The organism is Burkholderia sp. BE17, assembly GCF_009362305.1.
Taxonomy (GTDB): domain Bacteria; phylum Pseudomonadota; class Gammaproteobacteria; order Burkholderiales; family Burkholderiaceae; genus Burkholderia; species Burkholderia pyrrocinia_C.
Genome location: NZ_WHNU01000030.1, coordinates 56590 through 114030, shown reverse-complemented (window position 1 = coordinate 114030; position 57441 = coordinate 56590). Strand labels below are relative to the sequence as shown.

Annotated in this window: 52 protein-coding genes and 1 riboswitch (2 of these 53 cut by a window edge); of the genes, 28 read left to right on the top strand and 24 right to left on the bottom strand. The window is 67.9% G+C overall.

Translation table 11 applies throughout. The features are described 5' to 3' along the window. Positions 1-437 carry the 3' portion of a DeoR/GlpR family DNA-binding transcription regulator gene (locus GD429_RS24675; protein WP_006493999.1) on the top strand. The gene continues 343 nt to the left of window position 1, outside the view, so 437 of the gene's 780 nt are visible here — the last part of the coding sequence; its start codon lies beyond the left edge, outside the window; its stop codon occupies positions 435-437. 313 nt (positions 438-750) lie between these two features. After that, a complete protein-coding gene (locus GD429_RS24665; RefSeq protein WP_006477892.1) occupies positions 751-948 on the top strand; it encodes a hypothetical protein in 198 nt (65 codons plus the stop codon). Positions 949-1046: 98 nt separating this feature from the next. On the opposite strand, the gene GD429_RS24660 is transcribed toward GD429_RS24665, so the two are convergent. Then, positions 1047-1415, bottom strand: coding sequence for a hypothetical protein (locus GD429_RS24660; RefSeq protein ID WP_193727183.1), 369 nt, complete (start codon positions 1413-1415; stop codon positions 1047-1049). A 162-nt stretch (positions 1416-1577) separates the two neighbouring features. On the opposite strand from GD429_RS24660, the gene glpD reads away from it, so the two are divergent. From glpD to GD429_RS24645, 3 genes are all read left to right on the top strand, one after another. Further along, positions 1578-3101, top strand: a complete 1524-nt coding sequence (gene glpD, locus GD429_RS24655; RefSeq protein ID WP_321574843.1) for a glycerol-3-phosphate dehydrogenase — start codon at positions 1578-1580, stop codon at positions 3099-3101. A 105-nt stretch (positions 3102-3206) separates the two neighbouring features. Continuing rightward, positions 3207-4709, top strand: coding sequence for a glycerol kinase GlpK (gene glpK, locus GD429_RS24650; protein ID WP_034178958.1), 1503 nt, complete (start codon positions 3207-3209; stop codon positions 4707-4709). Positions 4710-4790: 81 nt separating this feature from the next. After that, the gene (locus GD429_RS24645) at positions 4791-5507 is read left to right on the top strand and encodes an MIP/aquaporin family protein (protein ID WP_034178959.1); all 717 of its coding nucleotides are present in this window, start codon (positions 4791-4793) and stop codon (positions 5505-5507) included. An 85-nt stretch (positions 5508-5592) separates the two neighbouring features. On the opposite strand, the gene GD429_RS24640 is transcribed toward GD429_RS24645, so the two are convergent. The 3 genes from GD429_RS24640 to GD429_RS24630 are packed head-to-tail and all read right to left on the bottom strand — an operon-like array spanning position 5593 to position 8272. Continuing rightward, the gene (locus tag GD429_RS24640; RefSeq protein WP_152860746.1) at positions 5593-6840 is read right to left on the bottom strand and encodes an NAD(P)/FAD-dependent oxidoreductase; all 1248 of its coding nucleotides are present in this window, start codon (positions 6838-6840) and stop codon (positions 5593-5595) included. A gap of 4 nt (positions 6841-6844) precedes the next feature. Continuing rightward, positions 6845-7153, bottom strand: a complete 309-nt coding sequence (locus GD429_RS24635) for a non-heme iron oxygenase ferredoxin subunit (RefSeq protein WP_152860744.1) — start codon at positions 7151-7153, stop codon at positions 6845-6847. A gap of 36 nt (positions 7154-7189) precedes the next feature. Next, the gene (locus GD429_RS24630) at positions 7190-8272 is read right to left on the bottom strand and encodes a fatty acid desaturase family protein (protein ID WP_321574841.1); all 1083 of its coding nucleotides are present in this window, start codon (positions 8270-8272) and stop codon (positions 7190-7192) included. A 177-nt stretch (positions 8273-8449) separates the two neighbouring features. On the opposite strand from GD429_RS24630, the gene GD429_RS24625 reads away from it, so the two are divergent. The 5 genes from GD429_RS24625 to GD429_RS24605 all read left to right on the top strand — a co-directional run bounded on the left by GD429_RS24625 (position 8450) and on the right by GD429_RS24605 (position 13545). Then, positions 8450-9514, top strand: a complete 1065-nt coding sequence (locus GD429_RS24625; RefSeq protein ID WP_152860740.1) for a LacI family DNA-binding transcriptional regulator — start codon at positions 8450-8452, stop codon at positions 9512-9514. 145 nt (positions 9515-9659) lie between these two features. After that, complete coding sequence (locus GD429_RS24620; RefSeq protein WP_152860738.1) at positions 9660-10694, top strand: xylose isomerase; 1035 nt, start codon at positions 9660-9662, stop codon at positions 10692-10694. Between the two features lie 38 nt (positions 10695-10732). Then, positions 10733-11560 carry a TIM barrel protein gene (locus GD429_RS24615; protein ID WP_152860736.1) on the top strand — a complete coding sequence of 276 codons (828 nt, stop codon included), beginning with the start codon at positions 10733-10735 and terminating at the stop codon, positions 11558-11560. A gap of 132 nt (positions 11561-11692) precedes the next feature. Then, complete coding sequence (gene iolG, locus GD429_RS24610; RefSeq protein ID WP_152860734.1) at positions 11693-12679, top strand: inositol 2-dehydrogenase; 987 nt, start codon at positions 11693-11695, stop codon at positions 12677-12679. Between the two features lie 179 nt (positions 12680-12858). Further along, positions 12859-13545, top strand: a complete 687-nt coding sequence (locus GD429_RS24605) for an HAD family hydrolase (protein WP_152860732.1) — start codon at positions 12859-12861, stop codon at positions 13543-13545. 91 nt (positions 13546-13636) lie between these two features. On the opposite strand, the gene ribB is transcribed toward GD429_RS24605, so the two are convergent. From ribB to GD429_RS24590, 3 genes are all read right to left on the bottom strand, one after another. Beyond that, positions 13637-14347 (bottom strand): 3,4-dihydroxy-2-butanone-4-phosphate synthase, encoded by a 711-nt coding sequence (gene ribB / locus GD429_RS24600; RefSeq protein WP_152860730.1) that lies wholly within the window; start codon positions 14345-14347, stop codon positions 13637-13639. Positions 14348-14465: 118 nt separating this feature from the next. Continuing rightward, positions 14466-14614, bottom strand: a riboswitch (FMN riboswitch). A gap of 186 nt (positions 14615-14800) precedes the next feature. Continuing rightward, complete coding sequence (locus tag GD429_RS24595; protein WP_152860728.1) at positions 14801-15484, bottom strand: helix-turn-helix domain-containing protein; 684 nt, start codon at positions 15482-15484, stop codon at positions 14801-14803. Positions 15485-15712: 228 nt separating this feature from the next. Next, entirely contained in the window at positions 15713-16888 is a 1176-nt protein-coding gene (locus GD429_RS24590; protein WP_152860726.1) for an MFS transporter, read from the bottom strand. A gap of 146 nt (positions 16889-17034) precedes the next feature. Here GD429_RS24590 and GD429_RS24585 point away from each other — a divergent pair, with 146 nt between their 5' ends. From GD429_RS24585 to lnt, 8 genes are all read left to right on the top strand, one after another. Continuing rightward, positions 17035-17967 carry a LysR family transcriptional regulator gene (locus GD429_RS24585; RefSeq protein ID WP_152860724.1) on the top strand — a complete coding sequence of 311 codons (933 nt, stop codon included), beginning with the start codon at positions 17035-17037 and terminating at the stop codon, positions 17965-17967. Positions 17968-18181: 214 nt separating this feature from the next. Beyond that, on the top strand, positions 18182-19555 hold the full coding sequence (miaB, locus tag GD429_RS24580) for a tRNA (N6-isopentenyl adenosine(37)-C2)-methylthiotransferase MiaB (RefSeq protein WP_152860722.1): 1374 nt from the start codon (positions 18182-18184) through the stop codon (positions 19553-19555). 33 nt (positions 19556-19588) lie between these two features. Then, the gene (locus GD429_RS24575; RefSeq protein WP_152860720.1) at positions 19589-20632 is read left to right on the top strand and encodes a PhoH family protein; all 1044 of its coding nucleotides are present in this window, start codon (positions 19589-19591) and stop codon (positions 20630-20632) included. Between the two features lie 142 nt (positions 20633-20774). After that, entirely contained in the window at positions 20775-21551 is a 777-nt protein-coding gene (gene ybeY, locus GD429_RS24570) for an rRNA maturation RNase YbeY (RefSeq protein ID WP_152860718.1), read from the top strand. Between the two features lie 12 nt (positions 21552-21563). Beyond that, a complete protein-coding gene (locus tag GD429_RS24565) occupies positions 21564-22196 on the top strand; it encodes a gamma-glutamylcyclotransferase (RefSeq protein WP_152860716.1) in 633 nt (210 codons plus the stop codon). 70 nt (positions 22197-22266) lie between these two features. Beyond that, on the top strand, positions 22267-22416 hold the full coding sequence (locus GD429_RS40600) for a hypothetical protein (RefSeq protein WP_193727182.1): 150 nt from the start codon (positions 22267-22269) through the stop codon (positions 22414-22416). A 310-nt stretch (positions 22417-22726) separates the two neighbouring features. After that, the gene (locus tag GD429_RS24560) at positions 22727-23614 is read left to right on the top strand and encodes an HlyC/CorC family transporter (RefSeq protein WP_152860714.1); all 888 of its coding nucleotides are present in this window, start codon (positions 22727-22729) and stop codon (positions 23612-23614) included. A 52-nt stretch (positions 23615-23666) separates the two neighbouring features. Continuing rightward, complete coding sequence (lnt, locus tag GD429_RS24555; RefSeq protein WP_152860712.1) at positions 23667-25358, top strand: apolipoprotein N-acyltransferase; 1692 nt, start codon at positions 23667-23669, stop codon at positions 25356-25358. A 201-nt stretch (positions 25359-25559) separates the two neighbouring features. Here the strand turns inward: lnt and GD429_RS24550 are convergent, their stop codons facing one another. Then, the gene (locus GD429_RS24550) at positions 25560-27215 is read right to left on the bottom strand and encodes a hypothetical protein (RefSeq protein ID WP_152860710.1); all 1656 of its coding nucleotides are present in this window, start codon (positions 27213-27215) and stop codon (positions 25560-25562) included. Between the two features lie 322 nt (positions 27216-27537). Here GD429_RS24550 and glyQ point away from each other — a divergent pair, with 322 nt between their 5' ends. The 5 genes from glyQ to GD429_RS24525 are packed head-to-tail and all read left to right on the top strand — an operon-like array spanning position 27538 to position 32980. After that, positions 27538-28542 (top strand): glycine--tRNA ligase subunit alpha, encoded by a 1005-nt coding sequence (gene glyQ, locus GD429_RS24545; protein ID WP_152860708.1) that lies wholly within the window; start codon positions 27538-27540, stop codon positions 28540-28542. A gap of 22 nt (positions 28543-28564) precedes the next feature. Beyond that, positions 28565-30664: a glycine--tRNA ligase subunit beta gene (gene glyS, locus GD429_RS24540; RefSeq protein WP_152860706.1), complete on the top strand. Its 2100-nt coding sequence runs from the start codon at positions 28565-28567 to the stop codon at positions 30662-30664. Positions 30665-30674: 10 nt separating this feature from the next. Further along, positions 30675-31238 (top strand): D-glycero-beta-D-manno-heptose 1,7-bisphosphate 7-phosphatase, encoded by a 564-nt coding sequence (gene gmhB, locus GD429_RS24535; RefSeq protein WP_152860704.1) that lies wholly within the window; start codon positions 30675-30677, stop codon positions 31236-31238. Between the two features lie 43 nt (positions 31239-31281). Further along, on the top strand, positions 31282-32046 hold the full coding sequence (locus GD429_RS24530; protein ID WP_152860702.1) for a lysophospholipid acyltransferase family protein: 765 nt from the start codon (positions 31282-31284) through the stop codon (positions 32044-32046). Between the two features lie 46 nt (positions 32047-32092). Beyond that, positions 32093-32980: a M48 family metallopeptidase gene (locus GD429_RS24525; protein ID WP_152860700.1), complete on the top strand. Its 888-nt coding sequence runs from the start codon at positions 32093-32095 to the stop codon at positions 32978-32980. 111 nt (positions 32981-33091) lie between these two features. Here the strand turns inward: GD429_RS24525 and gloA are convergent, their stop codons facing one another. After that, a complete protein-coding gene (gloA, locus tag GD429_RS24520; RefSeq protein ID WP_152860698.1) occupies positions 33092-33481 on the bottom strand; it encodes a lactoylglutathione lyase in 390 nt (129 codons plus the stop codon). A 388-nt stretch (positions 33482-33869) separates the two neighbouring features. On the opposite strand from gloA, the gene GD429_RS24515 reads away from it, so the two are divergent. Further along, the gene (locus GD429_RS24515; protein WP_152860696.1) at positions 33870-34805 is read left to right on the top strand and encodes a DMT family transporter; all 936 of its coding nucleotides are present in this window, start codon (positions 33870-33872) and stop codon (positions 34803-34805) included. Positions 34806-34920: 115 nt separating this feature from the next. Here the strand turns inward: GD429_RS24515 and rsmA are convergent, their stop codons facing one another. The 4 genes from rsmA to GD429_RS24495 are packed head-to-tail and all read right to left on the bottom strand — an operon-like array spanning position 34921 to position 40566. Beyond that, positions 34921-35748 carry a 16S rRNA (adenine(1518)-N(6)/adenine(1519)-N(6))-dimethyltransferase RsmA gene (gene rsmA / locus GD429_RS24510; protein WP_152860694.1) on the bottom strand — a complete coding sequence of 276 codons (828 nt, stop codon included), beginning with the start codon at positions 35746-35748 and terminating at the stop codon, positions 34921-34923. Between the two features lie 49 nt (positions 35749-35797). Then, positions 35798-36784: a 4-hydroxythreonine-4-phosphate dehydrogenase PdxA gene (gene pdxA, locus GD429_RS24505; RefSeq protein ID WP_152860692.1), complete on the bottom strand. Its 987-nt coding sequence runs from the start codon at positions 36782-36784 to the stop codon at positions 35798-35800. A gap of 11 nt (positions 36785-36795) precedes the next feature. Continuing rightward, positions 36796-38154, bottom strand: a complete 1359-nt coding sequence (locus GD429_RS24500) for a peptidylprolyl isomerase (RefSeq protein WP_152860690.1) — start codon at positions 38152-38154, stop codon at positions 36796-36798. A gap of 51 nt (positions 38155-38205) precedes the next feature. Next, complete coding sequence (locus tag GD429_RS24495; RefSeq protein ID WP_152860688.1) at positions 38206-40566, bottom strand: LPS-assembly protein LptD; 2361 nt, start codon at positions 40564-40566, stop codon at positions 38206-38208. Positions 40567-40789: 223 nt separating this feature from the next. On the opposite strand from GD429_RS24495, the gene GD429_RS24490 reads away from it, so the two are divergent. Both GD429_RS24490 and murU read left to right on the top strand, forming a co-directional pair. After that, the gene (locus GD429_RS24490) at positions 40790-41839 is read left to right on the top strand and encodes an aminoglycoside phosphotransferase family protein (protein WP_152860686.1); all 1050 of its coding nucleotides are present in this window, start codon (positions 40790-40792) and stop codon (positions 41837-41839) included. Positions 41840-41861: 22 nt separating this feature from the next. Then, complete coding sequence (murU, locus tag GD429_RS24485; protein ID WP_152860684.1) at positions 41862-42581, top strand: N-acetylmuramate alpha-1-phosphate uridylyltransferase MurU; 720 nt, start codon at positions 41862-41864, stop codon at positions 42579-42581. A 113-nt stretch (positions 42582-42694) separates the two neighbouring features. On the opposite strand, the gene GD429_RS24480 is transcribed toward murU, so the two are convergent. After that, on the bottom strand, positions 42695-44566 hold the full coding sequence (locus GD429_RS24480; RefSeq protein WP_152860682.1) for an ABCB family ABC transporter ATP-binding protein/permease: 1872 nt from the start codon (positions 44564-44566) through the stop codon (positions 42695-42697). Positions 44567-44740: 174 nt separating this feature from the next. On the opposite strand from GD429_RS24480, the gene GD429_RS24470 reads away from it, so the two are divergent. Continuing rightward, on the top strand, positions 44741-45136 hold the full coding sequence (locus tag GD429_RS24470; protein WP_034178988.1) for an acyl-CoA thioesterase: 396 nt from the start codon (positions 44741-44743) through the stop codon (positions 45134-45136). 45 nt (positions 45137-45181) lie between these two features. Here the strand turns inward: GD429_RS24470 and GD429_RS24465 are convergent, their stop codons facing one another. Further along, positions 45182-45664, bottom strand: coding sequence for a nitrate reductase associated protein (locus GD429_RS24465; RefSeq protein WP_152860678.1), 483 nt, complete (start codon positions 45662-45664; stop codon positions 45182-45184). 115 nt (positions 45665-45779) lie between these two features. Here GD429_RS24465 and fdhD point away from each other — a divergent pair, with 115 nt between their 5' ends. Next, the gene (gene fdhD / locus GD429_RS24460) at positions 45780-46634 is read left to right on the top strand and encodes a formate dehydrogenase accessory sulfurtransferase FdhD (protein ID WP_321574838.1); all 855 of its coding nucleotides are present in this window, start codon (positions 45780-45782) and stop codon (positions 46632-46634) included. Here fdhD and GD429_RS24455 read toward each other — a convergent pair. From GD429_RS24455 to GD429_RS24415, 9 genes are all read right to left on the bottom strand, one after another. Beyond that, a complete protein-coding gene (locus GD429_RS24455; protein WP_152860676.1) occupies positions 46619-47794 on the bottom strand; it encodes a fatty acid desaturase in 1176 nt (391 codons plus the stop codon). The genes fdhD and GD429_RS24455 overlap by 16 nt on opposite strands. A 95-nt stretch (positions 47795-47889) precedes the next feature. Next, positions 47890-48222: a cytochrome o ubiquinol oxidase subunit IV gene (gene cyoD, locus GD429_RS24450; protein ID WP_152860674.1), complete on the bottom strand. Its 333-nt coding sequence runs from the start codon at positions 48220-48222 to the stop codon at positions 47890-47892. Continuing rightward, the gene (gene cyoC, locus GD429_RS24445; protein ID WP_152860672.1) at positions 48223-48834 is read right to left on the bottom strand and encodes a cytochrome o ubiquinol oxidase subunit III; all 612 of its coding nucleotides are present in this window, start codon (positions 48832-48834) and stop codon (positions 48223-48225) included. Next, positions 48834-50846, bottom strand: coding sequence for a cytochrome o ubiquinol oxidase subunit I (cyoB, locus tag GD429_RS24440; protein WP_152860670.1), 2013 nt, complete (start codon positions 50844-50846; stop codon positions 48834-48836). The genes cyoC and cyoB overlap by 1 nt, the downstream gene beginning before the upstream one ends. A 3-nt stretch (positions 50847-50849) precedes the next feature. Beyond that, on the bottom strand, positions 50850-51740 hold the full coding sequence (gene cyoA, locus GD429_RS24435; protein ID WP_105391402.1) for a ubiquinol oxidase subunit II: 891 nt from the start codon (positions 51738-51740) through the stop codon (positions 50850-50852). Positions 51741-52301: 561 nt separating this feature from the next. Then, positions 52302-53069 carry an enoyl-CoA hydratase gene (locus GD429_RS24430; protein ID WP_258281085.1) on the bottom strand — a complete coding sequence of 256 codons (768 nt, stop codon included), beginning with the start codon at positions 53067-53069 and terminating at the stop codon, positions 52302-52304. A gap of 92 nt (positions 53070-53161) precedes the next feature. Next, positions 53162-54361, bottom strand: coding sequence for an acetyl-CoA C-acyltransferase (locus GD429_RS24425; RefSeq protein ID WP_034178997.1), 1200 nt, complete (start codon positions 54359-54361; stop codon positions 53162-53164). A 31-nt stretch (positions 54362-54392) separates the two neighbouring features. Continuing rightward, positions 54393-56828 (bottom strand): 3-hydroxyacyl-CoA dehydrogenase/enoyl-CoA hydratase family protein, encoded by a 2436-nt coding sequence (locus GD429_RS24420; protein ID WP_321574837.1) that lies wholly within the window; start codon positions 56826-56828, stop codon positions 54393-54395. A 113-nt stretch (positions 56829-56941) separates the two neighbouring features. Next, positions 56942-57441: the 3' portion of an acyl-CoA dehydrogenase C-terminal domain-containing protein gene (locus tag GD429_RS24415; RefSeq protein ID WP_152860666.1), read on the bottom strand. Its footprint extends 1288 nt past the window's final position; only the last 500 of its 1788 coding nucleotides appear in the window; the start codon falls outside the window, past its right edge; it ends in the stop codon at positions 56942-56944.

Here is a 57441-nt window from a genome sequence, read left to right as displayed (position 1 = left end):
CGCTGAACCGCCACCACGGGCTGCACGTGATCACGAACAACCTGAACGTCGCGTCGATGATGAGCGGCTACCCCGACTGCGAGGTGCTGATCACGGGCGGCATCGTGCGGCCGTGGGACAAGGGCATCGTCGGCGAGCTCGCGATCGACTTCATCCGCCAGTTCAAGGTCGACTACGCGATCATCGGCACGTCGGCGATCGAGGCCGACGGCACGCTGCGCGATTTCGACACGCGCGAGGTGCGCGTCGCCGAGGCGATCATGCAGCACGCGCGCACGGTCTACCTCGTGACCGACCATTCGAAGGTCGGCCGCCCGGCGCTGGTGCGCCAGGGCCACCTGAGCCAGGTGCATGCGCTTTTCACCGACAAGCCGCTGCCGCCCGAGATGGCCGACACGGTGGCCGCCGCCGGCACCCAGGTGTACGTCGCGGAATGACGCTTGCGAGGGCGCCAGCGATGCTGCACCGCACCCGAAACTTCAAGTGAAATCAAGAAGTTGGCGCCGCGAGCGGACCGCTTGCGACGCATTCTCCTGTCAAACGGAAAATTAACGGGGCACGATTTGTCGTTGCCTGCGCGCTCGACTAGACTCCAGTTCCCCGGTCCGTTTGCCCGACCGCCTGTGCCAGGGCGTGAGCGAACTTCAGGGCCGGCGAATACAGCTTTCCCCCCAAGCCATACCCCCCGGGGTATCGTGCGTCGGCGTTTGCGCCGGCCGCGCGGGCAGACCGGATGCCATGGAGAGAACGATGCTGAGTCCGCATGAATTCGCCACGCTATTGCTTGTGAAGGACGCGCCTGACCAGCGCGACATGGATCGGGATGAACTGGACATCCTGCTCGAACAGCAGCTCGTCCGCCTGGAAGGGCTCGGCTCGGGGCGCAAATACTGCGTGACCGAAACCGGCGACGCCGCGCTTCGATCGATCAAATACCGCTATTCGTGAAAAAACCGCTGTTCCTGACCTGACCGCGCGGCCGGATTTCCGGCCGCACGGTCGTTTCCGCTTCCCCGCCGGTTCGCCTCACCCGGCCGCAGCCGGCTTCAGCCGCCGCGCAGCGTCGGATCGACCGCCGCCCGCCAGCTGATCGCCTGCGCGCGCGCACCGTTGAAATACGCGATCCAGCCGGCGCGCGCCGCCGCGTCGGGCGCCGCATAGTGCGTCGAAAGTTCGTTTACGAACGTGCAATAGTTCGCTTCGGTCAGCCCACGATACCGTTTCGCCACGTACGCGTCGTACAGCGTCGAGTAGACCGGCTGCGCATCCGCGCCCCATTCGCGCGCGGTGCCGCCGCACGATGTCTGCAGGTCGGCGAACGACGGCGCCCGCCAGTTGCCGGCAAGCGGCGGCGTGCCGGCGCTGCACCCCGCCAGAAGGACGGCGCATAAGCCGGCCCACATCCCAATACGCATGATTCACCTCGCGAAACGGTCGATTCCGCCAGTATCGTCCGGGATCGCGCTGCGCGCTACTGGCCCCGCTTTTTCGAACTTTACTTTTTCGATTTCGTTCGTTAAATTTCGAATTCGAACATTTCGTGTTCGCCCATTTCCATCAGACGATAAGGACAGCAGGTGACCCAACCGAATCGCTACGATCTGCTCGTCGTCGGCGGCGGCATCAACGGCGCGGGGATCGCGCGCGATGCGGCCGGCCGCGGCCTGTCGGTCATGCTCTGCGAGCAGGACGATCTCGCGTCGCACACGTCGTCGTCCAGCACGAAGCTGATTCACGGCGGCCTGCGTTATCTCGAGTACAACGAGTTCGGGCTCGTGCGCAAGGCGCTGCAGGAGCGCGAGACGCTGCTGCGCGCGGCGCCGCACATCATGTGGCCGCTGCGCTTCGTGATGCCGCACATGCCGAACCTGCGTCCGGCCTGGCTGATCCGCATCGGCCTGTTCCTCTACGATCACCTCGCGAAACGCGAACTGCTGCCCGGCTCGCGCGGCATCGACATGCGCCGCCATGCGGCCGGCGCGCCGCTGATCGACTCGATCAAGCGCGGCTTCGTGTATTCGGACGGCTGGGTCGACGACGCGCGCCTCGTCGTGCTGAACGCGATGGATGCGAAGGAGCGCGGCGCCGAGATCCTGACGCGCACGAAGCTGGTATCCGCCGAACGCCGCGGCGACGAATGGGAAGCGCGGCTGCAGCACGCCGACGGTTCGATCCGCGTCGTGCATGCGCGCGCGATCGCGAACGCCGCCGGCCCGTGGGTCGGCGACGTGCTGCACGGCGCGCTCGGCCGCGGCGCGCAACACAGCGTGCGGCTCGTGAAGGGCAGCCACATCATCACGCGCCGCCTGTTCGATCACGATCACGCATACATCTTCCAGAACCCGGACAAGCGGATCATCTTCGCGATTCCGTACGAACACGACTTCACGCTGATCGGCACGACCGACGTCGAATACACGAACGATCCCGCGAAGGTCGCGATCGATCGCGACGAAACGCAGTACCTGTGCGATTCGATCAACCGCTACTTCAAACGCAAGATCTCGCCGGCCGACGTGCACTGGACCTATTCGGGCGTGCGCCCGCTGCTGGAAGACGAGAACGCGGCGAACGCATCGGCCGTCACGCGCGACTACCGCCTCGAGCTGGACGACGGTGCCGGCGCACCGCTGCTGTCGGTATTCGGCGGCAAGATCACGACGTTCCGCAAGCTCGCGGAAGAAGCCGGCGACATGCTGTGCCGCGCGCTCGGCAGCGACGCGAAAACCTGGACGGCCGGCGTCGCGTTGCCGGGCGGCGACATCGCGAACGCGAAGTTCGACGCATTCGCCGACACGTTCGCGAAACGTCATCCGTGGCTGCCCGCCGCGCTCGCCCGCCGTTATGCGCGCGCCTACGGCACGCGCGCGGAGCGCGTGGTCGACGGCGCGCAGTCGCTCGCCGATCTCGGCACCGAAATCGCGCCGGGCATCCACGACGCCGAACTGCGCTACCTGCGCGATGCCGAATGGGCGACCTGCGCGCAGGACGTGCTGTGGCGCCGCTCGAAGCTCGGCCTGCACGTCGCGCCGGGCACGCTCGATGCCGTGACGGCCGCGGTCGACGCGTGGTTCGCCGCCGCGCACGCGCCGCACGCGTGATTCGAATGCAGTTGCAGTTGTCTTACCGACGTTGACTCACCGACGCGCCGCGCACCATGCGGCGCGCATCACAACTAAGCCAATCCACGGATGGAGATGAGAGACATGCAGGACCAGTACATCCTCGCGCTTGACCAGGGCACCACGAGTTCCCGCGCGATGCTGTTCGATCGCCAGGGCAATATCGTGTCGATCGCCCAGAAGGAATTCGAACAGATCTACCCGCAACCCGGCTGGGTCGAGCACGACCCTCAGGAAATCTGGTCGACGCAAGCCGGCGTCGCCGCGGAAGCCGTCACGCGCACGGGCCTGAACGGCACGTCGATCGCGGCGATCGGCATCACCAACCAGCGCGAAACCACGATCGTCTGGGATCGCGAGACGGGCCAGCCCGTCTACAACGCGATCGTCTGGCAGGATCGCCGCACGGCCGACTTCTGCGACTCGCTGAAGAAGCAGGGTCTCGAAGCGAAGGTGCGCGCGAAGACCGGCCTGCCGATCGATTCGTACTTCTCCGCGACGAAGATCCGCTGGATCCTCGACAACGTGCCGGGCGCGCGCGACAAGGCACGCCAGGGCAAGCTCGCGTTCGGCACCGTCGACAGCTGGCTCGTGTGGAACTTCACGAAGCACGAACTGCACGTGACCGACGTGACGAACGCATCGCGCACGATGCTGTTCAACATCCATACGCGCGAGTGGGACAGCGAGCTGCTCGAACTGCTCGACATCCCGCGCAGCATGCTGCCGGAAGTGAAGGCGTCGTCGGAAATCTACGGCCATACGAAAACCACCGTATTCGCGTCGAAGATCCCGCTCGCGGGCATCGCCGGCGACCAGCACGCGGCGCTGTTCGGCCAGATGTGCACGACGTCGGGCATGGTGAAGAACACCTACGGCACCGGCTGCTTCCTGATGATGAACACCGGCGACAAGCCGATCGAGTCGAAGAACAACCTCGTCACGACGATCGCATGGCAGATCGGCGACGACGTGCAGTACGCGCTCGAAGGCAGCATCTTCATCGCGGGCGCGGTCGTGCAGTGGCTGCGCGACGGCGTCGGCATCATCAAGACGGCCGCTGAAATCGAAGCGCTCGCCGCGAGCGTGCCGCACACCGACGGCGTCTATCTCGTGCCAGCGTTCGCCGGCCTCGGCGCACCGCACTGGAACGCGCGGGCGCGCGGCTCGGTGTTCGGCGTCACGCGCGGCACGACGGCCGCGCACCTCGCGCGGGCGGCGCTCGATTCGATCGCGTACCAGTCGCTCGACGTGCTGGCCGCGATGGAAGCCGATTCGGGCATCAGCATCGGCGAACTGCGCGTCGACGGCGGCGCGAGCGCGAACGACCTGCTGATGCAGTTCCAGGCCGACCTGCTCGGCGTCGACGCGGTGCGTCCGCAGATCACCGAGACGACCGCACTCGGCGCGGCCTACCTCGCGGGCCTCGCGATCGGCTACTGGAAGAACCTCGACGAAGTGCGCGACCAGTGGCAGCTCGACCGCCGCTTCTCGCCGTCGATGCCGAAGGAGCAGGTCGAACGCTGCATGGCCGGCTGGCAGCGTGCGGTGCGCGCCGCGAAGGCGTGGGCCGACGATACCCAGTAATCGTCAGCCATCCGTACGAAATACAACAACACCGGCGGACCGCGCAGCGCGCGAGTCCGCCGCGACATACGAGAGACAATCATGTCACCTTATATTGCAGAATTCATCGGCACAGCGATCCTCGTGCTGCTCGGCAACGGCGCGGTCGCGAACGTGCTGCTTGCGAAGACCAAGGGCAAGGGCGCGGACCTGATCGTGATCGTGTGGGGCTGGGCGATGGCCGTATTCGTCGCCGTCTACGTGACCGCATCGTTCAGCGGCGCGCACCTGAACCCGATCGTGACGATCAGCCTCGCGCTCGCGGGCAAGTTCGCGTGGTCGAAAGTCGGCGGCTACATCCTCGCGCAGATGCTCGGCGGGATGGCCGGCGCACTGCTCGTGTGGCTCGCGTATCGCCAGCACTTCGCGAAGGAAGCCGATGCGGACCTGAAGCTCGCGGTGTTCTGCACGGCGCCCGCGATCCGCAGCGTCCGGCACAACGTGCTGACCGAGGCGATCTGCACGTTCGTGCTGATCCTCGGCGTGCTGTATCTCGCGTCGCCGCAAGTCGGCCTCGGCGCGCTCGACGCGCTGCCCGTCGGCCTGCTCGTGCTCGGCATCGGCATCTCGCTCGGCGGCCCGACCGGCTATGCGATGAGCCCCGCGCGCGACCTCGCGCCGCGCCTCATGCATGCGCTGCTGCCGATTCCCGGCAAGCGCGACAGCGACTGGCGCTATGCATGGATTCCGGTGGTCGGCCCGCTGATCGGCGGCTCGCTCGCTGCCGTGCTCTATCTGCAACTGCACGTGCCGCACTGACGCGGCCCGTCGCATCGGCGAAGCAACACAGCCCGCGTGCCGGAAGGCCGCGGGCTGTTTTTCATCGGGCGTTGCGCCCACCCGCCTACGCGCCGGCTGTCGGCAACAGCGACTTCAGTTTCACGTTCGCATCGGCGACCATCGCGGGCACCACCACGGCACCGCATTCGACCAGCGTCCTCGCCAGTTTCATCTCCTTGACGAATCCGGACGCGCGGCCGAAGCCGCTCGCCGCGACGAGCCGTCCGCCACCATCGAAATGGAAATGGATTTCGGCGTCGCCATCGAGCCTGCGCGCGATCGCCAGCTCGCCGAGCGCCGGCTCCCCGGCCACCTGCAACTGCGCGTCGTACTGATCCGACCAGAACCACGGCATGTCGCGATACGGTTCGTCGGCGCCGAGCATGTTGCGCGCGGCGGCGCGCGCCTGGGTCTCGGCGCCGTGCCACGTCTCCTGCCGGACCGGTCGCCCCGACAACGCACTCGGAAACACCGCGACGTCGCCGGCCGCATGGATGCCGCGCGCCGACGTCTCGAGCCGCGCGTTCACGACGATGCCGCGATCGACCGCGAGGCCCGCGTCGCGCGCCAGCTCGTCCGCCGGTTCGATGCCGATGCCGGCCACGACCGTATCGGCGATCAGCGTGGCGCCGTCGTCGAGCGCGACGGCCAACGCGCCGCCCGGGGTCCGCTCGATCGCAACGGGTTTCCGGTTCACGCGGATCGCCACGCCCTGCTCCTCGTGAAGCGCGTGCACGCGCGCGGCGATCGACTCTGGCACCGCGCGCCCGAGCAGGCGCGGCGCCGCGTCGAGCACGGTCACGCGACAGCCGCGCAGCCGCGCCGACGCCGCGACTTCGAGACCGATGAAGCCGCCGCCGATCATCACGATCCGCGCGCCGGGCACGAGCCGCGCACCGAGTGCCGCCGCGTCGTCGAGCGTGCGCAATGCAAACACGCCGTCGAGCGCCGCGCCCGGAATCGCGAGGCGGCGCGCGCGAGCGCCGGTCGCGAGCAGCAGCGCGTCGTAGCCGAACACCCGACCGCCGGATACGCGCACTTCGCGTGCGTGCGGATCGATGCGCTCGACCGTCGCGACGACCGGCTCGATACCGTCGGCCGCCCATGCGTCCGGATCGCGCAACCGGCACTGCGCCGCGCTGCGCTCGCCCGTCAGCACGCCCTTCGACAACGGCGGCCGCTCGTACGGCAGGTGCGACTCCGCGCCGATCAGCACGATGCGCCCGCGCCAGCCGGACTCGCGCAGCACCTGCGCCGCGCGGCCGCCCGCATGGCCCGCGCCGACGATCGCCATCACACGGTGGTTCGTCATCTCATCACACCTCGATCAGGACGCGGCCGCCCTCGATCTTCGCGCGGTAGGTGCGCAGCTTCTCGCATGCGGGCGCGGACAGCGGCCGGCCGTCGCGCACGTCGAAGCGGCCGTTGTGCTTCGGGCATTCGATCACATGGCCCATCACGAGCCCGTCCGCGAGATGCACGCGCTCGTGCGTGCACAGGCCGTCGCTCGCATAAACCTCGCCGTCGATGCGGTAGATCGCGTACGTGCGGCCCGCGTGATCGAAGCGCGCGACGTCTTCATCGTCGATGTCGTCGAGCGCGCCGGTGTCGATCCATTGCGTCATGATGCGTATCTCCTTGATTAGGGTGTTCGATGTCGGTCACATGCGCGCCGCGTCCGGCACGGGCCGCACGACGTAATGGGACGGGTCCCGCGTCTGCCGGACCAGCGCCGGCACGATCTCCGCATACGCGACGAGCGTGCTGCGGTACGGCGGCGGCATGTCGGCCTTCACGGCCTCGTGCAGCTTCGGCAGCGCGTGGAACGGCACCATCGGGAACATGTGGTGCTCGACGTGGTAGTTCATGTTCCAGTACAGGAAGCGGAACACCGGATTCATCATCACGGTGCGGCAATTGCGCCGGTGATCGAGCACGTTCTCGGGCATGCCCGCGTGCTGCGTGAGGCCGAAGTACAGGTACAGCCACGCGCCGTAGAGGCTCGGCAAGCCGATGTAGAGCAGCGGCAGGAGCGTGTGCCGGTACAGCGACGCACCGGCCACGAGCGCATAGACCGCCAGATGGATGCGCGCCTCGCGCACGACCTTCGGCCATTCCGATTCGGGCACGTAGGTGCGCTCCTCGTCGTCGAGCCGACCGGTAAACGCGGCCGCGATCATCTTGCGCAGCTCGCCGGCCACATGCTTCAGCGCGACGACGTTCAGCGCGAGTGCGAGCCAGTCGGTCGGCTTCGGCGCGGCGATTTCCGGATCGCGCCCGGCGACCAGCGTGTCGGTGTGATGGCGCGCATGGCTCCAGCGCCACGCCGTCGCGCGGCGAAACACCTGGAACGACGCGACCTGGTACAGCGCGTCGTTCATCCAGCGCGTGCGAAACGCGGTGCCGTGCCCGCATTCGTGCCAGCGCGAATCGGCCGGGCTGCAATAGAGCGTGCCGTACACGAAGAACGCGGGGATCGCCCACGCCGAATGCGCGCGCCAGGCAAGCCACGCGAGCACGCCGCTGGCCGCGATCGCCGCGTACCAGATCAGCGTGTCGCGGATCGCACGCGCGTCGCCGCGCTGCATCAACTGCTTCATCAGCGGCCGCGGCACCGCGCACCGGTACCACTCGGCGTTGACGAGCCCCGCCGCGTGCGCACGCTCGCCGGCGCCGCCGATCAGTCGGTATTCCTGACGGCGCGCCGCCGTGCGATCGCGCGCCTGGTCGTCGATATGAGCCACTCGTGTCTCCTGGTTTGCTTGTGCGTGGGAAGCGCGGCAAGCGCTTCTGCATGGAACCAAAATTAGGCGACGGGCCGCCCCCGCTCAATCGAAACGTTGACGAAATTTCGCCATCGTTTTAGCGTTCCCGACAGCGCCACGCACCCGATGATGGCGACCACGACGATGGAGACGACCATGGCAGGTGAATCCGGGCCGCGCTGGCGCAAGCGCACCGCGCGCTTCGACGAGATCGCGGCGCTCGCCGGCGTCAGCACGACCACCGTCGACCGCGTGCTGAACGAGCGCGGCAGCGTGTCGGCGCAGGCGCGCGAGCGCGTGGTCGCGGCGGCGCGGCAGCTCGGCGTGCCGCGGCAGCTGCCCGACACGCGGCACGGGCTGATACACGTCGACGTGCTGCTGCCGGACACCGACGCGCCGTTCTTCCGGCGGCTGCAGCAGGCGCTGCAGCGCTCGCTGCAGATGCTCGACCGGCGCGTGGTCGTGCACCGGACGATCCTGCCCGCCGCGGACGACGAACGCGCCGCCGCGCTGATCGAACGGCCCGCATACCGGCGCGCGGCGCTGATCGTCACGGCACGCGACACCGCCCGCGTGCGCGATGCGCTGGCCGGCGCGATCGCGCGCGGCGAAACCGTCGTCACGATGGTCACCGACATCGGCGGCATCGATCGCGTGCACTACGCGGGCATCGACAACTACCGCGCCGGGCGCACGGCCGGCTACTACGTCGGCCGCCTGGCGGCACGCCCCGGCCGCGTGCTGCTGCTCGGCGGCCGCATGGGCTACCGCGCGCACGTCGACCGGATGGCCGGCTGCCGCGACCAGCTCGCCGACGCGTTCCCCGCGCTGCGCTGCGCCGGCGAGCCGGTCGAGACGCTCGACCAGGACGACCGCTGCTACCGCGCGGTGACGAAGGCACTCCAGGCGCACGACGACGTGGTCGCGATCTACAACAGCGGAGCCGGCTCGGCCGGCATCGAAGCGGCGCTGCGCAAGGCCGGTGCGACCGGGCGCGTGGTCTGGATCGGGCACGAGATGCTCGACGAGCACCGCACCTTCATCGACGCCGGCGCGATGGATCTCGCGATCGACCAGGATCCGGACGGACAGGCGATTTCCGCGCTGCAGCACGTGCTGCATGCGTGCGGGATCGTCGAACAGCCGCCGCCGGGCGACCCGGTCGAATTCCGCGTGTTCTGTGCGGCGAACGTGAGGACGAGCGCCTACCTGCAGCCCTGAATGTCGCCGCGCATCGCGGCGCATGCGCGTGCCGAAAAAAATCGACCGGCGCATTGGCGATTTTTCGTCAATGTTTGTCATGCAGCCCGCGCGGCGCATCCGTACATTGGACAGCCATCCCCAGCACAACAATGGACAGGAGACGATGGCTGAACCGATCCTCATCGGCGTGAACCTCGACGGCGTGCTCGAACACGACGGCCTGCCGTTGCCCGCGCCTGCCGAACGTTTCCGGATGGTCGCCAACGCCGGCGTGTTCGACTACGTCGAAAAGAACCCGGCGCGCGGCGAAGATCTGTCGCCGTATTTCGCGCTGGTCGAACGCCACGCGCTGCCGATTCGCGTGATCGGCGGCATCTGGTGCGCGGGCCGCGACGAAGCGCATGCCGCCGAAATCGTCGATGCCGGCGCGCGGTTCGGCAGCACGGTGCTCAACTGCCAGCTGTACGCGCATCACGCGGACGGCCATCCGCTGTCGGACCGCGAAGTCGCCGATTTCTACCTGCGTACCTACGAACGCGGCGAGCCGGACGGCTGCCTGCCGAGCCTCGAAGTGCACGTCGACATGTGGAGCGAGGACTTCACGCGCGTCGCGCGGGTCGCGCAGCATGTCGAGCAGGCCGGTGCGCCGTTCCGGATCACGCTCGATCATTCGCACCTGCTGTTCAAGATCGGCAATCGTGTCGAACTCGACGCATCGGGCATTCGCGAACGGGTCGACAGCGGCAGCCTCGTGCTCGACCCCGCATCGCCGGCCGCCATCTACGCCGACTGGATCGCGCGCGGCTGGGTCCGGCATGCGCACGCGCGCAGCGTGATCCCGAACAATCCCGAGAACCGCTGGATGCGCCGCGCGGACGGCCGGCCCGGCCGCGGCATCCAGTATCCGTTCGTCGCGCCGGCACCGGGTGCCTGGCACGGCGAATGGCATGCGGCGGCGCTCGACACGTGGAAAACCGCGCTGCGCCAGTTGCTGCAATCGCAGGCTCACGCTCGGCCGGCGCGGCTCGAACAGATCAGTTGCGAGTTCATCCCGTTTCCCGACTACGGCGGCGGCGCACGCTATTCGATCTTCGACAACAACGTCGCGTGCGCGCACTGGCTGCGCGACACGTGGCACGCACTCGCCGCGCCGCCGGCAAACCCGCCGGCCGGCGGCACCGCTCGCACCGGCACCTGATCCGGACCCAGCCCCACTCGACACCCAAGGACAGAACGATGACGCAAGCATTCCACTTTTCGCTGAACCGGATGAGCGCGCCGCGCCTGCCGCTCGACCGCTATGTCGCGCTGTGCCGGCGCCTCGGCATCGACACGATCGAGATCCGCAACGATCTCGACGGCGTCGAGATCGCCGACGGCACGCCGGCCGCCGCCGTGCGCGCGACGGCCGAAGCCGGCGGCGTGACGATCCTGACGATCAACGCGCTGCAGCGCTTCGAGCAATGGAACGCCGAGCGCGCGGACGAAGCGACCGTGCTGGCCGACTACGCGGCGCAGTGCGGCGCGCGTGCGCTGGTGCTGTGCCCGACCAACAGCCGCGGCGACACGCGCGGCGCGGACGCGCGCCATGCGGATCTCGTGAAGGCGCTGAAGGCGCTCAAGCCGATCCTCGAAGCGCGCGGCCTGCTCGGCTACATCGAGCCGCTCGGCTTCGAGGAGTGCGCGCTGCGCCGCAAGTCCGACGCGGTGAAAGGCATTTACGACGCGGCCGGCGAACAGGTCTTCCGGCTCGTGCACGACACGTTCCACCATCATCTGTCGGGCGAGGACATCTTCTTCCCGAACCTGACGGGCCTCGTGCACATCTCGGGCGTCGACGAAGACGACCTGCCGGTCGACCGGATGCGCGACGGCCATCGCGTGCTGGTCGGCGGCGCCGACCGGCTCGGCAACATCCGGCAGTTGCGCGAACTGCTCGCGCGCGGCTACCGCGGCGCGTTCTCGTTCGAGCCGTTCGCGAACGAAATCGCCGAAGCCGACGACATCGAAGACCGGCTGCGCGCGAGCATCGACTACGTGCGGCGCGAACTGGCGGATCGCTGAGCGTCGCCGCGGTGCGCGGCCGGCGTGACGACCCGTACACGTGACGACGCGCGCGGCCATGCACTCGATGTGCGCGCCAGGCACGGGCCTGACAGGAAGAAGACAACGAACTCAAAGGAAGAGGAGAACAGAATGATCGAATTCGCTTTGTTCGGCGCGGGAAGAATCGGCAAGATCCATGCGGCGAATCTGACGCGCCATCCGGGCGCGAAGCTGAAGTATGTGGTCGACCGGCATGCGCCGTCGGCCGAAGCGCTGGCGCATGCGCACGGCGCGCAGGCCGCCGATATCGAGCGAGCGCTCGGCGATGCGGCCGTGCAGGCGGTCGTGATCGCGTCGAGCACCGACACGCATGCGGACCTGATCGTCGCGGCGGCGAACGCGGGCAAGGCCGTGTTCTGCGAGAAGCCGGTCGACCTGACCGTCGAGCGCTCGCGCGCATGCGCGGACGTCGTGCGGCGCACCGGCGTGACCTGCATGATCGGCTTCCAGCGCCGTTTCGACCCGACCTTCGCGGCGCTGAAGGCGCGTGTCGAACGCGGCGAGATCGGCGCACCGGAGATGCTGATCGTCACGAGTCGCGACCCGGGCGCGCCGCCCGTCGACTACATCCGCAGCTCGGGCGGCATCTTCAAGGACATGCTGATCCACGATTTCGACGTGTTCCGCTGGATTCTCGGCGACGAAGCGCAGACGCTGCACGCGACCGGCAGTTGCCTGACCGACCCTGCCGTGCTCGATGCCGGCGACATCGATTCGACCGCCGTGACGATCCGCACGCGGCGCGGGCTGCTGTGCCAGATCAACACGTCGCGGCGCGCGGCCTACGGCTACGACCAGCGCTTCGAGCTGCTCGGCAGCAACGGGATGATGCAGGCCGGCAACGTGCGACCGACCGAGGTGAGCGCGTGGCTGGCCGGCGGCATCGCGTCGGACGTGCCGGAGCCGTTCTTCCTCGAGCGCTACCGGCACGCGTATGCGGCCGAGATCGCGCACTTCGTCGACGCGCTGCGCGACGGCACGCCGGTCAGGACGACGATCGATGACGGGCTCGCCGCGCTCGAGCTGGCCGAGGCCGCGATGACGTCGTGGAAAACGGGGCGCGTGATCGAGATGTGACGCAAGCGATGGCGGCCCGTGCAAGCGGGCCGCCGCACGATCGGCAGCACACCTGCACGAAATGCGGCGACGGCACGGCCGCATCGGGCAGATTTGCCGAAACGTCGCGCGGCATGCGCGTGAAAGCACGTATGATGGCGAATCGATCGGCGTCGCCGATATCCCGCTTTTTCACCATCATGCTCGATCACCTCATCTGCGACTGCGACGGCGTGCTCGTCGACAGCGAAGTCATCGCCGACCGCGTGCTGCTCGACACGCTGACCGCCACCTTCCCGCACATCGATTTCGAAGCCGCCGCGAAGTCGGCGTTCGGCCAGCAGACGTCGCGTTTCCTCTCGGGGCTCGAATCCCGCTTCGGCGTCGAGATGCCCGCCGACTTCATCGAGACCATCGAGCACAACATCGAGATCGCGCTGGCGCAATCGCTCGCGCCGATCACCGGCGTGCGCGACGCGCTGCTGAAGGTCAGCCTGCCGGCCGCCGTCGTGTCGAACAGCCGGCTCGTGCGCGTGCGCAGCTCGCTGAAGCGCGCGTCGCTCACCGAGATCTTCGGCGAACGCGTGTTCAGTTCCGAGCAGGTATCGCGGCCCAAGCCCTACCCCGACGTCTACCTGCATGCGGCGCAAACGCTCGGCGTGGCGCCGGCGCGCTGCGTCGTCGTCGAGGACAGCGTATCGGGGTTGAATGCCGCGCGTGCGGCGGGGATGAAGACGATCGCGTTCGTCGGCGCAAGCCACATCCCCGACAACTACGCGGACGCGCTGCGCGCGATGGGCATCACGCGGATCATGCGCAGGATGGACGAACTGCCGGCGCTCGTCGAAGCCGGCATGCGCGGCGAATTCGGCGACGTGCAGTCCTGATTGTCATTCGGGCCGGCTCAGTCCGGCCCGGCGTGCGCCGGTTCTCGCACGCCATGCCACGGGCGCGCGAACGCGCCCGCTCCCTCCCCGCTCAGGCCGGCTCGCAGCAGCGCTCGCGCGCAGCGGCCAGCGCCTCGCGGAATTCGACGAGTTCCGCGATCGTCAGCATCGGCAGCCCGTGCCGTTGCGCGAAACGCTCGACGTCGTCGCCGCGCGTCATCGTGCCGTCCGGATTCATCAGCTCGCACAGCACGCCGGCCGGCTTCAGGCCCGCAAGGATCGACAGGTCGACCGTGCCTTCGGTATGACCGCGGCGCGCAAGCACGCCGCCCGGTTGCGCACGCAGCGGAAACACATGGCCGGGACGCACGATGTCGTGCGGCTTCGCACCGTCGGCGATCGCCGCGCGGATCGTCGTCACGCGGTCGGCCGCCGATACGCCCGTATGCACGCCTTCGCGCGCCTCGATCGATACGGTGAACGCGGTGCCGTTGCGGCTCTCGTTGGTCTGCACCATCGGCGGCAGTTCGAGCGTGCGCACCGTGTCGTCGGTCAGGCACAGGCACACGATGCCGCTGCACTCGCGAATCAGCAGCGCCATCGTCTCGGGTGTGATGCGCTCGGCGGCGACGATCAGGTCGGCCTCGTTCTCGCGGTCATGGTCGTCCTGCAGCACGACCGCGCGGCCCGCACGCATCGCTTCGAGCGCAGCGGCAATACGCGGCGGCACCGGTTCGGAATCCAGCAACGGGAGATCGGCAAAGGCGTCGGCGGGCGCCGACGAAACGGACATCAAGGACATGTGAAACGCTCCTCGCAAATACGATTTGGGCGAAAAACGTTTCAGGGCATTGCAAACAGACAGAACGACAACCCGCTTCGCACGCATCGCGAAGCGGCCCTGGCGGACATGACTATCTGCACATCTTCTCTCATCCGGACTGTGACCGTCGGCTCTGGCATTCGACCAGATCTGCTGACCCCGCGCGGTGGCGCGGGCGCTCGCGGGCTCGCCGGCTTACGCCAGCCTACCGCCGGTGGGGAATTTCGCCCCGCCCTGAAGACGCACTGATTGCCGGATGGGAACTGCCCATCATCGGCGGGCCAAGCATACAACAGCCGCGCGCGGCGCGCAGCCAACAACACCTAAAACCTTACTGACGACCCCGTCTAACGGCATCGTCCAGACGGCCGACGGCCGCGCTGCGCTCCCGCCCGAGACGGGGACGGCAACCGCTCCGTGCGGCCCGCACGATCAGCCGGCCGCGTGCGCCGCGTCGGGCACGAGCCAGCGCGGCGGCACCTCGGGGCTCACCGTCACGCGAAACGCGCGCGCTTCGCTGTCGCCCGGATTGCGCAGGCTGTACGGCTGGTCGGCATCGAACACGATCGCGTCGCCGGTCGCGAGCAACTGGCGGCGGTCGTGCACGCTGAGTTCGAGCGTACCCTCGCTGACGACGAGGTTGACCGTCGTGCCGGGCGCGCGGCGCGTGCCGGGCTCCGTATGCAGCGGCGCGATCCGCAGCTCGTGGAATTCGGCCGCGGCCGGCTCGCCTTCCGGGTACAGTGCGCGCGCCGAGAAACGGCCGTTCGAGCTGACGACACGCGACGCGCGCTCGGCCGCCAGGTGCTCGAAGCCGTTCACCGCATGGCGGCGCAGGAACGCGGCGACCGACACCTTCAGCGCCGCGGCGATCTTGCAGAGCACCTTGATCGACGGCACGCTGCGCGCCGACTCGATCTGCGCGAGCATCGCGCGCGACACGCCGGACAGCCGCGCGAGCGCATCGAGCGACAGTTGCCGTTCGGCGCGCAAGCGCGCGAGGTTCACGCCGACGACCTGTTCGAGGACATCGAGCGACGCGGCTGCCCGCGCTTCGGCGGCATTGCCGGACTCGAAGGAAGACACGTCGCGCACGAGCGCCAGGGATGAAGACATAGCATTGCCTCCGGGCCGCCGCGCGGCCCTGCGTATGGGGTAAGCCGGGATCGGAATCGGGTTGCGCCTGCAACGGCGCGTATCGAGACGCTATCACCCGGCCTTGCGCGGGCAAACGAAGTTATCTTCACACCGTTATCAGCATCGCGGAGGAATGCGATTCTCGCGAACCTTTTCCTGCCGCTATGGCGTCGCTGTCACGCCACTATCGCGCCACTATCGCGCCGCTCATTGCGCCGCCGGCGCCGCGCCGCGCGCCGGAGCACGTGCATCGAGCCGCATCGCGAGCCACGTGACGACGAGCGCCGCGAACGTCACCGCGACGGCGACCCACGGCAGCGCATCGAGCGCGAGGCCGTGTTCCAGCGCGAGGCCGCCGAGCCACGCGCCGCCCGCATTGCCGACGTTGAACGCACCGATATTGAGCGTCGACGCGAGATGCGGCGCGCTCGCGGCCTTCTCGACCACGCGCGCCTGCAGCGGCGGCACCGTCGCGAACGCGGCGATCCCCCATACGAATACGGTGACGGCGGCCGCGACCGGCAGGTGGCTCGTCTTCGCGAACACGGCCATCACGGCCATCAGCGCGACGAGGATCGCGATCAGCGACGGCATCAGCGCGCGGTCGGCGAGCTTGCCGCCGAGCGTGTTGCCGATCGTCAGCCCCGCGCCGAACAGCACGAGGATCAGCGCGACCGAGCGCGGCGCGTAGCCCGACACCGTCTCGAGAATCGGCGCGATATACGTGAACACGACGAACACGCCGCCGAAGCCGAGCACGGTCATCAGCAGTGCGAGCCACACCTGCGGCTCCTTCAGCACGCGCACCTCGTGGCCGAGGCCGACCGGCCCGCTGTCGTGGCGGTTCGGCACGAGCGCGGCCACGCCGCCGAGCGCCAGCACGCCGAGCGCCGCGACGATCCAGAACGACGCGCGCCAGCCGAGCAGCTGGCCGACGAACGTGCCGAACGGCACGCCGAGCACGTTCGACAGCGTGAGCCCAGTGAACATCAGCGCGATCGCGCTCGCCCGCTTGTCGGCCGGCACCAGCGACGCGGCGACCACTGCGCCGATCCCGAAGAACGACCCGTGCGCGAACGACGTGACCACGCGCGCGACCATCAGCATCGCGTAGCCGGACGCGGCGGCGCACAGCACGTTGCCGACGATGAAGATCGCCATCAGCAACAGCAGCGCGGCCTTGCGCGGCATGCGGCTCGTCAGCACCGCGAGGAGCGGCGCGCCGACCGCGACGCCGAGCGCGTAACCCGTGACGAGCAGGCCGGCCGACGGCAGCGATACGGCGAGATCACGCGCGACTTCGGGCAACAGGCCCATGATGATGAATTCGGTGGTGCCGATGGCGAAGGCGCTGATCGCGAGCGCCAGTAGCGGAATGGGCATGACGTTCTCCGGAAGGCGGCGGACGCGGCGCCCGGTCGGTGCCGCACCGCACAAGAAGCGGGATGTGCGCGCATTGTCCCGAAGATGCCTATATTTGATAATTGGCGTGGCATTTGAACCATTTTCAAAAAATTCTGGAAAATCGAATGGATCGACTGGGCGACATCCGGCTGTTCGTCGAGGCGGCGGAGCTGGGCAGCCTGTCCGCTGCCGGGCGCAAGCTGAACCTCACGCCGGCCGCCGCGAGCGCGCGCCTCGCGAAGCTCGAGGCAAAGACCGCGACGCGGCTGTTCGAACGTTCGACGCGGCAGTTGCGGCTCACCGACGAGGGCCGGCTGTACCTGAACTGCTGCCGCCAGGCGCTACAGGCGCTCGACGATGCGGATGCGATGCTGCAGGAAGGCCGCAACGTCGTCCGCGGCAAGGTGCGGCTGTCGTCGACGTCCGATTTCGGCCGCAACCAGTTGCTCGACTGGCTGGACGAATTCACGACGCGCCATCCGGACGTCACGTTCGCGCTGACGGCGTCCGATTCGTCGTCGAACCTGTGGCAGGACGAGATCGACCTCGCGATCCGCTTCGCCGCGCCGCCCGACGGCGCGCTGATCGCCCGCCGGCTCGCGACAAACCGGCGCGTGCTGTGCGCGGCGCCGTCGTTCGTCGAGCGCCACGGCGTGCCGGCCGATCCGCACGATCTGGCCCGCTTTCCTTGCAACGTGATCACGATCGCGTCCGGGCCGATGAGCGTCTGGCATTTCACGCGCGGCGACGAGGTGCAGATCCACCGGGTGCCGGTCGCGACCGCATTCGAGTCCAACGACGGCGGCCTCACGCGCGAATGGACGCTGCGCGGCCACGGCATTGCGCTGAAATCGCTGTGGGACATCGCCGACGACGTCCGCGCGGGCCGGTTGCGCGTGCTGCTGCCCGACTGGCGGCACCAGGACGCGCCGCTGCACGCGATCTATCACAGCAAGCGCTACTTGGCGCTGCGCGTGCGCGTGCTGCTCGACTTTCTCGTCGAACGCTTCGCGCGCGAGGAAGCCGCGCTCGACGACCTGCTGAACGCGTGCCGCTGACAGCCGGCGTGCCGCAGCTCAAGGGTCGGAACCCGGCGATCGACGTCGCGCGGCGGCAACCCGTCAGCCGCCCGGGGCAGCGCGAAAAGCTATAATGAAAGGCTTTCCCGACGGCCTTTCATGCTTGAAGCGCGCAACCCGCGTGCAGCGCACGGCCGTCCCGATTCACTCTTGACGACGCCCCCAGGTCAACCACTGCGAACGGCGAATCCCCATGACCAAGAAAGTTTACGTAAAGACCTTCGGCTGCCAGATGAACGAGTACGACTCGGACAAGATGGTGGACGTGCTGAACGCGGCCGAAGGCCTCGAAAAGACCGACACGCCGGAAGACGCGGACATCATCCTGTTCAACACGTGCTCGGTGCGTGAAAAGGCGCAGGAGAAGGTGTTCTCCGATCTCGGCCGCGTGCGCGAGCTGAAGGAAGCGAAGCCCGGCCTGCTGATCGGCGTCGGCGGCTGCGTCGCGAGCCAGGAAGGCGCATCGATCGTATCGCGCGCGCCGTACGTCGACCTCGTGTTCGGCCCGCAGACGCTGCACCGCCTGCCGCAGATGATCGACGCGCGCCGCGAGAGCGGCCGCTCGCAGGTCGACATCTCGTTCCCCGAGATCGAGAAGTTCGACCACCTGCCGCCCGCGCGCGTCGAGGGGCCGAGCGCGTTCGTGTCGATCATGGAAGGCTGCTCGAAGTACTGCAGCTACTGCGTGGTGCCGTACACGCGCGGCGATGAAGTGTCGCGCCCGCTCGACGACGTGCTGACCGAAGTGGCCGGCCTCGCCGACCAGGGCGTGCGCGAAGTCACGCTGCTCGGCCAGAACGTGAACGCGTATCGCGGCGCGCTGACGGCCGGCGCGTCCGAGATCGCCGATTTCGCGACGCTGATCGAATACGTCGCCGACATCCCCGGCATCGAGCGGATCCGCTACACGACGTCGCACCCGAAGGAATTCACGCAGCGCCTGATCGACACCTACGCGAAGGTGCCGAAGCTCGTGAGCCACCTGCACCTGCCGGTGCAGCACGGCTCCGACCGCATCCTGATGGCGATGAAGCGCGGCTACACGGTGCTCGAATACAAGTCGGTGATCCGCAAGCTGCGCGCGATCCGCCCCGACCTGTCGCTGTCGACCGACATGATCGTCGGCTTCCCCGGCGAGACCGAGGAAGATTTCGACAAGATGATGGCGCTCGTGCACGACATGAGCTACGACACGAGCTTCTCGTTCATCTACAGCCCGCGCCCCGGCACGCCGGCCGCGAACCTGCACGACGACACGCCGCGCGAAGTGAAGCTCAAACGCCTGCAACATCTGCAGGCGACCATCGAGGAGAACGTCGCACGCATCAGCCAGTCGATGGTCGGAAAGGTCGAGCGGATCCTCGTCGAGGGCCCGTCGCGCAAGGACCCGAACGAACTCGCGGGCCGTACCGAGAACAACCGGGTCGTGAATTTCCCGGCGCCGCTCGCGTCGCACCCGCGCCTGATCGGCCAGATGATCGACGTGAAGATCAACCATGCGTACCCGCATTCGCTGCGCGGCGAGCTCGTGCTCGTCAGCGGCGAAGCAAGCGCCGCCACGCATTGACCGACTGACGCCCAACAGGAGCCCGACGCCACTTTGAAGCCCGCCCAAGCACTGGAATTCACCGCGCCGCGCGACGACAACGCGCGCCTCGCCAACCTCTGCGGCCCGCTCGACGAAAACCTGCGGCAGATCGAACAGGCGCTCGACGTCACGCTCGCGCGGCGCGGCCACCGGATCACGATCCGCGGGCGCGGCGCCAAGCTCGCGCTCGCCGCGCTCGATAACTTCTACAACCGCGCGCGCGATCCGCTGTCGGTCGACGACATCCAGCTCGCGCTGGTCGAAGTGCGCCACACCGCCGGCAACGGCCGCGAGAACACGCTCGACGTGCGCTTCCGCGGCGACCCCGATCACCCGTTCGACGAGCCCGTCGTGCAGCTCGACGACGAGACGCTCGAAGATCAGGGGCCGAAGCTCTATACGCGGCGCGCCGACCTGCGCGGCCGCACGCCCGCGCAGCGCGAATACCTGAAGCAGATCCTGTCGCACGACGTCACGCTCGGCATCGGGCCGGCCGGCACCGGCAAGACCTACCTCGCGGTCGCGTGCGCGGTCGACGCGCTCGAGCGCGACCAGGTCAAGCGGATCGTGCTGACGCGCCCGGCCGTCGAGGCCGGCGAGCGGCTCGGCTTCCTGCCGGGCGATCTCGCGCAGAAGGTCGACCCGTACCTGCGTCCGCTGTACGACGCGCTGTACGACCTGCTCGGCTTCGACAAGACCGCGAAGATGTTCGAGCGCCAGATGATCGAGATCGCGCCGCTCGCGTACATGCGCGGCCGCACGCTGAACCACGCGTTCATCATCCTCGACGAGGCGCAGAACACCACGCCCGAGCAGATGAAGATGTTCCTCACGCGGATCGGCTTCGGCTCGAAGGCGGTCGTGACCGGCGACACGAGCCAGGTCGACCTGCCGCGCGGCCACAAGAGCGGCCTCGTCGAGGCGCAGCAGGTGCTGAACGGCGTGCGCGGCATCGCACTCACGCGTTTCACGAGCGCGGACGTCGTGCGCCATCCGCTCGTCGCGCGCATCGTCGAGGCGTACGACGAGTTCCACGCGCAGCATCAGGACAGCTGACCGGCCGGCGGCGCCCGCGCGCCGCCCCGGCCTGCCGGCCCGGCCCGCCAGACGGCGCGCCGGGCTTTTTTTCGCCCGCGCGAATTCGGGTGCGATCGGCCGTTTGGTGTATCCTCATCGCGTTCCAATCGCCGCACGCGTCATGAAATCCTCCCGTTCTCGCAAGTCCGGGCGCGCCCAGTCCGCCGCGCCCGAATCCCCCCGTCTTTCGCTGTTCGATGCGAAGGGCAAGGCCCGCACCGTCAACGCGCAGGGGCTGCGAATCGACTTCCCGGACGGCCGCAGCCTGATGTTCGACCTGTCGGGCAGCTCGGGGGAAGCGGCCGTCGCGATCGTCGCGCAGCACAACGATCCGGCGATGCGCGCGAAGCTCGCGCTGCAGCCCGAGCACTACGACAGCGTGACGCTGCACGTGGGCGCCGAACCCGCGCCGCGCGAAGACGAAACCGAAGACGCGTTGCGCGAGCCTGAACTCGACCTGTCCGTGCAATACGGCGACGAGATCACGAGCGACGTGCGCAAGACGCTGCCCAAGCGCAAGCTGATCGCCGAATGGATCGAGCCGGCGCTGTTCGCCGGCGCGCAGCTCACCGTGCGCTTCGTCGGCGAAAACGAAGGCCGCACGCTGAACGCCGGCTACCGCCACAAGGACTACCCGACCAACGTGCTGACCTTCGCGTACGACGCGGCGCCCGACGGCACCGTGATCGGCGACCTCGTGCTGTGCTGCCCGGTCGTCGAGAAGGAAGCGCACGACCAGGGCAAGCCGCTCACGGCCCACTACGCGCACCTGCTGGTGCACGGCGCGCTGCACGCGCAGGGCTACGACCACGAGACGAGCGACGAGGACGCGGCCGAAATGGAAGCGCTCGAAGTCGACATCCTCGCGAAGCTGGGCTTCCCGAACCCGTACCAGTAAGCCGTTCGCACGATGCGCAACGCCGCGATGCTCCCGCCCGCCTACCCGCCGTCGATCGGCGACGGGCGGCTGCTGACGGAAGACGAGCTCGCGGCGTCGCTCGCGCACACGATGCGCGACTGGGACGGCCGGCAGGACCTCTGGCTGTTCGGTTATGGCTCGCTGATCTGGAACCCGGGGTTGCCGACCGTCGACGCCGTGCGCGGCAAGGTGCACGGCTACCATCGCGGGCTCTACCTGTGGTCGCGCGTGAACCGCGGCACGCCCGAACGTCCGGGCCTCGTGCTCGCGCTCGATCGCGGCGGCTCGTGCTCGGGCATCGCGTTCCGGCTCGCGGGCCCGACCGCGCAGCCGCACCTCGAGACGCTGTGGAAGCGCGAGATGCCGATGGGTTCGTACCGGCCCGCGTGGCTGCCGTGCTCGCTCGAGAACGGCGAACGCGTGAACGCGCTCGCGTTCGTGATGCGCCGCGACGTGCCGACCTATACGGGCAAGCTGTCCGACTCCGTCGTGAAGGAAGTGTTCGGCTGCGCGGCCGGCCGCTACGGCACGACGCTCGACTACGTGAGCCGCACGGTCGACGCGCTGCGCGCGAGCGGCATTCCCGATCGCGCGCTGGAAGGGCTGCTCGCGCGATGCCGGTGACGCAACGCGACGCCCGGTTTGCCGCCACGCGATGCCACACCGCCCGACCGTTCGAACGAGGACACGACCGATGAAACCGTCACACTGGTCGCGCTGCAAGGTCGCCGCGCTGCTCGTCGCCGCGAGCGTCGTGCTGTCCGGCTGCGGAATATTCGGCTGCGGCGGCGCCGCGACCAACGGCGCGGCCGCCGGCGGCTGCTCGACCGGCATGCGGTTCTGATCCACGGCCCGGCGGCGCCCGCGTGCGGCAGAATGCCGCCGTCACCGGCCGCCTCGGCCGGGTGCCTTCCCACGCCGCGCTGCCCCGCCTTTCCCGCACCCGTTTTTTGCCGCTGCTGCGCCGCCGCCCCTTTCTGAGATAGGATGGGCACGAGGACGATGCCGCGCCCGGCGCGGCCGTCCGCGAGCGGGCCCGCGCGCGAGCCGCCCACCCTGGCCGGTCGGCCGGGGTGACACGGTCGCGTCGTGCCCTTGGTGTATCCTTGCCTACTCCGTGACAGCGCGCCCCGGCATGACCCGGGCGCACCACCATGAACGATTCGTATCCCAGTCGTAAGCCAACCGACAAACCGCAAGAAAAGCGCTCGCTCCTCGAGCGCCTGACCGACTTCATCTCGCCCGAGCCCGAATCCCGCGGCGAGCTGCTGGAAATTCTCCAGGACGCGCACGAACGCAACCTGATCGACGCCGATTCGCTGTCGATGATCGAAGGCGTGTTCCAGGTATCCGACCTGTGCGCCCGCGACATCATGGTGCCGCGCGCACAGATGGACGCGATCAACATCGCCGACAAACCCGAAGATTTCATCCCGTTCGTCCTCGAAAAGGCGCACTCGCGCTACCCCGTGTTCGAGGAGAACCGCGACAACGTGATCGGCGTGCTGCTCGCGAAGGATCTGCTGCGCTTCTACGCCGAGGAAGAGTTCGATGTGCGCGGGATGCTGCGCCCGGCCGTGTTCATTCCCGAATCGAAGCGCCTGAACGTGCTGCTGCACGACTTCCGCGTGAACCGCAACCACCTCGCGATCGTCGTCGACGAATACGGCGGCGTCGCGGGCCTGATCACGATCGAGGACGTGCTCGAACAGATCGTCGGCGACATCGAGGACGAATACGACTTCGACGAGGAAGCCGGCAACATCATCGCGGGGCCGGATGGCCGCTACCGCGTGCGCGCGCTCACCGAGATCGAACAGTTCAACGAGACGTTCGGCACCGATTTCCCCGACGACGAAGTCGATACCATCGGCGGCCTGATCACCCATCATTTCGGACGCGTGCCGCACCGCGGCGAGAAGCTGCAGCTCGGCAACCTCGTGTTCGAGATCCAGCGCGGCGATGCGCGCCAGGTTCATGTGCTGCTGGTGCGCCGCAACCCGCTCGCCAGCCGTCGCGCCGAAACCTCGCACGAGGACTGACCGTCCCGCGCCAGCCGCGCCTCCTTCAACCGCTCGCCCACTTCCGCTTCACATGGACGATCCGATCCCGTCCCGCCCGACTGGCGGCCTTCTCGCGCCGGCACCCGGCCGCGCGCTGCCGCGCTGGCACTACCCGGCCGCGCTGCTCGCCGGCGCGGCCAATACGCTCAGCTTCGCACCGACGCCGCACGGCGGCTGGCTGCAGCTCGTCGTATTCGTCTGGTTTTTCGCGCAACTGACGCGCACGTCGAGCTGGCGCGGCGCCGCGCTCACGGGCGGCGCGTTCGGCTTCGGCAACTTCATCAGCGGCGTCTGGTGGCTCTACATCAGCATGCACGTGTACGGCGAGATGGCCGCGCCGCTCGCGGGCGGCGCGCTCGTGCTGTTCTCGCTGTACCTGTCGCTGTACCCGGCGTTCTCGGCCGGGCTGTGGTCGTTCTGCGCGGGCCATGCGTGGCATCGCCGCGCGCCCGACCCGCGGCCGTTCTCGCCGACCTGGCACGGCGCGTTCGCGTTCGCGAGCGCATGGGCCCTCGGCGAATGGCTGCGCGGCACGCTGTTCACCGGCTTTCCGTGGCTCGCGAGCGGCTACCCGCAGGTCGACGGCCCGTTCGCGGGCTTCGCGCCGGTCGTCGGCGTGTACGGGATCGCGTGGGTGCTCGCGCTGTTCGCCGCGCTGGTCGTGCAGGCGCTCGCCGCCGCGCGCCCGTCGCCCGCGCGTGAAAGCAGCGCGGGCGGCAACGCGCGCGTGCGCATCGCCGCGCCGGCCGGCGTCGCCGTCGCGCTCGTCGCGGCCGGCCTCGGGCTGTCGCAGGTCACGTGGACTGTGCCCGCGAACGCGCCGCTCACCGTGCGGCTGCTGCAGGGCAACGTGAAGCAGGACATCAAGTTCGAGCAGGAAGGCATCGACGCGGCGATCAAGATGTACCAGCAGATGATCGTCGAGAAGCCGGCCGACCTGATCGTCACGCCCGAGACCGCGATCGCGGTGATGATCCAGGAATTGCCCGAGCCGTTCGCCGTCGCGATCCGCAAGTTCAGCGACACGACGGGCTCGGCCGTGCTGTTCGGCGCGGTCGGCGCGTCGGTGACCGAGGAAGGCCGCTACGTCGACTATACGAACAGCCTGTACGGCGTGACGCCGAACTCGCGCGACATCTATCACTACGACAAGCACCACCTCGTGCCCTTCGGCGAATTCATCCCGTGGGGCTTCCGGTGGTTCGTCGACCTGATGAAGATGCCGCTCGGCGACTTCGCGCGCGGCGCGCCGGTGCAGAAGCCGTTCCTCGTGCACAACCAGCCCGTGATGGCCGACATCTGCTACGAGGATCTGTTCGGCGAGGAAATCGCCGCAACGATCCGCGACAATCCGCAGCCGCCGGGCGTGCTCGTCAACGTGACGAACCTCGCATGGTTCGGCGACACGATCGCGCTCGACCAGCACCTGCAGATCGCACGGATGCGCTCGCTCGAAACGGGCCGGCCGATGCTGCGCTCGACCAACACCGGCATGACGGCCGCGATCGACGCGCACGGGCGCGTGCTCGGCCAGCTGAAGCCGTTCACGATCGGCTCGCTCGACGTGCGGATCGAAGGCACGAGCGGCTTCACGCCATACGTGACGAGCGGCAACAACATCGTGCTCGCGGTGTCGTTCGTGCTGCTCGCGTTCGGCTTCACGTTCGGGCCGGGGCTGCGCCGGCGCAACGGCCGGAAGAACGGCAACGACCGGCAGGCATGACGCAATAGGGCCTGTTCACGCTAATAACGGGCTTGCGAACGTGCGTTGCCGGCCGTCCCCCAAGGGGACAAGCGACGCACGACGCCGCAATGCAGCCGGCAGCGCACGTTCCCCTGTTTGGAAAAAATCATTCGTGGGGCTGGCCACCAGAAGAGCCGATCGCTGCGCGACGCGGCCCGCGGCCGCAAAGCGGTCGGCCGCTCAGGCCTGGCGGGCCGATCGATCCGATTGTGCCGGCTGCACGGCCAGGTTCCGCAGATCGCGGCTCACTTCCTCCATCACCGGTTCCCACGCGCCGAACGTCCGCTGCCGGTACAGCGTCGCGGTCGGATACCACGGGCTGTCCTGGCGTTCGAGCAGCCACGGCCAGTGCGGATTCACGTCGAGCAGCACCCAGGTGCGCGCACCGAGCGCGCCCGACAGATGCGCGACCGACGTGCACACGGTGATCACGAGATCCAGCGCGCCGATGAACGCGGCCGTATCGTCGAAGCTTTTCAGTTCGGCCGTGAAGTCGTCGATCGCGAAGCCGGCCGCACGCGCCGCCGCGACATCCGCGTTCGCGCCCGGCTGCAGCGAATAAAACGCGACGCCGTCGATCCCGCGGAACGCGTCGGCATAACGCTCGAGCCCGACGCGCCGGAACGGATTGCGCTGGTGGCCCGCACTGCCCGTCCACACGAGCCCGACCTTCAGCCGGCGGTCGCCCGCGAGCCGCGCGCGCCACGCATCGCGCGCATCCGGATCGGCCCGCAGGTACGGCACCGACGACGCGAGCGTCGACGCTTCCATGCCGAGCATCAGCGGCAGGCCGATCAGCGGCACTTCGTAATCGAATGCCGGCAGCGCGTCGACGCCACCGCCCGCACCGAACGCATCCGCGTGCGCACCCAGGCTGCGCTGCATCAGCGTACCCACCTGCGGGAACGTATTCCACGCGAGCCGGCCGCCCTCGCGATGCACGCGCTCGGCGAGCGGCGTGACGAAGCGGCAGAACTGCAGCACGTCGCCGAGCCCCTGCTCGCCCCACACGAGCAGCGTCTTGCCCGCGAGCGGCTCGCCCTGCCAGCGCGGGCCCGGCAGCGCCGGCCGGCGGCCGCGCAGCTCGCCCGCGCCGTCCCAGCGCGCCTCGTGGCCGCGCCAGCCGGCCGCGTGGTTGCCGCGCACGAGCTGGATGATCGCGAGGTTGAAACGGAACGACGCGTCGTCGGGCGCCAGCTCGCACGCGCGCGCCGCGTAACGCTCGGCGTCGTCCCAGCGCTGCGCCTCCTTCATCGCCATCGCGACGTTGTTCATCGCGAGCGCGTTGTCGGGCGCGAGGTCGGCGAGCCGTGCGGCGCATGCGAGCGCGCCGTCGAGGTCGTGCGTCGCGAGCCGCGCGACGACGAGGTTGATCCACGCCTGCACGTCGCGCGAGTCCGCATTCACGGCCGCGTCGAGCAGCGCGATTTCCTCCGTGCGATCACCGCCCGACAACCGCAGCGCGATCGCGAGGTTGTTGCGCAGCGACGGCCAGCCGGCATCGGCGGCGAGCGCCGCGCGGTACGGCGCGACCGCGTCCGCGTGACGGCCGGCCATCTGCAGCGTATAGCCGTGATTGAAGTGCGCGGCCGCACCCGGCCGCACGCGCGCCGCGCATTCGGCAAGCGCGAGCGCGTCGGCCGTGCGCTGCCGCGCGACGAGCGCCGCCGTGAGTTGCGCGAGCGCATCGGCGTCGACCGCATGCAGATGGGCGGCGGCGGCGAGCCACAGATCGTGCGCGGCGCGCTCGCCGCGCGCCTGCGCATCGGCGGCCCGCCCGAGCAGCGCGAGGAACGGCGGAAGCAGCGGAATGAGGATGTCGTTCGGGTCGTCCATGCGATCGGAACCTGCAAGCGGTGACGCGGCACGCGTCGCGCGAGCCGCAATACGCGCATCTTAACGCCCGCGCGAAGCGTCGCGGCACGCGCGTCGCGCCGGGCCGTATGCGCCTGCGCGGAGCGCACGGGGCCACGCTCGCACAGGCCGCAGGAAGCGGGCCGGCGGCGCCCTTGCCTGTGTTCCGGCCGCATCCGGTCGCCGATCCGGTAAAATTACGCGTTTCAGCACACTAACAAGCCGCGCCGCCGCGCGAGCCGACCCTCGGGGCCCCGCCCGGAGCACGGCCCGCAACGGAGCGCCAGCGCCACGAAGGCTCTTCATGCTTACGTTTCAGCAAATCATCCTGACGCTGCAGTCCTACTGGGACAAGCAGGGTTGCGCCCTGCTCCAGCCCATCGACATGGAAGTCGGCGCGGGCACGTCGCACGTCCACACGTTCCTGCGCGCGGTCGGCCCCGAGCCGTGGCGCGCCGCGTACGTGCAGCCGTCGCGCCGCCCGAAGGACGGCCGCTACGGCGAGAACCCGAACCGCCTGCAGCACTACTACCAGTACCAGGTCGTGCTCAAGCCGGCGCCGGAGAACATCCTCGACCTGTACCTCGGCTCGCTCGAAGCGCTCGGCTTCGACCTGCAGCAGAACGACGTGCGCTTCGTCGAGGACGACTGGGAAAACCCGACGCTCGGCGCATGGGGCCTCGGCTGGGAAGTGTGGCTGAACGGGATGGAAGTCACGCAGTTCACGTATTTCCAGGAGGTCGGCGGCCTCGAATGCAAGCCCGTGCTCGGCGAGATCACGTACGGCCTCGAGCGCCTCGCGATGTACCTGCAGAAGGTCGAGAACGTGTACGACCTCGTGTGGACCGAGTGGGAAGAGCAAGGCCCGAACGGCCTCGAGCTGCGCCGCCTGTCGTATGGCGACGTCTACCACCAGAACGAGGTCGAGCAGTCGACCTACAACTTCGAGCACGCGAACGTCGACCTGCTGTTCACGTTCTTCAACAGCTACGAAGCGGAAGCGAAGAAGATGATCGACGCGCAGCTCGCGCTGCCCGCGTACGAGCTCGTGCTGAAGGCCGGCCACACGTTCAACCTGCTCGATGCCCGCGGCGCGATCTCGGTGACCGAGCGCGCGGCGTACATCGGCCGCATCCGCGCGCTGTCGCGTCTCGTCGCGCAGGCTTATTACGACTCGCGCGAGAAGCTCGGCTTCCCGATGCTCGGCAACCCGCCGGGCGTGCCGGGCCTCACCACCGACGCCCAGGACGCCGCGCAGCCGGCATGGGTGCCGCCGCTCAAGGTCGAACGCAAGATCGACCAAGACTGACGAGACGAGATTTCTTCCAAACATGACGCACAATCATCCCGCTCCCCTGCTCGTCGAACTGCTGACCGAAGAGTTGCCGCCGAATGCCCTCGCGCGCCTCGGCGACGCATTCGCCGAAGGTCTCGCGCAACGCCTCGCGGCGCGCGACCTCGTCGAAGGCGAACTCGTGTTCGAACGCTACGCCACGCCGCGCCGCCTTGCCGTCGTCGTGCAGAACGTGCGCGCCGTCGCGCCTGAAAAACAGGTCCGCGAAAAGGTCCTGCCCGTGTCGGTCGCGCTCGACGCCGAAGGCAAGCCGACGGCCCCGCTCGCGAAGAAGCTCGCGGCGCTCGGCCACCCGAACCTGTCGATCGCCGATCTCGAGCGCGCGCAGGACGGCAAGGCCGAAGCGCTCTTCGTCAACTATTCGGCAGCCGGCGCGACGCTCGCCGACGGCCTGCAGGCCGCGCTCGACGAAACGCTCGCGAAGCTGCCGATCCCGAAGTTCATGACCTATCAGCGCCCGGACGGCACCGATGTGAAGTTCGTGCGCCCCGTGCATCGCCTGACGGTGCTGCACGACGATCGCATCGTGCCCGTCACCGCGTTCGGCATCGACGCAGGCGACACCACGCTCGGCCACCGCTTCCTGTCCGACGGCCTCGTCGCGATCCAGCATGCGCGCGCCTACGCCGACACGCTGCGCGACAAGGGCCGCGTGATCGCGCACTTCGCCGACCGCCGCGAAACGATCCGCACGCAACTGAACGAGCACGCGAACGGCGACACGGTCGTGATGCCCGAATCGCTGCTCGACGAAGTGACGTCGCTGGTCGAATGGCCGGTCGTCTACCCGTGCCGCTTCGAGGACGAATTCCTGCAGGTGCCGCAGGAATGCCTGATCCTCACGATGCAGACGAACCAGAAGTATTTCGCGCTGACCGACGTCGGCGGCAAGCTGCGCTCGCGCTTCCTGATCGTGTCGAACATCGAGACCAAGACGCCGGGCGAGATCATCGAAGGCAACGAGCGCGTCGTGCGCCCGCGCCTCGCCGATGCGAAGTTCTTCTTCGAGCAGGACAAGAAGAAGCCGCTCGCCGACCGCGTGCCGCTGCTCGCGAACGTCGTCTATCACAACAAGCTCGGCTCGGCGCTCGCGCGCGTCGAGCGCCTCGAGGCGCTGGCCGGCGAGATCGCGCCCGCGATCGGCGCCGACGCCGCGCACGCGAAGCGCGCCGCGCGCCTCGCGAAGGCCGACCTGCTGACCGACATGGTCGGCGAATTCCCGGAACTGCAGGGCACGATGGGCACGTACTATGCGCGCCACGACGGCGAAGCCGACGACGTCGCGCTCGCGTGCGCCGAGCACTACCAGCCGCGCTTCTCCGGCGACGCGCTGCCGACCACGCCCGTATCGACCGCCGTCGCGCTCGCCGACAAGCTCGAGACGATCGTCGGCATCTGGGGCATCGGCCTCGCGCCGACCGGCGAGAAGGATCCGTTCGCGCTGCGCCGCCACGCGCTCGGCGTGCTGCGCCTGCTGCTCGAGAAGCAGTTGCCGCTCGATCTCGTGTCGCTGCTGCGCACGGCCCACGCGCGCTTCGAAGGCGTGCCGGGCGTCGCCGAATCGACCGATGCAATCTTCGCGTTCTTCATGGATCGCCTGCGCGGCCTGCTGCGCGAGCGCGGCTATTCGGCCGGCGAGGTCGACGCGGTGCTGAGCCTGAACCCGACGCGCGTCGACGATCTCGTCGCGCGCCTCGACGCGGTGCGCGAATTCACGCACCTCGTGGAAGCCGAAGCGCTCGCGGCCGCGAACAAGCGGATCTCGAACATCCTGAAGAAGTCGGAAGGCGGCGCGAACGGCGCGGTGCAGCCGGCGCTGCTCGTCGAAGCTGCCGAGAAGGCGCTGCACGAACAGCTCGCGGCCGTGACGCCGCACGTGCAGTCGCAGCTCGAGGCGCATGCGTACACGGGCGCGCTGTCGGCGCTCGCCGCGCTGCGCGCGCCGGTCGACACGTTCTTCAACGACGTGATGGTCAACGCGGAAGATCCCGCGCTGCGAGCGAACCGCCTCGCACTGCTGTCGGCGCTGCACCAGCAGATGAACTGCGTCGCCGACATCTCGAAGCTCGCCGCATAAGGGCCGCACGATGCCGACCAGCCCCAACCGAAAGCTCGTCGTCCTCGACCGGGACGGCGTGATCAACGTCGATTCGGATGCGTTCATCAAGACGCCCGACGAATGGATCGCGCTGCCCGGCAGCCTCGAGGCGATCGCCCGGCTCAACCACGCGGGCTATCGCGTGGTCGTCGCGACCAACCAGTCCGGCATCGGTCGCGGGCTGTTCGACATGGCCGCGCTCAACGAGATGCACCTGAAGATGCATCGCGCGGCGGCCGCGGTCGGCGCGCGCATCGACGCGGTGTTCTTCTGCCCGCATACGGCCGAGGATCACTGCGACTGCCGCAAGCCGAAGCCCGGCATGATGCAGATGATCGCCGAGCGCTTCGAGATCGATCCCGATCACACGCCGGCCGTCGGCGATTCGCTGCGCGACCTGCAGGCCGGTGTCGCGGTCGGCTTCCAGCCGCACCTCGTGCTGACCGGCAAGGGCAAGAAGACGCTCGCTGCCGGCAATTTGCCACCCGGCACGAAGGTCCACGACGACCTGCGCGCATTTGCGCTCGATTTCCTTTCACACGAACACGAGTGATGCGGCTGCCGCGCGCATCCTCCCTAATGCCAGACTCACGCCGATGCGCTTCGTCCGCTCCCTGCTGCTGCTGATCTACTTCATCCTGTACACGGTGCCGTACGCCACCGCGTGCTTCATCGCGTTCCCGTTCATGCGCCCCGACGCGCGCTACTGGATGGCGGCCGGCTGGTGCAAGTCGACGCTGTGGGTCGTGCGCTGGCTGAACGGCATCCGCTACCGGATCGAAGGGATGGACAACCTGCCCGACGGCCCGGCCGTGCTGCTGTCGAAGCACCAGTCCGCGTGGGAGACGCTCGCGTTTCCGGCGCTGATGCCGAAGCCGCTCTGCTACGTGTTCAAGCGCGAGCTGCTGTACGTGCCGTTCTTCGGCTGGGCGCTCGGGCTGCTGCACATGGTCAACATCAACCGCAAGGAAGGCAAGAACGCGTTCAACTCGGTGATCCGCCAGGGCAAGAAGCGGCTGTCGGAAGGCGCATGGATGATCATGTTCCCCGAAGGCACGCGCACGCCGGTCGGCAAGCAGGGCAAGTACAAGACGGGCGGCGCGCGCTTCGCGATCGAAACCGGCACGCCGGTCGTGCCGATCGCGCACAATGCAGGGCGGGTATGGCCGCGCAACTCATTCATGAAATTCCCGGGCGTCGTCACCGTGTCGATCGGCAAGCCGATCCCCGTCGACGGGCTGACGCCCGATGCATTGAACTCGCAGGTCGAAGCATGGATCGAAGCGGAAATGCGCCGCATCGATCCCGATTCGTATCGTCAGGCGGGCAATGCCGGCACGCGCGATGCCGCGCGTGTCTGAATCCCGCAGATTGCAGCCGTTGCGTACGTCAAAAAGAAGCGAACTGATGAAACAGCGTCCGCGGCCACGGCCAGCCGTCGTGGCTCTCGATCATCGCCAGATGGATCTGCCGCTCTTCGACGGGCCGGCCGCCGCACCGTCGGCGCCCGCCACGCCGCCGGCGCCGCCTGAAGCGGCGCCCGCCGCACCGCTCGATCCGGGCCCGGCGCCCGACCGCTCGCGCGTGCGCACGTTCGCACTCGACAGCCGCGTGCTCGAATACCGCCTCAAGCGCTCGGCGCGTCGCACGATCGGCTTCACGATCGACGGCAGCGGGTTGTCGATCACCGCGCCGCGCTGGGTCACGCTCACCGACATCGAGGCCGCGATCTCCGAGAAACAACGCTGGATCTTCGCGAAGCTCGCCGAGTGGAAGACGCGCACCGAGCAGCGCGCGCTGCCGCAGATCGACTGGCGCGACGGCGCGCAGCTTCCATATCTCGGCAAGACGGTGACGATCGCGCTCGGCGCGGGCGCCGTCGGGTTCGACGCCGATGCGCTGCGGCTCTCGTTGCCGCTGCCCGCGCAGGCCGACATGCAGCAGATCAAGGATCGCGTGCAGGGCTGGCTGCAGGGCGAGGCGAAGCGGATCTTCGGCGAACGCCTCGCGGTCTACGCGGAAAAGCTCGGCGTCACCTATTCGATGTACGCGCTGTCGTCGGCCGCGACGCGCTGGGGCAGTTGCTCGAGCGACGGCAAGATCCGCCTGAACTGGCGGCTGATCCATTTCCCGATGTCGATCGTCGACTACGTGGTCGCGCACGAACTGTCGCACCTGCGCGAGATGAACCACAGCCCCGCCTTCTGGCAGACCGTCGAATCGATCTTCCCCGAGTTCCGCGAAGCGCGGCACACGCTCAAGCATCACCCGCCCGAGCTGCTGCCGTCGCTGTAACGCGCGCAGTCTTCGTTTGAAAACGCAAACGGGCGATGCGGGACACCCCGCACCGCCCGTTCGCTCCGCCGCCGCGCGCATCGCGCGCCGCGGCCCCCGTTCATCCTGCGCTCAGTGCGCCTTCTTCTGGATGAACTCGATCTTGTAGCCGTCCGGATCCTCGACGAAGGCGATCACGGTCGTGCCGTGCTTCATCGGCCCGGCTTCGCGCGTGACCTTGCCGCCTTGCGCCTTGATCTTCTCGCACGCCGCGTAGGCATCCTCCACCGCCACCGCCAGGTGGCCAAAGCCGTTGCCGAGATCGTAGGACGGCGTGTCCCAGTTGTGGGTCAGCTCGATCACGGTGCCCGTGCTTTCGTCTTCGTAGCCGACGAACGCGAGCGTGAACTTGCCTTCCGGATAATCGTCGCGACGCAGCAGCTTCATGCCGAGCAATTCGGTGTAGAACTTGATCGAGCGGTCGAGATCGCCGACTCGCAGCATCGTATGCAGCAAACGCATGTCGTGTACTCCTGTGGGGACTTTCCAGAACCGGAAACTCTACCAGAGTCGGGTGAAACTCGTCGGGGACGCCTAGTCGGGGACACCTGGTCGGCGGCACCAAGCTGGGGACGCCCTGCCTGGGCGGCCGATACAAGGCGTCGATCCGATACGCGAGCACGGGTACACCGGCAGAACCGGCCGCACACTCGACGCGCCCCCTTCAGGCCGGCCGATCGGGTAACATCCTTCCACCTCGCACCAAAATCGGGCATGCGGCCCGCCGCCCGAACGCGACCACTCTCCCAACCAGCCATACTGCCGTGCGAAACCGCCGATTCGAGCGCGCCGAACGCGCCGCCCCCCCGATCTCGCTGCTGCTGCCGTATCGAATCAACGAGGCGCGCCGATGACCACGCTTGCCGCCACGCCCATGCGCCGCGCGCTCGACATGCGCGCAGTCGGCCTGATGCTGTTGCTGTGCGCGATCTGGGGCTTCCAGCAGGTCGCGATCAAGAGCACGAACGCCGCCATCGCACCGATGTTCCAGGCCGGGCTGCGCTCGGTGATCGCCGCGCTGCTGCTGTGGGGCTGGGCCCGCGCGCGCGGCACACCGCTGTTCCGCGCGGACGGCACGTTCGGCGCGGGCCTTGCGGCCGGTGCGCTGTTCGCCGGCGAATTCGTCTGCGTGTTCTTCGGGCTGACGCTGACGAGCGCGTCGCACATGGCGATCTTCCTGTACACGGCACCCTGCTTCACCGCGCTCGGCCTGCACCTGTTCGCGCCGGGCGAACGGCTGCAGCGCGTGCAGTGGGCCGGCGTCGGCCTCGCGTTTGCCGGCATCACGCTCGCGTTCGCGGACGGCTTCCTGAAACCGCGCGCGCCGGGCGCCTCCGCGCTGGCGGGGCTGGCCGGCGACGCGCTCGGCATACTCGGCGGCGCGATGTGGGCCGCGACGACGGTCGTCGTGCGCTCGACGGCGCTCGCGCGCGCAAGTGCGAGCAAGACGCTGTTCTACCAGCTCGCGGTGTCGGCGGTCGTGCTGGTCGCGCTCGCCGCGCTGTTCGGGCAGGTGTCGTTCGCGCACGTCACGCCGATCGCGGTGGCGAGCCTCGCGTACCAGTCGGTGATCGTCGCGTTCGTCAGCTACCTGTCGTGGTTCTGGCTGCTGACGCGCTACAGCGCGTCGCGGTTGTCGGTATTCACGTTCCTGTCGCCGCTGTTCGGCGTCGCGTTCGGCGTGCTGCTGCTCGGCGAATCGGTCGGCTGGCGCTTCATGTCCGCGGCCGCGCTCGTGCTGACCGGAATCGCGCTCGTCAACACGCCGCCGCGCAGGCGGGTGTGACGGCGAGCGGCAGGCGGCAGCCGCACATGCGAAGAAAGGCACAAGCACAACAAAAAAGCTGCCCCGCGGGGCAGCCTCATCGCGACATCCGTTGGTCCGGCCCGCGCCACGCGCGTTACCCGGCCTTGCGCACCGCCGCGAGCGTCTGCGCGACACCAACGTATTCGGCCACGCTCACGTCCTCCGCACGGCGCGCGAGATCGAAGCCGAGCGCATCGAAATCGATCGTCTCGCGATAGTCGCCGAGCGTATTGCGCAGCATCTTGCGGCGCTGCGAGAACGCGGCGGTGACGATTTCGCCGAGCAGCACCGGATCGACGTCCGGCAGTTCATGCGGCTCGTACGGAATCATCCGGACGATCGCCGAATCGACCTTCGGCGGCGGCTGGAACGATTCCGGCGGCACGTCGAGCATCTTTTCCATCACGTAGCGGTATTGCAGCATCACCGACAGCCGCGAAAACGCCTTCGTACCCGGCTCCGCGACCATCCGCTCGACGACTTCGTTCTGCAGCATGAAATGCTGGTCGATGACCACGTCGGCGAACGTCATCAGGTGAAACAGCAGCGGGCTGGAAATGTTGTACGGCAGGTTGCCGACGATCCGCAGCGACGGCTTGTCGCCGGGCGCCGCGAGCGAACCGAAGTCGAACGCGAGCGCGTCGCCCGCGTGCAGTTCGAGCAGCGCGCCGAAGCGCTGTTGCAGGCGCCCGATCAGGTCGCGGTCGAGCTCGACCGCGTGCAGCGGCGACTCGGGCGTCGCGAGACGCTCGATCAGCGGCCCGGTCAGCGCGCCGAGCCCGGGGCCGATCTCGACCATGCGCTGGCCGCGCGCGGGACCGATCGTCGACACGATCGAATCGATCACGCCGTGATCGACGAGGAAGTTCTGCCCGAAGCGCTTGCGCGCGAAGTGGCCTTGGTGCTGTCTGCTGTTCGACATCGACTCAGTAAAACGAAAAATACGACGAATGGGGTGAGGTCGGGCCGCGTCAGACGGCCCGGCGATGGCGCGCCATCGTGACAGCCGTATCGAGCGCGGCGACCATGCTGCCCGGATCCGCGCGGCCCGTGCCGGCCAGATCGAGTGCGGTGCCGTGATCGACCGACGTGCGGATGATCGGCAGCCCGAGCGTCACGTTGATGCCCTCGCCGAACGTCGCATACTTCAGCACGGGCAACCCCTGGTCATGGAACATCGCGAGCACGCAATCGGCATCGGCCAGATGGCGCGGCTGGAACAGCGTGTCGGCCGGATACGGGCCGCGCGCGTCGATACCCTGCGCGTTCGCGCGGGCCAGCGCCGGCGAGATCACGTCGATCTCCTCGCGGCCGAGATAACCGTTCTCGCCCGCGTGCGGGTTCAGGCCCGTCACGAGGATGCGCGGCGCGGCGAGACCGAAGTCGCGCCGCAGGTCGCGATCGACGATCGCGAGCGTCTCGACGAGCCCGTCGATCGTCAGCGCGGCCGACACGTCCTTCAGCGGCAGGTGCGTGGTCGCGAGCGCGACGCGCAGCGGCTTGGCGCCGGTGCCCGCCAGCATCATCACGACACGCGGCGTATGCGTGCGCTCGGCCAGGTATTCGGTATGGCCGGTGAACGGCACGCCCGCATCGTTGATCGTGCTCTTCTGCAGCGGCGCGGTAACGATCGCGTCGTACCGGCCTGCCAGCGCGCCGTCGATCGCCGCGTCGAGCAAGTCGAGCACGTACCGGCCGTTCGCCGCGTCCAGCTTGCCCGCCTGCACCGGAGCGGCGAGCGCGTGATGCGCGACCGACACCTGCTCGCCTGCGAGCGTTGCCGGGTTCGCGCCGACCGCCGCCGCGCGCGCGTCGAGCAGCGCCGCATCGCCGAGCACGGTGAAATGCGCATCGGGCCAGCGCTGCGCGGCATCACGCAGCGCCTGCACGGTCAGCTCCGGGCCGACGCCCGCGGGTTCGCCGGTCGTGATCGCGATCTGCAGCGCGGGCGTGGTCATGTAAAGCTCGTTCAGTTCGCCGGGCCGACGCCGCCGATCTTGAACTGCACGTACGACGAGTCGCGCAACTCGCGCAGCCAGTCGGCATATGCCTGCTCGGCCTTGCGCTGGCCGATTGCCTGACGCGCGATGTCCATCTGCTGCTGCACCGAGCCTTCCGCCTCGCGGCGGTTCAGCACCTGGATCAGGTGGTAGCCGTACTCGGTACGAATCGGCTGGCTGATCTGGCCGTCCTGCAGGTTGTTCATCGCACGCTCGAATTCCGGCACGGTTTCGCCCGGGCTGATCCAGCCGAGATCGCCGCCTTGCGACGCCGAACCGTCCTGCGAGTAGGTGCGCGCGAACTTCGCGAAATCGCCGCCGGCCTCGACCTGGTTGCGGATGTCGGCCAGTTGCTGGCGCGCCTGGCCTTCCGACTTGCCTTCACCCACGCGCAGCAGGATGTGGCGCACGTGCGTCTGGACGATCTTCGGCGCCGCGGCGGAAGCGCCCTGGCTCTGGCGGCGCTCGACGAGGCGCACGATCTCGAAGCCGTCCGGCACGCGGATCAGCGTCGGGTTGACCTGGCCCGGGCGCAGCTTCGATGCGGCGTCGACGACTTCGGCCGGCAGCGCGCTCGGTGCCTTGAAGCCGAGGTCGCCGCCCTTCTTCGCGTCGTTCGCTTCGGAGTTGTTCTTCGCGAGCCGCTCGAAATCGGCGCCCGACTTCGCTTGCTGCAGCAGCGCGTCGGCCTTCTTCTGCGCGGCTTCGATGTCGGCCTGCGGCGCGTTGGTCGGCGCCTTGATGAAGATGTGCTGGAAACGCAGGTCCTGCTGCTGCGCCGCGTTCGGCCCGCGCTGGCTCGCGATGTAGTTCGCGACTTCGGCGTCCGACACGGTGATCTTGCCGTCGACTTCGCGCTCGCGCAGCTTCGACAGCATCAGCTCGGTACGCGCATCGCTCGTGAAGATGCTCCAGGGCACGCCTTGCGACTCCAGACGCGCGCGGTACTGTTCGAGCGTCATCCCGTTCGCTTGCGCGAGACGCTGCAGCGTCGACTGCACGGTCGCGTCGTCGATGCGGATCCCGTCGTCCTTGGCCTTCTGCACCTGGATCCGCTCGAGCACCATCTGGTTCAGCACCTGCGCGCGCAACTGGTCGGCCGACGGCACCGGCGCGTTCTGCTGCTGCAGCCGGCGCGCGATCAGGCCGACGCGCTGGTCGAGTTCGCGGCCCGTGATCACGTCGTTGTTGACGACCGCGACGACTTCGTCGGCGAGTTGCGCACCGCGCGAACCGAGCGCCTGCGCCGCGGCCGGCGCGGCGGCGAGCAGCGCGGCGGACGCGGCGAGGCTGGACACGACTGCCGCGAAACGAAGGGTTTTCTTCATTGCCACTGATACTCCATTGAAATCGTGCTGACCGGTGCAGACAAGCCGGCGTTACTCGTAGTTGCTGAAGCGGGACATCGGCGGCGGCGGCGGCGGCAGCGGCGTGTAGCCCGGCACCCCGGCGCGGAATGCGGACACGAGGCCGTTGTCGACCGTCGACAGGCCCTTGAGCGTCAGTTGCATCATGACGCGCGTCGACGAGTTCTGCTGTCCCGACGAATTTATGCCGTTCGCAGCCCGCTGCACCCCGACCCCGAGCGCCCAGCAATCCGCGTCGTATTGTAAGCCGAGCAGACCGTCGACCACGCGATCGCCGGCAAGATCGTAGTTGAAACGGCCGATCGCATACAGGCGGCGCGTGAGCGGCCATTGCGCGGACACCAGGAACTGGTTGATCGGCTGGTTGTCGAGCGTCGTGTTCGAGCGCGTATAGCGGTAGCCGACGTTGATCACGCGGCGCTCGCCCGGGCTGTAGCCGAAACCGATGCTCGACTTCACGAGCTGGTTGTTGTTCTGGTTGTACTGGAACGCAGTTTCCGACATGAAGCCCGAGCCGAGCTTCAGCGCGGCGCCGACGATCAGGTCCGAGTGGCGCGCCTGCACCGCGGTCTGCCCGGAATTCAGCGTGACGCGCTGATCGGCGAAGTAGTACTGCTGCGCGATCACGAAGCGCGCACGCTCGTCGCCGGTGCGCGGATCGATGAAACGCGACGTGAGGCCGGCCGTGATCCGGTTCGCATCGGCGATCCGGTCGTTGCCGACGAACGTGTTCGGCTGGTAGATCTCCGCGAGGCCGAAGTCCGATTCCGCGGTGTCGAACAGCGGCGCGTTCGACTGGTCGCGATACGGCGTGTACACGTAGTACAGGCGCGGCTCGAGGGTCTGGATGAAGTCCTGCCCGAACAGGCGCACCGAGCGGTCGAAGATCAGGCCCGAGTCGAAGGTCACGGTCGGGATCGACTCGGTGAAGCGCTTCGGATTGTTCGGCGTGCTCGACGACAGGTGGTTCAGGTCGTACGACGCGAAGTGGTACTGGACCTTCGGCACGACGAAGTAGCCGGGGCCGTACACGCCGTACGCGATGTACGGGTTGAAGACGATCCGGTCGCCTTCGGTCGCATCGCCCGTCGTGATGCGGAACCGCGAATAGTCGGCTTCCGCACCGAAGTCGAAGCCGCCGACGTTGTACTTCGTGTACTTCACGTTCAACTGCGGCTCGCGGCTGTACGGCGCGATCGACGGCGGCAGCGTCTGCCAGTGCTGGTAACGTGCAAGCACCGACCACGGGCCGTTGTTGTACGTGAGGCCGGCTTCCTGCTGGTACAGCGTCTGCGTCCCGTTGATGAACTGGTTCATCGAACCGAGATCTTCGGGATAGGTGTTGTCGGAGACCTTGTTGTAGTAGACGTAGCCGCCGAAGCCGCCGCCGAAGTTCTGCTGGTGCTGCCAGTAGATCGCGTAGCGGTTGCGGTGTGCGAGCCGGTCATCCGGCAGGTAATTGGCCGTAAACGTGCCCGAATACGACGGCGACAGGTAGCGGAACGTCGCTTCGGCCATCACGCCGCGCCGCGAGATGATGCGCGGCGTGAGCGTCAGGTCGCGGTTCGGCGCGATGTTGAAGTAGTACGGCAGCGTCAGCTCGAAGCCGTTGTTCGAGTTCATCGAGAACGTCGGCGGCAGCAGGCCGCTGCGCCGCTCGCCCGACAGCGGGAACGTCAGCCACGGGCTCGCGAAGATCGGCACGCCCTGGAAGAACAGCACGCCGTTGCGCGCGGTGCCTTCGTCGGCGCCCGTATCGAAGTCGAAGCGGCTGCCCTTGATGTACCACGCGGGATTCGTCGAGCACTGGCACGCCGTGTACGTGCCGTTGACGAACACCGAGCGCTCGTTGTCGACCATGTCGACGCGCTCCGCGCTGCCCGACCCGCCCGTCATGTTGAAGTGGTACTTCGGCGCCGTCATGAAGCCCTGGTTCGCCTCGATCTTCAGATGCGCCTCGGGGCCCGCGAACGACGTGCCGCCATTGATTACCCTGACCTGGCCGTACGCATCGGCCATGTCGGTATCCTGATCGTAGTGGATCGCGTCGGCCTTCACGACGGCGTCGCCGCGCCGCAGTTCGGCCGAACCCTTCGCGGCCAGATCCTGGTCGGCCGTGCCGCTCGTGTGGTCGGCGATCACGAAGGCAGCGGGCTTCGAGCCGTCCTTCAGCGGATGATCCTCGAGCTGGGGTGCGAGACGCAGATCCCACGGCGAGTCGAGCGGCTGCGGCTGCGCAGCCGCGCCCGACAGCTGCGCGTACGACACGGCCGGCACGAGGCCGGGCACGGCCAGGAGCGCGAGCGCGAGCCGCCGTTTGCGCGGCGCCCCGTCACCGGGGAAAACATTCGGGAATAGCGGTTTGGGCGGCATCTATCGTTTGGCGAATCGCCCCTTGTCAACCGCGCCTGCACGGCACACTCGCGCACGGCGGGCCGCGCCGTCGAACCGCGACTGCGGCTGAGCGCAAACCGGGGAGGCGATCGGGCGGACGGCGCGACAGGCCGCGGGCCTGTACGGCGGAAGCTGACGCGGGGCGCGTCAAAAAAGTCGTGGGGTATTATATGGCAAGACGTTCTCCCCTCCTCCGAGTTTCATGACGCCGCCATCCGCCGCATCCCAGCCCGACGCCCGCCTCGAAGCACTTGCCGCGTGGCTGCACCCGCTCGCCGGGCGCTACGCCCTTGACCTGTCGACCCTCGCGCCTGCGTCGTCCGACGCCAGTTTCCGCCGTTATTTCCGTGTCGCGTCGGCCACGAGCGCCGGCGGCACGCTGATCGCCGTCGACGCGCCGCCGCCCGAGAAGTGCCGCGAATTCGTCCAGGTCGCGCAGTTGCTCGCCGCGGCCGGCGATCACGTTCCGGACATCCTGGCCCACGATTTCGATGCGGGCTTCATGCTCGTGACGGACCTCGGCCGCACATCGTACATCTCGGTGCTCGATCCCGCCGACCCGGCCGCCGCGCGACCGCTGATGCGCGACGCGCTCGACGCGCTGATCCGCTTCCAGCTCACGTCGAAGCCCGACGTGCTGCCGCCGTTCGACGAAGCGTTCCTGCGCCGCGAAATGGAGCTGCTGCCCGAATGGTTCGTCGGCCGCCACCTCGGCAAGCCCGTCACCGACGCGATGCGCGGCACGCTCGACCGCACCTTCGCGCTGCTGGTCGCCAGCGCGCACGCACAGCCGCAGGGTTTCATGCTGCGCGACTTCATGCCGCGCAACCTGATGGTCTGCGAGCCGAATCCGGGCGTGCTCGATTTCCAGGACGCCGTCTACGGGCCGCTGACATACGACGTCGTGTCGTTGCTGCGCGACGCATTCATCAGCTGGGACGAGGAGTTCGAGCTCGACTGCTTCGCGTATTACTGGGAAAAGGCGAAAAAGGCCGGCCTGCCGGTCGATCCGGATTTCGGCGAGTTCTACCGCCAGCTCGAATGGATGGGGCTGCAGCGCCATATCAAGATCCTCGGCCTGTTCGCGCGCATCGATTACCGCGACGGCAAGCCGCACTACCTGAACGACCTGCCGCGCTTCCTTGCGTATGCGCGCAAGGTCGCGCTGCGCTACCGCCCGCTCGTGCCGTTCGCGAAGCTGCTCGACGAACTCGAGGGCAATGCGCCGGCCGACGTGGGCTATACGTTCTGACTGTCCTGAAACCCGGCCGAACATGAGCGACACCCTGACCACGGCGATGATCTTCGCCGCCGGGCGCGGCGAACGGATGCGCCCGCTGACCGACACCCGCCCGAAGCCGCTGCTCGAAGCGGGCGGCAAGCCGCTGATCGTCTGGCAGATCGAAGCGCTCGCGCGCGCGGGCATCGAGACGATTGTGATCAACCATGCGTGGCTCGGCGAACGGATCGAGGCCGCGCTCGGCGACGGTTCGCGCTGGGGTGTGCGGCTCGCGTATTCGGCCGAGGGCGAAGCGCTGGAGACCGCCGGCGGCATCGCGCAGGCGCTGCCGCTACTGGAACACGACGGGCGGTCGACGGTGTTCGTCGCGGTGGCCGGCGACGTGTTCGCCGAGTTCGATTACTTGAAGCTCGCCGCCCCTGCCTCGCGCATGGCGGCGCTCGACGCGCCCGCGATGCATCTCGTGATGGTGCCGAATCCGCCGTTCCATCCGGCCGGCGACTTCGTGCTCGGTGGCGACGGGCGCCTGTCGCTCGACGGCGGCGAGCGCGTCACGTTCGGCAGCATCGGCCTGTACGACACGCGGATGTTCCGCGATCTCGCACCCGGCACGCGACGCGCACTGACGCCGTACTTCCGCGCGACGATCGAAGCCGGCCGCGCGAGCGGCGAACTGTACGAAGGCATCTGGGAGAACGTCGGCACGCCCGCGCAGCTCGGCGAGCTCGACGCGCGGCTGCGCGCCGCGGGCTGACCGGACGACGGACTAGCGACGCGGCGCCGCGTCGTGCCGCTACGCTGCCCGCGCGCCCTTCCGGCATACCGCCCCGCGTTCCCGCTGCGCGCCACCGCGCGCAGCATCGCCGCTCATACGGCCTCGGCCTCTTCCCCGCCCGCCGCCGCGCGCTGCTGCTGCAGCGCCCACATCTGCGCATACAGCCCGTCCGCGCGCACGAGTTCGTCGTGCGTGCCGCGCTCGACGATCCGTCCGTGATCCATCACGAGGATCTGCTGCGCGTGCACGACCGTCGACAGCCGGTGCGCGATCACGAGCGTCGTGCGATGCCGCGCGATCTGGTCGAGCTCGTGCTGGATCGCGCGTTCCGAGCGCGAATCGAGCGCCGACGTCGCTTCGTCGAACAGCAGGACGGGCGGATCCTTCAGCAGCGTGCGCGCGATCGCGACGCGCTGCTTCTCGCCGCCCGACAGCTTCAGCCCGCGCTCGCCGACCGGCGTGTCATAGCCCTTCGGCAAGCTCTCGATGAAATCGTGGATGTGCGCGGCGCGCGCGGCCGCGACCACCTCGTCGCGGGTCGCGGTCGGCCGGCCGTACGCGATGTTGTAGTAGATCGAGTCGTTGAACAGCACGGTGTCCTGCGGCACGATCCCGATCGACGCGCGCAGCGAATCCTGCGTGACGTCGCGGATGTCCTGGCCGTCGATCCGGATCGCGCCGCCCGCCTGCCGGTCGAGATCGTAGAAGCGGAACAGCAGGCGCGACAGCGTCGACTTCCCGGAACCGCTGTGACCGACCACCGCGGTCGTCGTGCCCGCGTCGATCGTAAACGTCACGTCGTGCAGGATCGACCGCGCCGGCTCGTAAGAGAAGTTCACGTGCTCGAAGCGCACCTGCGCGCCGGCCACCGCGAGCGGCCGTGCATCGGGCAAATCCGCGACTTCCTTCGCGGCCGACAGCAGCCCGAACATCCGGTCCATGTCGGTGAGGCTCTGCTTCAGCTCGCGATAGACGACGCCGAGAAAGTTCAGCGGAATGTAGAGCTGCAGCATGAACGTGTTGATCAGCACGAGATCGCCGAGCGTCAGCTTGCCCGCGAGCACGCCCTGCGTCGCGCGCCACAGGATGAACACGAGCCCCGTGCCGATGATCGCCTGCTGGCCGAAGTTCAGCACCGACAACGAGTTCTGCGAGCGGATCGCCGCCTTGCGGTAGCGCTTCAGGTTCTCGTCGTAGCGCTGCGCTTCCCACTCCTCGTTGCCGAAGTACTTCACCGTCTCGTAGTTGATCAGCGAATCGATCGCCCGCGAGTTCGCGCGCGAATCGAGTTCGTTCATCGTGCGGCGAAAGTGCGTGCGCCAGTTGGTGACCTTCACGGTGAACACGATGTACGTGACCAGCGCCGCGAACGTCACGTACGCGTAATAGGCCTCGTACTTGACCACGAAGAAGCCGAGCACGAGCCCGACCTCGACGAGCGTCGGCAGGATGCTGTACAGCGAATACGAAATCAGCTGCTGGATGCCGCGCGTGCCGCGTTCGATGTCGCGCGACATGCCGCCCGTCTGGCGCTCCAGGTGAAACCGCAGCGACAGCCCGTGCAGGTGCCGGAACACCTGCAGCGCGAGCTGGCGCACCGCGCTCTCGGTGACCTTCGAGAACAGGATCTCGCGCAGCTCGGTAAACAGCGACGTCGACAGCCGCACGAACGCATACGCGACGACCAGCAGGCCGACGCCGCCCGCGAGCACGATGCCGGCCGACTGCTCGGCGCGGCCGAGCGCGGTGATCTGCTGCACGTAGGACAGGTGGTCGACGATGCGCTTCATCACGACCGGCACGCCGAGGTTCGCGACCTTCGCGCCGATCAGGCAGCCGAGCGCGAGCGCGACGCGCCATTTGTAGGTGCTCAGGTACGGCAGCAGCGACCGGATGGTCTGCCAGTCGTTGCGGGGCCCGGTCGAAGCCGGCGCGGGCTCGCCGGAAGCAGGAAATCGGCGCATGGGGGAAGGATCGGCGGCGGTGCCGGACGCTTTCATCGGCGGCCGGCTCGCCCGCTTTCTCGTACAATTTGCGAACGTTGTATTGTCGCAGAAGCCGCTTCGCGCCGCTGCCGGCGCCCTTGCCGGCCAGCCTGCGCGCGGCGGCGAATTCATTACAGGATGAAAGCCTCCGCCATGACCGATTCGACCCTCGAACTTCCGCAAAAGCAGCCCGCGCTGCGCGTCGTCCCGCAACCGCACGATGCGAACGTCCACGGCGACGTGTTCGGCGGCTGGATCATGTCGCAGGTAGACATTGCCGGTTCGATCCCCGCGAGCCAGCGCGCGAACGGCCGCGTCGCGACGGTCGCGGTCAACTCGTTCGTGTTCAAGCAGCCCGTGTTCGTCGGCGATCTTCTGAGCTTCTACGCGACCATCATGCGCACCGGCAACACGTCGATCACGGTCGACGTCGAGGTGTACGCACAGCGCATGCGCCTGATGGGCGAAATCGTGAAGGTTACCGAAGCGACGCTCACGTACGTCGCGACCGGCCAGGACCGCAAGCCGCGGCAACTGCCGCCGCTCTGACGCCCTGACGGACCAGCGCCGCGCTGCGGCGCGGCACGCGGCCCGTCAGTGCGTGGCCGTCAGCCCGAACTCCCGCATCGCGGGCAGGAAATCGTGATTCAGCTTCGGCTTGCGCGACAGCTTCACCAGCACATAGCGCTGGAACGGCGCGAGCCGCTGCCACTGCGCGAGCGCGGGCGCGCACAACCCGGCCAGCGCGCTCTGCTGCACGAGCGACTCCGGCACCGTGTCGGTGGCGCGCCAGGTCGGCTGCTCGTCCGGCTGGAACCACGACGGTTCCAGATCGGCATGCGTGCGCAGCATCTCGAACAGCGCGTGATCGAAGTTGGGCTCGATCGCGGTGTCGTCGTCGGCAGGAAAGCGCGCGAGCAGCTTGCGGTCCTCGAGCGGCAGCAACTGCCATTGCTCGAGCGAAATCCGCAAACCGAAGCGGTCGAGGTTGAAACGCACGATCATCGGGATGTACGTGAAATTTTCCGACGAATCGTGTTCGAAGTTGAATAGCAACGGAGCGTCGCTGAGTCCCATGGTCGTTACCTGACGTGGCGGATGCCGGCGCGGCCGGCCTGCCTGAGGTATTTTAGAACCTCTGCGCGCGGGCGGCGGACACGATTGTCGCCGGCCGCGCCTCGAATCAACGGGAGTGCTCGTGAATCCAACCGAATCCGACGAACTGCGCGACCAACTGCGCGCCGAACCGCGCGGCGCGATAGAGCTGTCCGTGCGCCGCACGCGCGGCGGCGCCGTCGAAACCGCGCGCGACTACGTGGGCCAGGAATGGCCCGTCGCACTCGTCTTCAACGGCATCTCGCACGCGGTAATGATGTGCACGCCGTGCGACCTCGAAGCGTTCGCGGTTGGGTTCGCGATCTCGGAAGGAATCGTCGCGCGCGGCAGCGACATCAAGGACATCGAGGTGATCCTGCACGCCGACGCGCCGCTGCCGCACGCGGAAGTGCATCTGGAAGTCGTCCAGCAGGCGTTCGCCGCGCTGAAGGACCGGCGCCGCGCGCTCGCGGGGCGCACCGGCTGCGGCGTATGCGGAATCGAAAGCATCGACCTGCTCGACCTCGCGCCCGAACGCGTACCCGACACGGGCTTCCTCGCGCGCCTCGCGCCCGACGCGCTGGCGCGCGCGGCGCATGCGCTGCCGGCCCACCAGGCGCTCACGCAGCTTACGGGCGGCCTGCATGCGGCCGCGTGGTGCGATGCAACAGGCGCGATCCGGATCGCGTTCGAGGACGTCGGCCGCCACAACGCGCTGGACAAGCTGATCGGCTCGCTCGTGCTGTCGCGCGCCGACGCGACCGACGGCTTCGTGTTCCTGTCGAGCCGCGCGAGCTACGAGCTCGTGCGCAAGGCCGCACGGGTCGGCATCCCGATGGTCGCGACCATCTCCGCGCCGTCGTCGCTCGCGATCGAGATCGCGAAGGCGGCCGGCCTGCGGCTCGTCAGCTTCTGCCGCGAAACCGGCCACGTGGATTACGGCACCGCGTGAGCGCTCGCGGCAGGCGCCTTGCCCGCCGGTTCGGGAACCGCGCCCGGCAGTTCGTCCGCGGCGGCCGGCGGAAGCGCGTCGCATGCCGCGTCGCTCGTCCGGTTTCCGAGGTAGTCCGTCCAGAGCTTGCGGTCGGTGTCGTAGAGCTTGCAGCGCCGGGCCGTGTCGAAATACCAGCGCCAGCTGAAGCGCTGCACGACGATCCGCCCGGGCAGCATGTCCTCCAGTTTTGCCTGCGCGGGCTTGAGCCGGTACAGCGGCACGCTCATGTCGACGTGATGCGCCGTGTGCTCCATGATGTGGTGCAGCAGGCCGCCGATACCGAACGGGAACGTCAGGTGCAGCGTGGTCGACACGAACGGCGCGGCATTCGACCATTCCGCGCGGTTCACATGCCACGCGATGCGCGGATCGGTGTGGTGGACATACACGACGAAGCCGATCATCGAGCACCAGAACAGGAACGGCACGAGCACGGCGGTTGCGAGCAGCAGCGCGATGGGCTGCCGTGTCGCGATCGCCACCCAGACGACGGCGGCGATCCACACGGCCGCGAAGCCCGTCACCAGCAGGCAGTCGCGCCGGAACACGGGCCGCGACGTGCCGATATAGGTCCTGGTCGGGAAATACATCCGCAGCCACCAGATCTCGACGAGATAATAAAGTCCCGGCGCCCAGCCGCTTCGATAGACGCGATCCAGCAAGCGGCGCGCCGGCGACAGCGCGGCGTATTCCGCCGGGGTATGGGGCGCCCACACGAAGTCGAAGCCCTTCAGGTTCGTATAACCGTGGTGCACGACGTTGTGCCCGACTTCCCACAGGCTGTATGGCGTCAGCGACGGCAGGAATGCGATGCGGCCGAGCCAGCGGTTCAGCCGGCGATCGGGCGTCAGGCTCTGGTGGCACGCGTCGTGCCCGATGATGAAGAGCCGCCCGGTGACGAAGCCGGCGGCCATCCCGCAGACGATCTTGCCGACGATCGACGGAATCAGCAGCGCGCCGGCGAACGCCGCGAACAGCAACAGGTAGTCGAGCACGAGCAGCGCGATCGGGCGCACGATCTCGCGCGTGGCGAACGGCACGAGCCACGCGCGGATGACCTTGCGATGCGGGATCGGCGCGTCGGCACGAACCGGTGTCTGGGAATCGTTGTTGATCATGATGCGCAAAGGCGCGCGAACCGCACGCCCGAAAGGAAAAAAGCCGTGCGACGGGCACGGCGCGGAAGGGCGGACCGAACCACGGCCCGGGCCGGTTAACGCGACATCATGTTCATGCTGACGTTGTGCATCACCCACAGCGTCCCGAAGATCAGGATCAGCGCGGTGAGCACCGTGTAGCTGAACGCCATCACGTTCCAGCGCTGGCTGGACGACGTGTTCATGTGCAGGAAGCAGACGAGGTGCACGAGAATCTGCGCGAACGCGAGCACCGCGAGCGCGATGAGCGCTGCCCTCGGCGCCAGCACGCCGCCCGTCACGAGGCCGAACGACGCGGCCGTCAGCAGCACCGACAGCACGAAACCGACGATGTAGCCGCCGGCCGTGCCGTGCGCTTCATCGTGGTGGATGAGTTCCGAATGAGCCATTTAGATCACGCCCGCGAGATAGACGAAGGAGAACACGCAGATCCAGACGATGTCGAGGAAGTGCCAGAAGAGGCTCAGGCAGGTGAGGCGCCGGAAGTCGCGTTCCGTCATGCCGGGGCCACGAGCGATCTGCACCACGAGCACGACCATCCACAACAGGCCCACCGTCACGTGCAACCCGTGCGTGCCGACCAGCGCGAAGAACGCCGACAGGAACGCGCTGCGCTGCGGGCCCGCGCCTTCCGCGATCAGGTGCGAGAACTCGCGCAGTTCCATCGCGAGAAACGCAGCACCGAGCACGAACGTCACCGCAAGCCAGACGAACACGGTGCCGCGTCGGCGGCGCTGCGCGCCGAGCATCGCGAAGCCGTACGTGATGCTGGACAGCAGCAGCGCGGCGGTCTCGAGTGCAACGCCCGGGACATCGAACAGGTCCTTCGCGGTCGGCCCGCCCGCAAACTGGTGGCCGAGCACCGCGAACGTCGCAAACAGCGACGCGAAGATCACGCAGTCGGTCATCAGGTACAGCCAGAAGCCGAACACCGAATGCGACGGCGGACGGTGATGCGCCGCCGGTTGATGGCCGGCGCCCGCGAGAGATTGATACGACATCAGTTCGCCTCCAGTTCGGCTTGCGGCACCGGTGTGCCGATCCGCACGCCCGCGCGTTGTTCCTCGATCGTGCGGACGGTATCCGCCGGAATGTAATAGCCGTCGTTGTCCTGTGCGCTGTACAGCACCACCGTCGCGACGATGCCGACGAGTGCGGCGATCGCGAGCCACCAGATGTGCCAGACGAGAGCGAAGCCGAGCATCAGGCTGAAGAGGCCGACGAAGAAGCCCGCACTCGTGTTCGACGGCATGTGGATGTCGTGGTACCGGACGTGCTTGCCGAGGCCGAGCCCGAGGCCCTTCGCCTTGCGATACGCGAGCTCGTCGAGTTCATGAACGGTCGGGATCACCGCGAAGTTGTAGACGGCGGGCGGCGAACTCGTCGCCCATTCGAGCGTGCGGCCGTTCCACGGATCGCCCGTCGCATCGCGATACTGCGGCTGGTTGCGATTGCGCCAGCCGACCCACACCGACGCGACCTGACACAGCACGCCGATCGCGATCAGCGCGACGCCGAGCGCGGCGGCGACCAGCCACGGATGCCAGGCCGGGTTGTCGTAGTGGTTGAGCCGCCGCGTCATGCCCATGAAGCCGAGCACGTACAGCGGCACGAACGACGCGTAGAAGCCGAGGAACCAGCACCAGAACGCGCGCTTGCCGAACTTCTCGTCGAGCCGGAACCCGAACACCTTCGGGAACCAGTAATGCACGCCCGCGAAGTAGCCGAACACGACGCCGCCGATGATCGCGTTGTGGAAGTGCGCGATCAGGAACAGGCTGTTGTGCAGCACGAAGTCCGCGCCGGGAATCGCCATCATCACGCCGGTCATGCCGCCGAGCGTGAACGTGACCATGAAACCGATCGTCCACAGCACGGGCGCCGTGAATTCGATGCGTCCGCGGTACATCGTAAACAGCCAGTTGAAGATCTTCACGCCGGTCGGAATCGCGATGACCATCGTCATGATGCCGAAAAACGCGTTGACGTCCGCACCGGAACCCATCGTGAAGAAGTGGTGCAGCCACACGAGGAACGCGAGCACCATGATCACGCACGATGCATAGACCATCGTCCTGTAGCCGAACAACGGCTTCTTCGCGAACGTGGCGATGACTTCCGAATAGATGCCGAACGCGGGCAGCACGAGGATGTATACCTCCGGATGGCCCCATGCCCAGATCAGGTTCAGGTACAGCATCGCGTTGCCGCCGGCATCGTTCGTGAAGAAGTGCATGTCGAGGTAGCGGTCGAGACCCAGCAGCGCGAGCGCGACCGTCAGGATCGGAAACGTGGCCATGATCAGCACGTTCGAGCACAATGCGGTCCACGTGAACACCGGCATCTTCATCAGCGTCATGCCCGGCGCGCGCATCTTGATGATCGTCACGAAAAAGTTGATCGCCGTGATCAGCGTGCCGACGCCCGAGATCTGCAGCGCCCACAGGTAGTAGTCGACGCCGACGCCCGGGCTGAACTGAAGCTCCGACAGCGGCGGATACGCGAGCCAGCCCGTCTGCGCGAATTCGCCGATCACGAGCGAGATGTTCATCAGGATCGCGGCCATCGCCGTCATCCAGAAGGAGAGCGAGTTCAGGAACGGGAACGCGACGTCGCGCGCGCCGATCTGCAGCGGCACGATCAGGTTGAAGAACGCGACCAGCAGCGCCATCGCCATGAAGAAGATCATGATCACGCCGTGCGCGGTGAAGACCTGGTCGTAATGATGCGGCGGCAGGTAGCCGGGGCCGTTGTACGCGAGCGCGAGCTGCACGCGCATCATCACGGCGTCCGCGAAGCCGCGCAGCAGCATCAGCACCGCGACGACCAGGTACATCACGCCGATCTTCTTGTGATCGACGGACGTCAGCCATTCGCTCCACAGCCATTTCCATCGGCCGGTGACCGTCAGCGCGGCGACGATGCCCAGCACGACGAGCCCCATGAAGGCGCTCGCCCCCATGATGATGGGCTGATCGAACGGGATCGCCGATAGTGTGAGTTTGCCGAACATGCGTTACCCCTTCGTCGTGCAGGCGGCATCCTTCGGGTCGAGGACGTGGCCGTTGTTGTATTTCGCGATGATGTTGTGAAACAGCTTCGGATCCACCGACGAGAAGTAGCGCACGGGCGCCTTCTCGCTCGGCTGCGCGACCGCGCCGTATGCGGTCATGTCGAGCCGGTCGGACGACGCCTTCACCTTCCGCACCCACGCGTCGAACTGCTCGCGCGGCTCGGCGAGCGTGCGGAACTTCATGTCGGAGAAGCCGCGGCCGCTGTAGTTGGCGGACACGCCCGCGTAGCTGCCCGCCTCGTCGGCGATCAGGTGCAGGCGCGTCTGCATGCCGGCCATCGCATAAACCTGGCTGCCGAGCTGCGGGATGAAGAACGAGTTCATCACCGAGTCCGACGTGATGCGGAAATTCACCGGCGTACCGACCGGAATCGCAAGCTGGTTGACCGACGCGATGCCAAGCTCGGGATAGATGAACAGCCACTTCCAGTCGAGCGCGACAACCTCGACGTCGATCGGCTTGACCGACGATTCGAGCGGCTTGTACGGGTCGAGCTCGTGCGTCGTCCGCCACGTGAGGATGCCGAGGAACAGGATGATCAGCGTCGGCACCGTCCAGATCACGACCTCGATCGCGGTCGAGTGCGACCAGTTCGGCGCATAGGTTGCGTTGCGGTTCGACGCGCGGTAGCGCCACGCGAAGTAAAGCGTCAGCAGGATCACCGGCACGACGACGATCAGCATCGCCCACGTCGCCGTCGCAATCAGCGATTTCTCGGCGACGCCCACCGCGCCCTTCGGATCGAGCACGTGAAGGTCGCTGCAGCCGGCGAGTGCCGCCAGCAGCCCGATGGCGGGCGCCGCACGCGCTCCGCCGGTGATTCGTCCGATCATTGTTCGTTCGCCTGATTGTCGTTGAGAAGAGCCGGCCGTATGCCGCCATCGCGCGACGCATCCGGCCGCGGCGACCTGTGCGCGAACTGTACGGAAAATTGCCGCAGTGCAACTTGACGGCGGACAAGCTTTGCCGAGGTGAGCCGGAACCGCCCCCGAAAGGGGCGAGTCGGGGCGCCGGCACATACGCACGATTGCCGGCGATGGCCTATGGCGCAACGGATCGGGGGCCGGCGCTCAAGCCCCTCGGATGGCGGGCGGCAATGACGGAACGGGAAACATGACGGCGCTGCACCGCGACATGACAGACGCCGGCCGCGGCATCACGCCACGCCATCGTCGACACCGACGCGCGTTGCGAGTGCAGCGCGGCCGCAGAACGGCGCAGGGGAACGCGGAACGCCGCGCGAACGCGCAGCGACGCAGGTTCGAGCCGACGCGTCGATTGACGCATCGGCCGTGAAGACCGAACGCAAGCCGCGCGATCGGCGGCTCGCGAGGGCTAGCCTGGCCGCCTCGGACGGCGAAGGAATCCGAGGCGACAAAGCACGTGTGCCGATGTCAGTCGAACTGACGGAAATCCGGCTTGCGCTTCTCGAAGAACGCCGTCATCGCCTCGCGCGCTTCCGGCGCGCGCAGCATCGCGGAGAAGTGGCCCGCCTCTTCGGCCATCCGCGCGGCGGTCGCCACGCCGCCCGTATCCTTCAGCAGCGCCTTCGTCACGCGCAGCGACGACGCCGGCAGCGCCGCGAGCTTCGCCGCCTGCTTCGCCGCGAACGCGTCGAGTTCGGCGGCCGGCAACACGCGGTTGACGATGCCGATCCGGTGCGCTTCCAGCGCGTCGAACGCCTCGCCGAGCAGCAGCTTCTCGGCGGCAACCTGATGGCCGGCCAGGCGCGGCAGCAGCACGCTCGACGCGGCTTCCGGGCACAGCCCGAGCTGCGCGAATGGCAGCGAGAACGTCGCGGTGTCGGCCGCATAGACGAGGTCGCAGTGCAGCAGCATCGTCACGCCGACGCCGACCGCGATGCCCGGCACCGCGGCCACGATCGGCTTCTGCGCGCTGCTGATCCGCGCGAGAAACTGGAACACCGGCGCGTTCTCGTCCTTCGGCGGCGCCTTCAGGAAATCCTCGAGATCGTTCCCCGAGCTGAAATTGCCGTCGCCGCCGCGCAGCAGGATCACGCGGACCGCCTTGTCTTCCTGCGCTTCGGCGAGTGCGTCGGCCATCGTCTGGTACATCGCCGCCGTCAGCGCGTTCTTCTTCGCCGGGCGCGCGATCGTGATCGTCATCACGCCGTCGGCGCGTTCCACTTGAATTTCGGCCACAACCGTCTCCTTTGACTTTCCTCTATCGGAATGAAAAAACGGTGCGCGAGCTCGTGGCCCGCGCACCGTCGTCGCTTTTCGTCGCGTCCCGCTTACAGGCGTTCGATGATGCCCGCGGCGCCCATGCCGGTGCCGACGCACATCGTGACCATCCCGTACTTCAGGTTGCGGCGGCGCAGGCCGTGCACGACGGTCGCCGCGCGGATCGCGCCGGTCGCGCCGAGCGGGTGGCCGAGTGCGATCGCGCCGCCCAGCGGATTGACCTTCGACGGGTCGAGGCCGAGATCGCGGATCACCGCCAGCGATTGCGCGGCGAACGCCTCGTTCAGCTCGATCCAGTCGAGATCGTCCTGCTTCAGGCCCGCGGCCTTCAACGCGGCCGGAATCGCTTCCTTCGGACCGATGCCCATGATTTCCGGCGGCACGCCGCGCACCGCGAAGCTCACGAAGCGCGCGAGCGGCGTCAGGTTGAACTCCTTGAGCACCTTCTCCGACACGACGAGCAGCGCACCGGCGCCGTCCGACGTCTGCGAGCTGTTGCCGGCCGTCACCGAACCCTTGTTCGCGAACACCGTGCGCAGCTTCGCGAGGCCTTCGAGCGACGTATCCGCGCGCGGACCTTCGTCGAGCGCGATCTCGCGCGTCTTCACGTCGACTTCGCCGGTCGCGAGGTTCGGGAAACGCTCGGTGAGCGTGTATGCGGCGATCTCGTCGTTGAACTCGCCGGCCTGCTGCGCGGCGAGCGCCTTGCGGTGCGACTCGACCGAGAACGCGTCCTGGTCTTCGCGGCTCACCTTCCACTGGTCGGCGACACGCTCGGCCGTCAGGCCCATCCCGTACGCGATGCCGAAGTCTTCGTTGCGATCGAAGATGTGCGGCGACATCGACGGCTTGTTGCCCATCATCGGCACCATGCTCATCGATTCGCAGCCGCCCGCGAGCAGCGCGTCCGACTCGCCGACGCGGATGCGGTCGGCCGCCATCGCGAGCGCCGTGATGCCCGACGCGCAGAAGCGGTTGACCGTCACGCCGCCGACCGTCTGCGGCAGGCCCGCGAGCAGCGCGCCCATGCGCGCGACGTTCAGGCCCTGCTCGGCCTCCGGAATCGCGCAGCCGATGATCGCGTCCTCGATCAGCTTCGTGTCGAAGCCGGGCACCTGCGCGACCGCCGACCTGATCGCGTGGACCAGCAGCTCGTCCGGGCGCGTGTTCTTGAACACACCGCGCGGGGCCTTGCCGATCGGCGTGCGGCTGGCGGCGACGATGTATGCGTCTTGCAATTGTTTGCTCATTTCAGACTCCTTGTCCGCTCTGTCCGCTCGCTCAGTTACGCACCGGCTTGCCGGTCTGCAACATGCCCATGATCCGTTCCTGCGTCTTCTGCGTGCCGAGCAGCTCGACGAACGCGCGGCGCTCCAGCGCGAGCAGCCACTGCTCGTCGACGAGGCTGCCGGCTTCGACGTCGCCGCCGCACACGGCTTCGGCGATGCGGCTCGCGATCAGGTAATCGTGGTCGCTGATGAAGCGGCCGTCACGCATGTTGACGAGCGATGCCTTGATCGTCGCGATCGCCGAGCGACCCGCGACCGGCACGTCCTTCGCCCGCAGCGGTGCGCGATAGCCGGTGGCGGCCAGTGCGCGCGCTTCCTTCTTCGCGGTGTCGAGCAGTTCGAACACGTTGAAGACGATCGTGTCGGACGGCTTCACGTAACCCATCGCACGCGCATCGTGCGCGGACGCCGACACCTTCGCCATCGCCGCGTTCTCGAACGACTTCGTGACGAACTTCAGGATGTCGGTGGTCGCGTTCGCGGCCGTTGCGGCATCCGCCGCGCGCAGCGCCGCTTCCTTCAGGCCGCCGCCCGCCGGCACGAGGCCGACGCCCACTTCGACGAGACCGATGTAGCTCTCGACGTGCACGACGCGCTTCGCGCTGTGCAGCATCAGCTCGCACCCGCCGCCGAGCGCGATGCCCGACACGGCTGCAACGACCGGCACGTTCGCGTACTTCACGCGCAGCATGCCTTCCTGGAACTTCTTCACGAACGGCTCGATGCCCTTCGCGCCGCCCATCATGAACGCGGGCATCGCCTCTTCGAGGTTCGCGCCGGCCGAGAACGGGCCGCCCGGCGTGCCGAGCTTCAGCGACGTCGGCTGCCAGATCACCACGCCCTTGTAGTCCTTCTCCGCGAGCTCGATCGCCTGCACGAGGCCGTCGATCACGCTCGGTCCGATCGTGTTCATCTTCGACTTGAACGACACGATCACGACGTCGTCCTCGCCCGCACGGTCGTCGACCCATGCGCGCACCGCGTCGGTTTCGAACAGCGTCTTGCCGTACGTCTTCGGATCGGCACCGGCTTCACCGAGCAGCGGCGCGCGGAATACCTGCTTGCCGTAGACCGCGAGGTCCGAACGCGGCACGAAGCGCTGCGCCGCCGGTGCCCACGAGCCTTCGGCCGTGTGCACGCCGCCCTGCTCGGCAACCGGGCCTTCGAGCACCCACGACGGCAGCGGCGCGTTCGCAAGCGCCTTGCCGGCCGCGATGTCTTCCTGTACCCACGCGGCGACCTGCTTCCAGCCGGCAGCCTGCCAGCCCTCGAACGGGCCTTCGTTCCAGCCGAAGCCCCAGCGGATCGCGAGGTCGACGTCGCGCGCGTTGTCGGCGATCGACTCGAGATGCACGCCGATGTAGTGGAACACGTCGCGGAAGATCGACCACAGGAACTGCGCGTGCGGATGGTCCGTCTCGCGCAGCAGCTTCAGGCGCTCGGCCGGCGGACGCTTCAGGATGCGGCCGACCGTTTCGTCAGCCTTCGCGCCCGAATCGACGTAGGTGCCCGTCTTCGCGTCGAGCACCTTGATCGCCTTGCCTTCCTTCTTGTAGAAACCGCCGCCCGTCTTCTGGCCGAGCGCGCCCTGCTTCACCAGTTCGGCGAGCACGGCGGGCGTCTGGTAGACCGGGAAGAACGGATCGTCGGCGAGGTTGTCCTGCATCGTCTTGATCACGTGCGCCATCGTGTCGAGGCCGACCACGTCCGCGGTGCGGAACGTCGCCGACTTCGCGCGGCCGAGGCGGCTGCCGGTCAGGTCGTCGACTTCGTCGAAGCGCAGGCCGAACTTCGCGGCCTCGGTGATCACCGCGAGGATCGAGAAGATGCCGACGCGGTTCGCGATGAAGTTCGGCGTGTCCTTCGCGCGCACGACGCCCTTGCCGACGATGCTCGTCAGGAACGTCTCGAGCTGGTCGAGGATCTCCGGGCGCGTATGCGCGGTCGGGATCAGCTCGACGAGGTGCATGTAGCGCGGCGGATTGAAGAAGTGCACGCCGCAGAAGCGCGCCTTCAACTCGTCCGAGAAACCTTCGGACAGCTTCGTGATCGACAGGCCCGACGTGTTGGTCGCGAAGATCGCGTTCGGCGCGAGGTGCGGCGCGACCTTCTTGTACAGGTCGTGCTTCCAGTCCATCCGCTCGGCGATCGCCTCGATCACGACGTCGCATTCGGCCAGCTTCGCGATGTCGTCTTCGTAGTTCGCCGCTTCGAGGTACTTCGCGTCGTCCTTCACGCCGAACGGCGCGGGCGACAGCTTCTTCAGGTTCTCGATCGCCTTCAGCGCGATCGCGTTTTTCGGGCCTTCCTTGGCCGGCAGGTCGAACAGCAGCACCGGCACGCGTGCGTTGATGAGGTGCGCGGCGATCTGCGCGCCCATCACGCCGGCGCCCAGCACGGCGACCTTGCGAATCAGGAAATTGCTCACGGGATGTCTCCGGATAGTGTCGTGCAGCGCAGGATGTGAGGGCTGCACGGAGAAGTGAGTACCAGGAACCGTTGCGTTCGGGCGGCGCGCATCGCGCACCGCCCGAACTCGCGTCAGAACAGCGATTCGTCGACTTCCATCAGCGTCTTCGAGCCGGCACGCGCGGCGCGGATCGTCGACGCGGTTTCGGGCAGCAGGCGCGCGAAGTAGAAGCGGGCCGTCGCGAGCTTCGACTTGTAGAACGGATCGCCCGATGCTTCGTTGTCGAGTGCGAGACGCGCCATCCGCGCCCAGAAGTACGAGAACACCAGGTGGCCGACGGTGCGCAGGTACGGCACGGCGGCAGCGCCGACTTCGTCGGGGTTCTGCATCGCCTTCATGCCGATTTCCATCGTCAGCTTCTGCACCTTGTCGCCGATGTCGGCGAGCGGGTTGATGAACTCGGCCATTTCCGGCTTCACACCTTCGGCTTCCGCGAACTCCGTGACGAGCTTGCCGAACTTCTTCAGCTTCGCGCCCATGTCGCCGAGCACCTTGCGGCCCAGCAGGTCGAGCGACTGGATCGAGTTCGTGCCTTCGTAGATCATGTTGATCCGCGCGTCGCGCACGTATT

Bases quoted from the DNA above. Each gene is read 5' to 3' on its own strand.
- gmhB (WP_152860704.1), top strand. From the start codon at position 30,675: ATGCCGACCAGCCCCAACCGAAAGCTCGTCGTCCTCGACCGGGACGGC.
- GD429_RS24530 (WP_152860702.1), top strand. From the start codon at position 31,282: ATGCGCTTCGTCCGCTCCCTGCTGCTGCTGATCTACTTCATCCTGTAC.
- GD429_RS24565 (WP_152860716.1), top strand. From the start codon at position 21,564: ATGCGCAACGCCGCGATGCTCCCGCCCGCCTACCCGCCGTCGATCGGC.
- GD429_RS24625 (WP_152860740.1), top strand. From the start codon at position 8,450: ATGGCAGGTGAATCCGGGCCGCGCTGGCGCAAGCGCACCGCGCGCTTC.
- GD429_RS24660 (WP_193727183.1), bottom strand. From the start codon at position 1,415: ATGCGTATTGGGATGTGGGCCGGCTTATGCGCCGTCCTTCTGGCGGGG.
- cyoB (WP_152860670.1), bottom strand. From the start codon at position 50,846: ATGTTCGGCAAACTCACACTATCGGCGATCCCGTTCGATCAGCCCATC.
- lnt (WP_152860712.1), top strand. From the start codon at position 23,667: ATGGACGATCCGATCCCGTCCCGCCCGACTGGCGGCCTTCTCGCGCCG.
- GD429_RS24590 (WP_152860726.1), bottom strand. From the start codon at position 16,888: ATGCCCATTCCGCTACTGGCGCTCGCGATCAGCGCCTTCGCCATCGGC.
- GD429_RS24455 (WP_152860676.1), bottom strand. From the start codon at position 47,794: ATGATCAACAACGATTCCCAGACACCGGTTCGTGCCGACGCGCCGATC.
- GD429_RS24500 (WP_152860690.1), bottom strand. From the start codon at position 38,154: ATGAAGAAAACCCTTCGTTTCGCGGCAGTCGTGTCCAGCCTCGCCGCG.
- GD429_RS24465 (WP_152860678.1), bottom strand. From the start codon at position 45,664: ATGGGACTCAGCGACGCTCCGTTGCTATTCAACTTCGAACACGATTCG.
- GD429_RS24635 (WP_152860744.1), bottom strand. From the start codon at position 7,153: ATGACGCAATGGATCGACACCGGCGCGCTCGACGACATCGACGATGAA.
- iolG (WP_152860734.1), top strand. From the start codon at position 11,693: ATGATCGAATTCGCTTTGTTCGGCGCGGGAAGAATCGGCAAGATCCAT.
- murU (WP_152860684.1), top strand. From the start codon at position 41,862: ATGAGCGACACCCTGACCACGGCGATGATCTTCGCCGCCGGGCGCGGC.
- miaB (WP_152860722.1), top strand. From the start codon at position 18,182: ATGACCAAGAAAGTTTACGTAAAGACCTTCGGCTGCCAGATGAACGAG.
- pdxA (WP_152860692.1), bottom strand. From the start codon at position 36,784: ATGACCACGCCCGCGCTGCAGATCGCGATCACGACCGGCGAACCCGCG.
- cyoD (WP_152860674.1), bottom strand. From the start codon at position 48,222: ATGGCTCATTCGGAACTCATCCACCACGATGAAGCGCACGGCACGGCC.
- GD429_RS24480 (WP_152860682.1), bottom strand. From the start codon at position 44,566: ATGCGCCGATTTCCTGCTTCCGGCGAGCCCGCGCCGGCTTCGACCGGG.
- GD429_RS24640 (WP_152860746.1), bottom strand. From the start codon at position 6,840: ATGACGAACCACCGTGTGATGGCGATCGTCGGCGCGGGCCATGCGGGC.
- ribB (WP_152860730.1), bottom strand. From the start codon at position 14,347: ATGTCCTTGATGTCCGTTTCGTCGGCGCCCGCCGACGCCTTTGCCGAT.
- GD429_RS24425 (WP_034178997.1), bottom strand. From the start codon at position 54,361: ATGAGCAAACAATTGCAAGACGCATACATCGTCGCCGCCAGCCGCACG.
- GD429_RS24515 (WP_152860696.1), top strand. From the start codon at position 33,870: ATGACCACGCTTGCCGCCACGCCCATGCGCCGCGCGCTCGACATGCGC.
- GD429_RS24550 (WP_152860710.1), bottom strand. From the start codon at position 27,215: ATGGACGACCCGAACGACATCCTCATTCCGCTGCTTCCGCCGTTCCTC.
- GD429_RS24605 (WP_152860732.1), top strand. From the start codon at position 12,859: ATGCTCGATCACCTCATCTGCGACTGCGACGGCGTGCTCGTCGACAGC.
- ybeY (WP_152860718.1), top strand. From the start codon at position 20,775: ATGAAATCCTCCCGTTCTCGCAAGTCCGGGCGCGCCCAGTCCGCCGCG.
- GD429_RS24665 (WP_006477892.1), top strand. From the start codon at position 751: ATGCTGAGTCCGCATGAATTCGCCACGCTATTGCTTGTGAAGGACGCG.
- rsmA (WP_152860694.1), bottom strand. From the start codon at position 35,748: ATGTCGAACAGCAGACAGCACCAAGGCCACTTCGCGCGCAAGCGCTTC.
- GD429_RS24495 (WP_152860688.1), bottom strand. From the start codon at position 40,566: ATGCCGCCCAAACCGCTATTCCCGAATGTTTTCCCCGGTGACGGGGCG.
- glyS (WP_152860706.1), top strand. From the start codon at position 28,565: ATGACGCACAATCATCCCGCTCCCCTGCTCGTCGAACTGCTGACCGAA.
- glpK (WP_034178958.1), top strand. From the start codon at position 3,207: ATGCAGGACCAGTACATCCTCGCGCTTGACCAGGGCACCACGAGTTCC.
- GD429_RS24645 (WP_034178959.1), top strand. From the start codon at position 4,791: ATGTCACCTTATATTGCAGAATTCATCGGCACAGCGATCCTCGTGCTG.
- GD429_RS24490 (WP_152860686.1), top strand. From the start codon at position 40,790: ATGACGCCGCCATCCGCCGCATCCCAGCCCGACGCCCGCCTCGAAGCA.
- GD429_RS24470 (WP_034178988.1), top strand. From the start codon at position 44,741: ATGACCGATTCGACCCTCGAACTTCCGCAAAAGCAGCCCGCGCTGCGC.
- GD429_RS24595 (WP_152860728.1), bottom strand. From the start codon at position 15,484: ATGTCTTCATCCCTGGCGCTCGTGCGCGACGTGTCTTCCTTCGAGTCC.
- GD429_RS24620 (WP_152860738.1), top strand. From the start codon at position 9,660: ATGGCTGAACCGATCCTCATCGGCGTGAACCTCGACGGCGTGCTCGAA.
- GD429_RS24615 (WP_152860736.1), top strand. From the start codon at position 10,733: ATGACGCAAGCATTCCACTTTTCGCTGAACCGGATGAGCGCGCCGCGC.
- GD429_RS40600 (WP_193727182.1), top strand. From the start codon at position 22,267: ATGAAACCGTCACACTGGTCGCGCTGCAAGGTCGCCGCGCTGCTCGTC.
- GD429_RS24525 (WP_152860700.1), top strand. From the start codon at position 32,093: ATGAAACAGCGTCCGCGGCCACGGCCAGCCGTCGTGGCTCTCGATCAT.
- GD429_RS24585 (WP_152860724.1), top strand. From the start codon at position 17,035: ATGGATCGACTGGGCGACATCCGGCTGTTCGTCGAGGCGGCGGAGCTG.
- GD429_RS24560 (WP_152860714.1), top strand. From the start codon at position 22,727: ATGAACGATTCGTATCCCAGTCGTAAGCCAACCGACAAACCGCAAGAA.
- gloA (WP_152860698.1), bottom strand. From the start codon at position 33,481: ATGCGTTTGCTGCATACGATGCTGCGAGTCGGCGATCTCGACCGCTCG.
- glyQ (WP_152860708.1), top strand. From the start codon at position 27,538: ATGCTTACGTTTCAGCAAATCATCCTGACGCTGCAGTCCTACTGGGAC.
- cyoC (WP_152860672.1), bottom strand. From the start codon at position 48,834: ATGTCGTATCAATCTCTCGCGGGCGCCGGCCATCAACCGGCGGCGCAT.
- cyoA (WP_105391402.1), bottom strand. From the start codon at position 51,740: ATGATCGGACGAATCACCGGCGGAGCGCGTGCGGCGCCCGCCATCGGG.